The organism is Actinocatenispora rupis (genome assembly GCF_016861975.1).
GTDB classification, from domain to species: Bacteria; Actinomycetota; Actinomycetes; order Mycobacteriales; family Micromonosporaceae; genus Actinocatenispora; species Actinocatenispora rupis.
The window spans coordinates 55,649-112,422 of sequence record NZ_BOMB01000010.1 but is presented as its reverse complement, the minus strand read 5'-3'; the positions used below and the strand labels follow the sequence as shown (position 1 = coordinate 112,422).

Here is a 56,774-nt window from a genome sequence, read left to right as displayed (position 1 = left end):
CTGAGCCTGACCGCCGGCGTGATGCAGGCGTTCGACGCGTTCTTCGCCGAGTTCGACGTCGGGTTCCTGACGCCGGTGCTGGGCATCATGCTGATCGCCGCGGCGCTCGGCGGGATGCTGACCTGGCTGGCCGGGCCGAGCAAGGGCCTGCTGATGATCGCCCGCGAGGAGGGCTACCTGCCGCCGTTCCTCCAGCGGCTCAACAAGCACGGCGTGCAGCGCAACATCCTGGTCTGCCAGGGCGCGGTCACCACCGTCATCGCCCTGCTGTACGCGTTCATCCCGGACGTGTCCAGCGCGTACTGGATCCTGTCGGTGATCACCACCCAGGTCTACCTGATCGTGTACCTGCTGATCTTCGTGTCGGCGATGCGGTTGCGGCGCACCAAACCGGATCACCCGCGGGGGTACCGGGCGCCGCTGCTGCCGGTGCTGTGCGTGGTCGGGTTCGCCGCGTCGGTCGCCGCGCTGGCCATCGGGTTCGTGCCGCCGTCGCAGTTCAAGTCCGGCGCGGTCGGCGGGTACATCGCGATCGTGGCGGGCGGTGCCGGCGTCGTCGGCCTGCTCGTACCGTTCCTGTTCTACCGGCTGCGGCGGCCGTCCTGGCGGACACCGGCGGCCGAACAGGCGGGTGAGCCGGCATGAGTACGGATCTGGTGCGGTCCCACCGCCGCCTGCGGATCGTCACGTACGCGCTGCTCGGGCTGCTGCTGGTGATCGGCGTCGGGTGGGGACTGTTCGCGTTCCACCAGCAGCACGAGTCCCGGGACGCCTCGGCGAAGGCCGACCGGCTCATCGCCGCCGCGCACGACGCGGGCATCCCGACCCCGCTGTCCAAGGCGCAGGTCGTCCGGCTGTTCGGTACCGACGGCGGGGTGGTGTGCCAGGACCCCGGGTCGGCGCTGTCCACGGCGCGGGCGTACCAGGGGCTGTCGAACGGGGCGGCGGGGCCGGGACAGCGCGGCGTGATCGGCGACGCGGACCTGGTCGTCGCCGAACGCCTGGTGATCCGGACGTACTGCCCGGAGGAGGCCGACGCGTTCGAGCGGGCGGTCGACGACCTGCGGCTGGGCGACACGGCCAACCCCTGACCAGCGTGTACTCCGGAAGGGACCGGGCGGATGCAGACGACGCGACAGACCGACGTGGCGGCACTGACCGCGCGGGTGCACGAGCTGATGCCGCGCGCCCGGCACGACCTCACCGAACTCGTGTCGTACCGTTCGGTGGCCGACGCGCGGGTGTACCCGGCGGAGGAGTGCGCGAAGACGGCGCGCTGGGTGGCCGACGCGTTCTCGGCGACGGGGCTGTCCACCCGGCTGCTGACCGTGGCCGACGGCAGCACCGCCGTGTACGGCGAGCGTCCCGGCCCCGCCGGCAGCCCCACCGTCCTGCTGTACTGCCACTACGACGTGCAGCCGCCGCTGTCCGACACCGCCTGGCGTACGCCGCCGTTCGAGCTGACCGAGGTCGACGGCCGCTGGTACGGCCGGGGTACGGCGGACTGCAAGGGCAACATCGTCGCGCACCTGACCGCGCTGCGCGCCCTGGACGGTGCGCCGAACGTGGGCGTCAAGGTCATCGCGGAGGGTTCGGAGGAGCAGGGCACGGGCGGCCTGGAGGAGTACGTGGCCGCGCACCCGGACCTGCTGCGCGCCGACGAGATCCTCGTCGCCGACTGCGGCAACGCGACGCTCGGCCAGCCGACGTTCACCACCAGCCTGCGCGGTACCGTCCTGCTGGTGGTCACGATGTCCACAATGGACAGTGAGCTGCACTCGGGGATGTTCGGCGGCCCCGCACCGGACGCGCTCGCCGCCCTCATCCGGGTACTCGCCACGCTGCGCGACGGTACCGGCGACACCACGGTGCGCGGGCTGCGCAACGACCAGACCTGGCCGGGCGTCGAGTACCCGGAGGAGACGTTCCGGCGCGACGCGCACGTACTCGACGGCGTCTCCCTCACCGGCACCGGTACCGTCGCCGACCGGCTCTGGGCCCGGCCCGCCGTCACCGTGCTCGGCATCGACGCGCCGAAGGTCGTCGGCTCTTCCGCCGCCATCCAGCCCACCGCAGCCGCCCGCATCAACCTCCGCGTCCCCCCGGGTACGGACGCGCACGAGGCGCTCGACGCGCTGCGGTCGCACCTCGTCGCCGCGACCCCGTGGCACGCAAAGGTGGACGTGACGGTCGAGGCCGTCGGCCAGCCGTTCCGCGCGACCACCACGGGGCCGGCGTACCGGACGATGTCGGCGGCGATGCGCACCGCGTTCGGCACCGACCCGGTCGAGTCCGGGCAGGGCGGGTCCATCCCGTTGTGCACCGTCTTCGCCGACACGTACCCGGAGGCGGAGATCATGCTCCTCGGCGTCGAGGAACCCGCCTGCCTCATCCACGCGCCCAACGAGTCCGTGTCGCCCGGCGAGCTGGAGCGGATGGCGCTCACCGAGGCCCTCTACCTCTCCCGCTGACCCCGCCCCGGCGCGTACGGGCCGGCAGGCGACCGCGGGCCGCCGGCCCGGCGCACCCTCGTACCATGTTTGGCGTCCGGGCACGGCGCCTCGGGCGGTGAACGCCCATGGGGAGGGTGCGATGCGGCCGCTGGGCCCGTCCGAGCGGACCGCCGTCGGTCCGTACCGGTTGCTGGCCGAGCTGGGCCGGGGCGGCATGGGTCAGGTGTGCCTCGGCGCGGGGCCCGACGGGCGGCTCGTCGCCGTCAAGCTGATCCACGACCAGCTCGCCGCCGACCCCGGCTTCCGGGAACGGTTCCGCCGCGAGGTCGACGCGTCCCGGCGGGTGTCCGGCGCGCACACCGCCGCGGTCATCGACGCCGACCCGGACGCCGCGACCCCGTGGCTCGCCTCCGTGTTCGTACCCGGTCCGGCGCTGCGCGACGCGGTCGCCGCCGCCGGCCCGATGTCCGAGGACTCGGTACTCCGGCTCGCCGCCGGCCTGGCGTCCGCGCTCATCACCATCCACGGCGCCGGCCTGGTGCACCGTGACCTGAACCCCGGCAACGTGCTGCTCACCGACGACGGCGTCCGCGTCATCGACTTCGGCATCGCGCACGCCGCGGACAGTACGGCCGTCGCCGGGCTCACGCGCGCCGGCTCCGTCGTCGGCGCCCCCGGGTACATGTCGCCCGAGCGCGCCCGGGGCCTGCCCACCGGCCCCGCCTCCGACATGTTCTCCGTCGGCTGCGTACTGGCCCTGGCCTGCACCGGCGTCGACCTGTTCGACGGCGACGCCGCGCCCCGCGTACTCGAACGGATCGTGCACACCGAGCCGGACCTGAGTGCCGTCCCGCCGCGGGTACGCCGGCTCGTCGCGCCGTGCCTGGCGAAGGACCCGGCCCGGCGGCCCACCGCCGCGCAGCTGCGCGAGCTGGCCGGCGCCATCGTCCCGGCCGCGCAGCCCTGGCCGGCCGGCGTACACGGGCTGATCGCCCGGCAGCGCGCCGATCTGGCCCGGCTGCTCGACACCGGCACCGTCGCCGGCACGACCACCGTCGTACCGGCGGTCGGTGAACCGGGCGGGGCTGCCGTGGTCGGTGCGGGCGCGGGTGGCGCTGGTGCGGGAACGAGCGGGGTGGGCTCGGGTGGCACTGGCGCGGGCGGGGGGTTCCCGCGCGGGGTGGCCGCGGTCGGCCCCGCCCCCGGGACCGAGGAGCCCGGCGAACGCCAGCCGGCCGCGCGGCGTTCCCGGCTGCGGCTGGTGTTCTGGCTCTGCGCCGCCGGTACCGCGGTGGTGCTGCTGGCCACGCTCGGCATCGGGATCGGCTGGACGCTCGCCACCACCGACCGCGGCGCGGCGGCGTCCGGCCAGCACCGGCGCACCGCGTCGCCGACGCCGAGCCCGACGAGCCCGAGCCCGAGCACCGCACCGACCACGCCGGCACCGGTCGCCGGCCCCGTCCACGGGCTCGGCGGGCTGTGCCTCGACGTACACGACGCCGCGACGGACAACGGCACCGCGGTGCAGGTGTACCACTGCAACGGAACCGACGCGCAGAACTGGCTGTTCGGCGCCGACGGCACGCTGCGCTCGCTCGGCAAGTGCCTGGACGCGACCGGCGGCGCCACCGACAACGGCACCAAGGTCCAGCTGTACGACTGCAACGGCACGCCGGCGCAGCAGTGGACCGCGCGGGACGGCCAGCTCGTCAACACCAAGTCGGGCCGGTGCCTGGACGCGACCGACTCCAGTACCGAGGATGGGACGCAGGCGCAGATCTGGGACTGCACCGGCGGGGAGAACCAGCAGTGGCAGCTCCCCTCGTGACCACAGGACCGCGGCGTACCGGTCGCGGCCGACGTACCGGACGGGCCCGGGTCAGGCCACGACGGGAAGGAACGACACCGTGGACGACCTGCACGTGATCGTGGGCGGCGGCCCGGTCGGTACCGCGACCGCCCGCGCCCTGCTCGACCGCGGCGCCCGGGTCCGGGTGGTGACCCGGCACGGCACCGGCCCCGACGGCACCGAACCGGTCGCCGCCGACGCCACCGACGCCGACCGGCTCACCGCGCTGACCGAGGGCGCCGCCGCGCTGTACAACTGCGCGTCCCCGCAGTACCACCGGTGGTTGACGGACTGGCCGCCGCTCGCCGCCAGCCTCCTCACCACCGCCGAACGCACCGGCGCCGTGCTCGCCACCGCGAGCAACCTCTACGGGTACGGTCCGGTCGTCGGTCCCATCACCGCCGACACGCCGCTCGCCGCCACGCATCCGAAGCTGCGGCTGCGTGCCGAGATGTGGCGGGCCGCGCTCGCCGCGCACGAGGCCGGCCGGGTCCGCGCCACCGAGGTCCGGGCCAGCGACTACATCGAGGCGAACTCGCTGCTCGCGGTCGCCGTCGCCGGACCCGTCACCGCCGGCCGCCGGGCGTACGTGCCGGCGCGGCTCGACCAGCCGCACACCTGGACCTCGATCCGGGACGTGGCGCGCACGCTGGTCACCGCCGCCACCACCGAACGCGCCTGGGGCCACGGCTGGCTCGTACCCAGCAACGACCCGCTGACCGTCCGCGAACTCGCCACCCGGTACGCGGAGGTCACCGGCGCCGGTGCACCGAAGCTCACCGCCATGCCGTACCCGGTGCTCTGGGTGGGTGGGCTCGTGTCGCCGCTCGTCCGCGAGCTGCGCACCACGTACTACCAGTGGGACCGGCCGTTCACGATGCACGCCGACCTGACGACCCGTACGTTCGGCATCGAGCCGACGCCGCTCGACGAGGCCCTCGCCGCCGTCGACACCACCCCCCGCACGCACTGACGGTCCCCGCGGTCGGACCCGGACCGGCGGATGCGCCTGTCGCAGGCCCGCGACGCACCACGCGGCGCCGTTCCGCCCTGCGGAGGACGCGCACGTCGACCCTGGCCCGGCGGGTGCGCCTGTCGCGGGCCGGGACGCACGAGGGAGGCGGCGCCGTTCCGCCGGGCGGAGGACGCCGGACGCCGGCGTCGTTCCGCCCTGTGCGGGGCCGTCGCGCCGACGGCCGGGCCGGTCGCCGGGTCCGACGGCCGGCCCGGTCACCGCGTCGCGGCGTCACTCGGCCTTGCCGAAGGCGCGGATCTCCTCCGCCTCCGCCGGGGTCAGCTCCCGCGGCACCTGGCCGTGCGCCACCTTCTCCCGCTGTACCTGGTGGCGGATGTCGGCGACGATCTCCGGGTTGGCGAGCGTCGTGATGTCACCGACGTCGGCGAAGTTGGAGATGCCGGCGATGACCCGCCGCATGATCTTGCCGGAACGGGTCTTGGGCATGTCCGGCACGATCCACACCTGCGTCGGCCGGGCGATCTTGCCGATCTCCCGCTCGATCGCCGCCGTCACCCCGTCCTGTACGGCGGGGCTCGCGGTCATGCCGGGCTTGAGCGACACGTACATCTCGACGGCGCGGCCGCGCAGCTCGTCCATCACCGGTACGGCCGCGGCCTCGGCGATCTCGTCCACGGTGAGCGCCGCCGACTCCAGTTCCTTGGTACCGAGCCGGTGTCCGGCGACGTTGATGACGTCGTCGATGCGGCCCAGGATCCGGAAGTACCCGTCGGCGGCCTCGACCGCGCCGTCGCCCGCCAGGTACGGCCAGTCGTGCCAGTCGGTACTCGCCGGGTCGCGGTTGTAGCGCTCGTAGTAGATCTGCTTGAACCGTTCGGGCTGGCCCCAGATCGTCTGGAAGATGCCCGGCCACGGGTTGCGGATGCAGATGTTGCCGGCCTTGCCGCTGCCGGCCTCGACCACCTCGCCGACCTCGTCGTAGATGACGGGGTAGATGCCGAGGGCGCCGGGGCCGCAGCTGCCGGGCTTCATCGGTTGCAACGCGGGCAGTGTGGTGCCCATGAACCCGCCGGTCTCGGTCTGCCACCAGGTGTCGACGACGACCGCCTCGCCCTTGCCGACGACCTGGTGGTACCAGCGCCACACCTCCGGTTCGATGGGCTCGCCGACCGTCGTCATGTGCTTGAACCGGTAGTGGTACTTCGTCGGCTCGTCCGGGCCGAGCTTGCGCAGCATCCGGATCGTGGTCGGCGCGGTGTGGAAGGTGGTGACGCCGAGCCGTTCGGCGATCCGCCACAGCCGCCCCGGATCCGGGTACGTCGGAACGCCCTCGTACAGCACCGTGGTGGTGCCGAGCGAGAGCGGACCGTACACGATGTAGGAGTGGCCGGTGATCCACCCGATGTCGGCGGCGCACCAGTACGTGTCGTCCGGGTGGATGTCCTGGTAGTACTTCGACGTGCCGGTGACGTACGCCAGGTAGCCGCCGGTGGAGTGCTGGCAGCCCTTGGGGCGGCCGGTCGTGCCGCTGGTGTACATGAGGAACAGCGGCGCCTCGGCGGGCATCGACTCCGGCGCCACCCGCTGGCCCCGGTAGTCGGGCAGCAGGTCGTCGACGAAGTGGTCCCGGCCGTCGACCATCGGCCGGTCCGACGCGTACCGACCGGGGTGGCGGCGCCAGATCAGCACCGTCCCGACCTCGTGGCCGTGCTTCGCGGCGGCCTCGCACGCCTCGTCCGCCTTGATCTTGTGGTCGATCAGCTCGCCGTTGCGGTAGTAGCCGTCCATGGTGATGAGCACGTCGCTGCCGGAGTCGGCGATCCGCTCGCCGCACGCCGTCCCGGAGAACCCGCCGAACACCTCGGAGTGGATCGCGCCCAGCCGCGCGCACGCCAGCATCGCCACCGGCAGTTCCGGCACCATCGGCAGGTGGAACGTGACCCGGTCACCGGCCTTCACCCCGGCGAAGTCGCGCAACAGTGCGGCGAACTCGTTCACCCGCACCCACAGCTCCCGGTACGTGATCGCCACCGGGTCCGCGTCCTCCGGCTCCGGTACCCAGATCATCGCCGCCTGGTTGGGGCGGGTCGCCAGGTGCCGGTCGACGCAGTTGTGGCAGGCGTTGAGCCGGCCGCCGACGAACCACTTCCAGAACGGCGCCTCGCTGGTGTCCAGCGTGGTGTGCCAGTAGTGGTCCCAGTCGAGCAGGTCCGCGTACTCCTTGAAGCACTCCGGGAACCTGTCCTCGGCGAACCGGTCCAGGATCGCCGGGTCGGACGCGTTCGCCTGGCCGACGAACGCGGCCGGCGGCTGGTAGTACTCCTCCTCGCGCCAGTGGACCGCGATCTGTGCCTCGGATACGTTGTCGCTCCGCTCGGTCGTCATCTGCAGACCTCCTCGACAGTCCCGCCCGGCGCGACGACCAGCCGTTCGTCGACGAGATCCGCACACAGCGCGAATCCGTACAGCTCGGTCGATGCCGCGCTCTGCCGGACGAACGACGACACGTCACCACGGCGCAGGGACTCGGCGGCGACCCGCTCGGCCACCCGCAGCGCGTCCAGCAGCACCGGCCCGAGCAGCGGCAGCGGCGCGGTCTCGGCCCGACGACGCAACGCGGACAGCTCCCGCGCCGGGCCGTCGTCCGCCGCCGCGGCGAGCTCCGCGAGCCGCCACGACACCTCACCCACCAGGTACTGCAGGGTCATCCGCGATCAGCCGTCCGTCACCCGCATCCGGGCGTCACATCCAAGCTAGCCCCCGCCCCGGCCCGCCGGCACCACCCGAACGATCGGCCCCGCCTGAGGTCAAGTTAACGCTATCCCGGACGGTCGTTGGGCGTGGCGACTCGCCGACGACGGCGGACTCCCCGTGATACACCTGATCCGGGTCACCCGGCGGTCGCAGCATCCGGCGGCCGGGCTAGGATAACGATAACTTCGACCTCCGAGGGGGCACCCGTGCCGGACACCGATCGCAGCTACGAGCCCAACCCGCGGTATGCGCCGGTCGGCGGCCGGGTCCGCGTCGGGTGGCGGCAGGCGGTCGACGAGCTGCCGGCCGGCACCCGCGTGCTGGCCGTCGACGGACCGTGGATCCTCGACTGGGACACCCTGGTCAAGGGCCTCGCCGCGGCGGTGCCGGGGCTGGTCGCCGTCGACGTCCGGGACCACCTGGCCGACTGGGACACGATCGCCGCGCGGACCGACACGTCCGAGCTGACCGGCGACCCGCACTTCGCCCGGCTGTCCGACGCCACCCTCGCCGACTTCTTCGCCGACCTGCCCGAGGTCGCGCCCACCGACACCCTGACCGTCGTGTACGGGCCGGGCGCGGCCCTCGTCGCGCACGACGCGCTGTGGTACGCCGACCTGCCGAAGCGGTACGCGGAGGCCGCGGTCGGCGACGGTACCGGAAGCAACCTCGGGCAGTCCGCCGGCGCCGGCACCAACCGCCGACTGTTCTACATCGACTGGCCGATCCTCGACCGGCACCGCGACGACATCGCCGCGACCCTCGACCGCTACCTGGACACCCAGCGGCCGGACGAGCCGGTCTCGCTGTCCGGCCCGGCGTTGCGCGCCACCGCCGACGACCTGGTGCGGCGGCCGTTCCGGACCCGGCCGACGTTCAACACGACGCCGTGGGGCGGCCAGTGGGCCCGCACCGAGCTGGGCTTCAACCCGGACGCCGAGAACACCGCGCTGGGATACGAGCTGATCGCGCCGGAGTCGGGGGTGCTGATCGGCGACGACGAGCACCGGATCGAGCTGCCGTTCCAGCTGCTGGTGGCGCTGCACCCGGAGCAGGTGCTGGGTCAGGAGGTGCACCGCACGTTCGGCACGTCGTTCCCGATCCGGTTCGACTACCTGGACACCGTGGCGGGCGGCAACCTGTCCGTGCACTGCCATCCGCAGTCGACGTACATGACCGAGGTGTTCGGCTGGCCGTACACGCAGCACGAGACGTACTACATGATGGTCGGCAGCGCGGAGAACACGGTGTTCCTCGGGCTGCGCGAGGGGGTCGACGTCGACGCGTTCCACGCCGACGCGCACGCCGCCGACCACGCCGGCACCGAGTTCGACATCACGAAGTACGTGCAGACGTTCCCGGCCGACGAGCACCAGCTGTTCCTGATCCCCGGCGGTACCCCGCACGGCAGCGGCAAGGGCAACGTGGTGCTGGAGGTCAGCGCCACGCCGTACCTGTACTCGCTGCGGTTCTACGACTGGCTGCGGCGCGACGCGAAGGACCGGCAGCGCGCGGTGCACGTCGAGCACGCGTTCCGCAACCTCAACACCCAGCGCACCGGCGCGGCCGTCGCCGCCGACCTCGTCCAGTCCCCGCGTACGGTGCGGGGCGGCGACGGCTGGCGCGAGGAGCTGCTCGGCGAGCTGCCGGAGATGTTCTTCACGGTGCACCGGCTCGTGGTGGCCGCCGGCACCGAGGCGCCCGACGACACCGCCGGCCGGTTCCACGTCATCAACGTGGTGGAGGGCGACGGCGTCCTGGTGCGCACCCCGGCCGGCCACGAACACCGGCTGAACTACGCGGAGACGCTGGTCGTGCCCGCCGCGGTGGGCCGGTACACGATCTCCGGGCTCGGGACGGTAGCGTCCCGGATCGTGAAGGCCCACGTCCGGTGAACACCCCTGCGGTCCCCGTACTGGAGATCGGCGGCACCCACGTCACCGCCGCGCTGGTGGAGTGGCGTGCCGCCGGGCCGGTCGTGGTCGACAGCGGCCGCACGACGCTCTCGTCGGACGGTTCGGCGGACGAGATCGTCGGCGCGATCGCCCGCGCGGCCGGCGGCCTGACCGCGCCGACCGGTGCGGTGTGGAGCGTGGCGCTGCCCGGCCCGTTCGACTACGCGGCGGGGATCGCGCTGTTCGCCGGCGTCGGCAAGTTCGAGGCGCTGTACGGGGTGGACCTGCGCGCGGCGCTCTGCGCGCGGATCCCCGCCGCGGCCGACTTCCGGTTCGTCAACGACGCGGAGGCGTTCGCGATCGGCGAGTGGGCGTACGGGGCGGGTCGCGGCCACGACCGCGCCGTCGCCATCACCCTCGGCACCGGCGTCGGCTCCACGTTCCTGCGCGCCGGCGTCGCCGTCCGCTCCGGCGACGCGGTGCCGCCGCAAGGCCGCGTCGACCTGCTCACCCACCGCGGCCGACCGCTGGAGGAGACGGTCTCCCGGCGCGCCGTCATCGCCGCGTACGCCCAGCGCACCGGCCGGGCCGAGGACGTACGCGAGATCGCCACCGCGGCACGGGCCGGCGACGCCGTGGCCGCCGGGACGCTGCGCTCCGCGTTCGAGGAGCTCGGGGTGGCGCTGGCACCGTGGCTGACCCGGTTCGGCGCGGAGGTCGTCGTGGTGGGCGGCGCGATGGTCGCCTCCTGGGACCTGATCGAGCCGGCCCTGCGCGCCGGGCTCGGCGCCGACCTCGCCGCCCTGCCGCTCGCCGTGGCGGCCCGACCGGCCGACTCGCCGCTGTTCGGCGCCGCGCTGGTCGCCCGCGACCCGGCCTCCCCCGAGCCGGCCTCCCCCGAGCCGGCCTCCCCGGAGTCCGGTTCCGCTGAGCCGGTCTCCCCCGAATCCGGTTCCCTTGAGCCGGCCTCCCCGGAGCCGGTCGCCGGGGGTGGCGGCGGCTCCCCCGGGCCGGCCTCCCCAGAGTCCGGTTCCGTTGAGCCGGTCTCCCCCGGGCCGGCCCCCTCCGAATCCGGTTTCGTTGAGCCTGACTCCGCCGGACCTGCCGGCCGTCCCGACCCCGCAACCGCACCGGACGCCGCCGATCCGGCCGGACCACACCACGACGGGTGACCGGCATGGCCGACCGCACCCGCCGCCCGGGACCAGCCGCCCCGCCGCCACCCGCCGACGCCGGTCCGGCGGCACGCCGTGACACCTCGGATCCGCCGTACGAAGCCGATCCCGCCGCCACGACACCGCCCGCCGGTACGGGTGACGCCGGGCGTACCAGGGCGGCGGCTGGCGCGAGGACCGGCGCCGCCGGTACGGGACCTGCCCGGGCGACGGGTCGCGCGGGCGCGAAGGCCGGCACCAGAGCCGCTGGCGCCAACGCGGACGGTACGGCCAACGGCGCGGAGCCGGGCACCGGAGCCGCCGAAACCACAGCCGCCGGGACCACGACGAACGCGGAGACCGGCGACGCGACAGCGGACCGCGCGGCCGCGGGGGTGTACCGGGTGCGGGCGGGGGCCGGGCGCGGCGGTGACCCGGCGACGATCCGGGAGGTGGCGACGCTCGCCGGCGTCAGCACCATGACGGTGTCGCGGGTGCTGCGGGGCAGCCCGAGCGTGACCCCGGCGAACCGGGAGCGGGTCGAGGCGGCGGTGAAGGCGCTGGCGTACCGGCCGAACGTGGTGGCGCGCAGCCTGCGGCAGGGGCGCCGGACCGGCACCGTCGGCCTGGTCGTCACCAACCTCGCCAACCCGTTCTACGCGCGGCTCGCGCTCGGCATCGAGGCCGAGCTGTCCACCGGCGACCGCCGGGTGATGATCACCAACACCGGCGGCGACGTGGACCGGGAGCGTGCCGCGGTCCGCGACCTGACCGACCGCCGGGTGGATGGCCTGGTGCTGGTGCCGGCCGGCCACTCCCAGGCGTACCTGGGGGACGAGTTGCCGCCGTCGGTGCCGGTGGTGACGGTGGGCCGGCCGCCGACCGGCATCGACGCGGACTGCGTACTGGTGGACGACGTCGGCGGGGCGCACGCGGCGACCCGCGCGCTGCTCGCGGCGGGGCACCGGCGGATCGGGTTCCTCGGCAACCCGCCGTCGGTCTACACCGGTTCCGAGCGGTACCGCGGGTTCTGCGCGGCGCTCGACGAGGTCGGCGTCACCCCCGACGAGGCGTACGTGCGGCGGGCGCAGCAGGACCTCGCGTCGGCCGAGCGCGCCGCTGGCGAGCTGCTGTCGCTGCCGGTGCCGCCGACGGCGATCCTGTGCACCAACAACCGCAACACGATCGGCGCGTACCGGGCGCTGCGGCGGCGCGGGGTGAGCGTGACGATCGCCGGCTTCGACGACTTCGAGCTGGCCGACGTGCTGAGCGTCCCCGTCACCATCGTGGCGTACGACGCGGACGAGCTGGGGCGCCGTGCCGCGCGGCTGCTCGTGGAACGCATCGACGGCGCGGTGGACGCGGGCACCCCGCCACGGCGCATCGTCGTACCGACCACGATCGTGGAGCACCTCCCGCCCGCGGCACCCGACAGTCCACAGTAGACAGAACTGCCGCATGAAAGGACCGCGGGCGCCGGGCGCCGCGGTCGGTATCGCGGGAACGCCGGCCAGGCTCGCCGGATCGAACCCGGCCGGAACCGCTGACGTTCGGCGACGAGCCGACCGACGCCAGCACGGTCCGCAGTAGACAGAACTGCCGCGCGGGCCGGCCGCGGGCGCCGGGCGCCGCGGTCGATGTCACGGGAACGCGGCCGGGATCGGCGGACCGGAACCCGGCCGGGACCGCTGAGGTTCGGCGACAGGTCGACCGGCGCCATCACCGTCCACAGTGGACAGGAATGGTTGGCACACCGGCCGGTGGAGCCCGGTCGCAGTGGCCGAACGCCGGCCGGGACCGGTGCGGTACCGGGCGAGCGGTGGACCGTCCACGGTGGACGGTGGGTCAGGCGGTGCCGCCGGCGGCGTGGTGTGTCGGCGGGCGGGCCTGGACGACGGTGTGGCCGGCGCCGGCGGTGAGGTGCGAGGCGAGCCAGTCGAAGGCGGGTACCTCGACGGAGCGCCAGGTCGTCATGTTGTGACCGCCGGTGGGCAGCTCGACACGTTCGACCTGGACGGGTCCGCCGGTGGCGGCCGCGGCGAACGCGCGTCCTTCGAGGCAGGGTTCGGGGTCGGGGCTGGCGCACATCGCGTAGAAGGACAGGCCGGGCAGGTGCTTGGCGTGGGTGACCTGGTAGAGCGGGTCGTTGGTGTGCTGCGCGAGGGCGTTGCCGTGGAACAGGTTCCCGGTCGAGCGGTCGCGGTAGGGCTTGAAGTACCCGGAGAGGCTGACGGCGGCGGTGAACGGGTAGCCGGCCTGCATGGCGAGGTTGTTGGCGCAGAAGCCGCCGGTGGAGTACCCGATGTCGCCCCAGCCGGTGCGGGAGGTCTGGACCCGCAGCTGCCGGCCGATGACGGTGCGCACGTCGGTCGTGAGGTACGTGCCGAACTGCGGGCCGTGCACGGCGTTGACGCATTCGGTGTCGTGCCAGGTCTGGGTGGTCTGTTCGGGCAGTACGGCGACGACGGGCTGCATCCGGCCGGCGGCGATCTCGGTGTCGAGTACCTGCTGGAGGTGGAGTGCGCCGAGCCAGCGTGCCGGGTTGCCGGGGAACCCGTCGAGCAGTTCGAGTACGGGGAACTTGTGGTGCGCGTACGCGGGATCGTTGTACTGGGGCGGCAGGTACACGTCGGCGGGGAGGTCGATGTGGGTGGTCGGCCCGTCGATGCGGGTGGCGTACACGGAGCCGTGCAGGGTGTGGGTGGCGGAGGTGCCGCCGGGTGCCGCGGTGCCGCCCTTGGCGGTGCCGACGCCGGGCGCCGCGGTCGGCAGTGCCGGGAGTTTGTTGGTACCGAACAGGTCCGACCAGCTGGTGAAGAACTGCTGCGACCGGTTGACCACCAGGCCGAGAGCGAGGGTGATCATCAGCTGGCCGACGACGACCATCGCCGCGGTACGCAGCACGCGGAGCCTGCGGTACCGCCAGAGGACGACGGCGCCGACGGGGAGCCCGACGGCGAGGAGGCTGACCAGGATCAGCAGCGGAACTCCGGTAAGGCTCATACCTCCACGCTAAGTACCGTGAAGCAAACATGCGGTTAGATGTCGGGCAAGGATCGGGAGGCGTACCGGAGGCCGTCGGCGAACAGGTCGAGCAGCCGGCGGGCCTGGTCACGCTGCTCGGGAGCGCCGGCGGCGAGGGAGATGCCGTTGAGCGCGACGAGGATGTCGGCCGGTTCGATCCCGTCCCGTACGGTTCCGGCGGCGGTGCCCGCGTCGAGCAGCGTCCGTACGGCGGCGGTCAGGTTCTCCCGGCTGTGCTCGAACGGGCGCCCGCCGGCCGCGATGACGGCCCGGAGCGCGTCGGCCATCCCCCGCTTGGTCGTCGTGTACGCGACGAAACGGTCCATCCAGGTGCGCAGCGCCTCGTCCGGGGGCAGCTCGCGCAGCAGGTCGGGAACGGCGTCGCAGAGCCGGGACAGCTCGCTGCGGTACGCGGCCTCGACGAGCGCCTCGCGGGTCGGGAAGTGCCGGTAGAGGGTGCCGATGCCGACGCCGGCCTCCTTCGCGACGGCGTCGAGGGTGACGCCTTCGCCGTCGGCGCTGAACGCGCGGACGGCCGCGGTGAGCAGGCGGTCCCGGTTGCGCCGGGCGTCCGCCCGCAGCGGCCGTGCGTCGGTGCCCGCCATGTGCCCTCCTCGCGCCGGCGACGTGGCGGAGACCACGCCGCCACGGTAGTAACCGGAGGATCCTCCGGTTAGCCTTGGGCAACGTAGCGGAGGAACCTCCGTTTCAGCCTACCGACTCGTGGGACAGGACAACCGCCATGACCACACCCATCACCACGCCGTTCGGTGCCGCGTCCACCGCCGCCGAGGTCGTCGCCGGCATCGACCTGACCGGTCGCCGCGCCGTCGTCACCGGCGGCGCCTCCGGCATCGGGATCGAGACCGCCCGCGCGCTCGCGTCCGCCGGCGCCGACGTCACCATCGCCGTCCGCAACCTCGACGCCGGTGCCGCCACCGCCGCCGAGCTGCGCGCGAGTACCGGGAGGGAGGTCGCGGTCCGCCCGCTCGACCTGGCCGACCGCGCGTCGGTCGCCGCGTTCGTCGCCGACTGGCACGTCCCGCTGGCCATCCTGGTCAACAACGCCGGCGTGATGGCCTCCCCGGAGACCCGCACCGCCGAGGGCTGGGAACTTCAGTTCGCCACCAACCACCTCGGCCACTTCGCGCTCACCACCGGGCTGCACGACGCGCTCGCCGCGGCCGGCGACGCCCGTGTCGTGTCCGTCAGTTCCAGCGCGCACCTGCGCTCCGGCGTCGTCTTCGACGACATCCACTTCGAGCGCCGGGCGTACGATCCGTGGCTCGCGTACGGGCAGTCGAAGACGGCGAACGTGCTGTTCGCGGTGGAGGCGACCCGGCGCTGGGCGGCCGACGGCATCACGGTCAACGCCCTGATGCCCGGCGGCATCCGCACCAACCTCCAGCGGTACGTCTCGGACGCGGAGCTCGACCGGATGCGCGCCGCGTCCGGCGGTGGCGCCGCGCAGTGGAAGACCCCCGAGCAGGGCGCCGCCACCTCCGTACTCGTGGCCACGTCGCCGCTACTCGCCGGCGTCGGCGGCCGGTACTTCGAGGACTGCAACGAGGCGGGGCCGAACGAGCCGGGCACCCGCCGGGGCTACGCGCCGTACGCGCGGGATCCGGAGGGGGCGGCGCGGCTCTGGCAGGTCACCGAGGACATGCTCGGCTGAGCCGGATCCGGTGTGCCGGCGACGATCCCGGCCGGCACACCACCGCCGGGGCCACCGCCGCCACTACGAGGCGCTGGTACGGCGCGCGGATCGACGAGTGGGAGCCGACGTCCGTACGCCCTCGTGGTCGGGCAGGCGCCGACCGGGCTGCCCGCGTTCCGCTGACGTCCCGGGTCAGGGCGGCGCCGTCCGGCGCTCGACGGGCGCCGGTCCCGGGCACCGCTCGGCGAACACCGGTCGCCCAAGCGACCCGCCCACGCCTCCGCCATCCGGTGTCCACTGTGGCGCGTCAGCCCGGGAACGTGGCCCGCGACCGTATCCACCGTGGCGTGTCAGCCGAGCGCGAGGCGTACCGTGTGGTGGCCGGTGAGGTCGGCGCGGACCAGGTCGGCCCGCCGACCGTCCACAGTGGACGACACCAGTCGGCGACCGGCACCGGTGAGCGTCACGTCCAGCGTCATCCCCCGGTACGCCAGGCCGCGCAGCGTGACCGGACCCCAGCCGTCCGGCAGGCTCGGCGCGAAGCGTAGACCCGTTGGGGTGCAACGGATCCCGAAGAGCCCGTCGTGCACCATCCGGAGGTACCCGGTGGCCGACCAGGTCTGGTCCGGCTCGGCGGGCCAGTGCCGGCCGACCTGCCACCCGCCGTCCACCGCACCGGTCCGCGCGTTGTACAACTCCCAGAAGTGGCCGTCGGCGCGCCACAGCCGGGCCACGTCGCCGATCGCCCGCGCCAGCAGGTCGGTACGCCCGGCGGCAGCCGCCGCGTGCCCGACCATGCCGACCACCATCGGCCACACGATCACGTTGTGCCGCCCCGGATGCGCGTCGTCGAACCGGGCGAAGTGCGGCCACACGTTGACCGCGCCGTACGGCTCGTGGTGCAGGGTGGCGAGCACCGAGCGGGCGCGGCCGGGCGACGCCACCCCGAACAGCACCGCGAACGCCAGCCCCGCACCCTCCTGGTACGTCTCCAGCGTGCCGGCCCGCTCCCCCGCCCCGTGCACGAAGTAGCCGTACGTGCCGGCGTCGGGGCGCCACAGGTGCCGGTCGATCGCCGCGCGCAGGTCCGCCGCCGCGGCACGGTACCGCCCGGCGGCGGCGTGCTCGCCGACCGCGTCGGCCATCGCCGCGAGCGCCAGGTACGCCCCGTGGTACACGCAGTTGGTGGACAGGCACATCAGCGTGTCCGTGTGCGGGTGGTCGAGGACGAACGACGAGTCGTTCGCCGGGTCGTACGGCGGGCTCGGGTAGCCGGCGATCCCGTCCTGCATGTACGCCGGCCCCCGGAACAACCCGTACGCGGGGTCGTGGCGGGTGGCGCGCAGCAGCCCCAGGGTCGCCGCGGCGCAGGCGTACGCGTCGGTGAGGAACGCGCGGTCGCCGGTGACGAGATGGTGGTGCCAGGCGGCGATCGCCCACACGATCTGGTCCCACCACTGGTTGTCCCGCTGTACCAGCAACGAACCGTCGGCGCGCCGCTCGCACACCGCCCACAGCGTGTTGCGGGCGACGGCGGGGGCCAGCAGGCTGCCGGCGTTCCAGGAGTTGGTGGCGGCGTCCCGGGTCCACGGCTGCTCGTACCCGCCGCCGGCGCGGAAGAACGTGCCGGGCGGGTCGGTCAGCAGCCCGGTCCGGTCGTAGACGGCCGGATCGTACGCGACGGTGTTGGTGTCGAGCAGGTTCCCCAGCGCCGCCCGGTAGGCGCCGCCGAGCAGGTCGTCGACGTCCGGCGCGAACTCGATCTCCGGGCGCGCGGGCGTCACGTCCGCCCCGGCGGTACGCGGGGCCGCGGCGGCGACCTCCGGGGCACCGGCGACACCGGCCGCGACGAGCCCGGCGGCGCCGAGCAGGTGGCGGCGGGACAGGCCATCCGATCGCATGGAACCTCCCGGACACGACGGGCCACGCCCCGACCGCGCTGTCGGCGCCGATTGTCCGAGATCATTGCGGTAGCGCCGAAATGTGTCAACGGCCGCGGCGGAACGTCCTCCGCCACCACGACCGCCCCGCCGCCGGCTCCGGCGCGGGGTCGGCCGCCCGGTCCGCCGCCGCGGCCTCCCGTCGGGCGGTACGGTCCGCGCGCCAGGTGGCGACCACCGCGTCCGCGTCCACCGGCGCCACCGGCACGTGCGGGCCGGACGGCGCGCGCAGGTGCTCGACGATCCGCTTGTTCAGTGCGGCGACCGCCTCCCGTACGGTCTCCTCCGCGTACAGGTCGCGGACCTCCTCGCGGAGCCGTTCGACCGCCCGGCGCAGCTGGAGCGCGGTCGGCAGCAGCGCGTCCGACGACAGCCCCTCGCGCTGCATGTACCCGCGGAGCCACCACAGCTCGTCGTCGGCCGCGCCGAGGTTGCGCAGCGGTTTGCCGGTACCGGGCAGGTCGTCGAACTCGCCGCGTTCGGCGGCCTCCCGGATCTGCTTGTCGATGACCGACTCGTACTGCGACCAGTCCATGCGGCAGACCCCCTCGTACCTCCACGGTAGCGGCCCGCGCCGGGCGTCCCCACGCGACGGTGCCGCGGCGTCCGGGCGAGGTTCCGCGTCCTGCCGACCGCGTTGCACGGCCGTGGGCGCTGCCGGGGGCGGCGCCGGTGCGGTCAGGAGACGTCGGACACGGACAGCTCCGGGAAGTCCTCGCCCGGCTGGACGAACCAGGCGGCGGGCCCGTCGGCGAGCGCGGTGTCGATCCGGCGCCGCACGTACGGGTGCAGGTCGGGCAGCTCGCCGACCGCGAACCATTGCACCGCAACGGATTCCTCGTCGTTGACCCGGGCGGTGCCGCGCTCCGGCCGGCAGTGGAACCAGACGTTCACGTACTGGCACCGGTCGCCGTTGGGGTAGCGGGTGAAGTGCGACGCGACACCGGCCAGCCGGGTGACGCGCACGTGCAGGCCGGTCTCCTCGTACACCTCGCGGACGAGCGCGGTGGCCGGCTGCTCGCCCGGGTCCAGCGCGCCGGACGGCAGGTTCCACAGCCCGTTGTCGGCGCGGCGCTCCAGCAGTACCCGGCCGTCGCCGTCCTCGACGACACCGCTGACGCTGGGCACCATCAGCAGCTCGTGACCGACGTGCTTGCGCAGACCGGCAAGGTACGGCGAGATCGACATGGCGCCGACCCTACCGTGCCCGCCCCGTTCGGCCGCGCCGACAGGTCCCCGTCGAGCGGGTTGTCGGGCACCACGGAGGCGGCGTGCGCGGCACCGCGTGCCGCCCCGGTACCGCGGCGCCGCCGACGATCCGGCAGCCGGACTGGCTGCCGGAGTCGCTCGCGCGGGTCACTGCACCAGAACGGCCCCGTAGTGGCCCGGCACCGTGACGCTGACCGTCCCGTTCGACACCTGGTAGCTGGCCCCGCCGACCGCGTCCGTCACCGTACTGCCGTCCTTCATGGACAGTTGGTACGCCGGCACCTGGTACGTGTGGCTGGTGGAGTCGTTGTTGAGTACCACGGCGATGCGGTTCTTCGCGTCGGTCCGGCCGTACGCGAACATCTTGGTGGCGTCGTCGGTGCCGAGCGACTGGAACGAGCCGGTCCGGAGCGCGGGGTACTGCTTGCGGATCGCGATCAGCTTGCGCAGCAAGGCAACGGCGTCGTTGCCGGTGGTCGCCTGCGACCAGTCCATGCAGCGCCGGTCGTCGGGATCGTTGGCGCCGACCAGCCCGTACTCGTCGCCGTAGTAGATCGTTGGCATCCCGACGTACGTCATCTGCACGAAGTCCGCGAGGTACGTCTTCCAGATGTCGCCGCCGGCGCGCTGGGCGAACCGCGGGATGTCGTGGTTGGACAGGTGGTTGCTCATCACCTGCTGCACCTGGGTCGGGTAGTTCGCCCGGGTGCCGCGCAGCCACGAGTCGAACTGGGACGCCGACAGCGACGCGGCGTTGCCGTTGTAGTCCTTGCCGGTGATCCACTGCGAGACCGGGTTGGTGAAGCCGTCGTAGTTCGTGGCGCCGTCCCACTGGCCGCCGGTCACCCACGGGTTCGCGTCGCCCCAGTACTCGCCGAAGATCAGCGCGTTCGGGTCGGCGTCCTTCACCGCGGTACGGAACTGGCTCCACACGTCGTGGTTCGTCGCGTCCTCGCCGGCGTTGCCGTCCGCGTCCACGTACTGCGCGGCGTCGAGCCGCCAGCCGTCGATGTGGTGCTGCCGGATCCATTCCTGCGCAACGGATCCCGTCGATCCGTAGATCGCGTTGCGGGTGGCCGAGCCGGACGCGCCGTAGTTCAGCTTCGGCATCGTCGGCACCTGGTTCAGGAAGCTGGAGTACTTCTCCGGCCACTGCTGGAAGGTGTAGTAGCCCGCGTACTGGCTCGACTGCGACTCGTACGCGCCGGTCGAGTTCGGCCACACGTTGCCCTTGTCGAACCACGGCGACCACTCGCCGGTGTGGTTGAACACGCCGTCGAGGATCATGTGCCCGCCCTTGGCGTGCAGGTCCGACACCAGCGTGTCGAACGCCGCGTCACCACCGAGGTGCGGGTCCACGTGGTCGTAGTCCTGCGTGTCGTACTTGTGGTTGGTCGGCGAGGTGAACACCGGGTTCAGGTAGATGGCGTTCACCCCGAGCGTGTCCGTCAGGTACGACAGGTGCGCGTCGACGCCCTGCAGGTCGCCGCCGAAGAACACGGAACTGTTGGTGTAGCCGGCATCCGCAGCCGGGCTCGCCCCCCAGCTCTTGTGCTCCGTCGGATACCCGTCGTACGTGTACTCGCCGGTGGTCACGTCGTTGCCGGTGTCACCGTCGGCGAACCGGTCCGGGAAGATCTGGTACAGCACCGAGTTCTTCGCCCAGTCCGGCGTGCTGAAGCCGGGCAGCACGTAGAAGTCCTGTGTGGACGGTTCCCCGGTGGACGGCCCCGCCGCGTTGTACCACGCGGTCGCCGACCCGTCGTTGACCTGGAACCGGTAGTACTTGGCGGAGCAGCTCGCCGGCACGGTCCCGGTCCACAGGTCGAACTTCCCGGTCGCGTCGTTGCTGCCGAACGACATCGGCACCCAGTGGAACGCCGAGTCCGCGCTGTCGTAGTACTTGATGTTGACGCTCGTGACGTCGGTGTGGAAGGTACGGAACGTCAGCGTCACGGGTGTCGTGCAGCCCGGCGCGACGGCGCTGTCGTACAGGGGGCCCTGGTCGTGGAACAGGCCGTCCCACTCGACGTTGTTGTCGTTGCCGGCGGCCCAGGCCGGCGCCGGCACACCGGCGAGCAGGCCCGCGGCGAGCGCGCCGATCACCGCCACTGTCGTCTTCCGGTACAGCCGCATCCGTGCCGCCTTCCCGATGAGGTCAGAACCGATCACCATACGACATTTCCGGCGTGGGTGGCATCCCCTCGGGTCCGGGTGCGCCGGGACCGCGCGGGCCCCGGCGCACGCGTGGCAGGTCAGTGCGTGTGCGGGCGGTGGCCCGGCTCCTGGTGCGGCACCGTCTGCCTCGTCGGTACGGTCGGCGCCGGCAGCGTCGCCGCCTCCTGCTGCTCCACCGCGAGCAGCGGCGCCGGGTCGGTCAGCCGCGGGAACGTCGGGTCGGCGGGCCCGAGCCGCAGCGCCGAGGTCAGGTCCCCGACGGTACGGCGGCGCCACGGGCTGATGTTCGTCTCCCGTACGCCGAAGCGCCGCTCCAGCAACCGCAGCTGCGAGGTGTGGTCGAAGGTCTCGCTGCACACCCAGCCGCCGCGGCTCCACGGCGAGATGACCAGCGCGGGCACCCGCATCCCGGGTCCGACCGGGCCGGCGATCCCGGCCGCGCCGGCGGGCAGCGGCGACGCGGTGACCCACTCCCCTTCCGTACCCTCGGGCGGGCGCGGCGGCGGCACGTGGTCGAACAGCCCGTCGTTCTCGTCGTACACGACGACGAAGACGGTCTTCGCCCACACGTCGGGCCGCGAACCCAGCGCGTCCAGCACCGTCCACAGGTACTCGGCGCCCGCGGCCGGGAAGTTCCCCGGGCCCTCGGCGGCCTCCGGCAACCCGTACACCGACGGCAGGTACTGCGCGTCCAGCCAGGTCACCGACGGCAGGTCACCCTTGCGGATCATGTCCGCGACCATGGACGGCGAGTACGGGACCATGGCGTTGTCGTACAAGGGATCGCCGGGCTTGGCGTCCTGGAACCGTTGGAACCAGCCGAGATCTGTGTCCGGCGGGTACGCGGTGCAGTAGCGCCAGCTGATCCCGGCCGCCTGCAACCGTTCCGGGTACGTGGTCCAGCGGAAGCCGGTGCTGTGGTTGTCCACGACCGGTCCGCCGAGCGTGCCGGCCGGGTCGACGGTACCGCTGATCGCCATGACCCGGTTGGGATGCGTGGGCCCGAGTACGGAACAGAAGTAGTTGTCGCACACCGTGAACGCGTCGGCCAGCGCGTAGTGGAACGGCAGGTCCTCGCGCGTGTAGTACGCCATGGTGAAGGAGCCGTTGGTCGGGCCGTCCGCGGCGCGGTGCGTCGGCACCCAGTTGTCCATCCGGCCACCGTTGACCGACAGGTGCTGCGACTGCCAGGTGTGGCTCGTGCCGTACGCCTTGATGCCGCTGGTCTTCTTCGTGTCGTACCGGAACGGCAGCAGGTAGCCGTCCGGGTTCTCGGGATCCGGTTGGTGGAACACGGATCGCCCGGTGGACAGGGTGATCGCGGCCGGGTCGTCGAACCCGCGGACACCCTTGAGACTGCCGAAGTAGTGGTCGAACGAGCGGTTCTCCTGCATCAGGAAGATGACGTGCTCGATCTGCTCCAGCGACCGCAGCGGGTCGGCGGGGGCGGCGAGCGCCTTGCGCATCGACCCGGGCAGCAGCGACAGGGCCGCCGCACCGGCCGCGGTCGCCGCGGCCGTACCGAGAAATCTGCGTCGGGAGGTGCCGTGGGAGGGGTCTTGGGGCATGCGCACTCCTCGAACCGTTGGGGGGACAGCCCTTGCGAGGATCTCGACGGGTGATGGCCCGTACGTGACGTGCCATCACCCGCGCCATGAATGACAGTCGATGTTCGGTCCGTCCGCAAGGGCCCGGTGACGGCAGTTTGCACTGCCATTACCTTTCCCGACGGAAATCTCCGGCGGCGGGAGGGGCCGGCACCGCGGGCCGCGCGTACCACGATGGCGTGAGTCGGGGGTCACGGTGTGACGGAGACCCTGCCCGGCACCGCGGTACCAAGGCGGGCAAAGCGATCCGTGCGTACCGCGCAACGGTGCGGATTGCCGCGTACGGAGCACCCGGCCGGTGACTTTGCGTCTACCGTGGCCTGCGGCTGCCGGACCGCGTACGGCCCGACCCGACGACGCGCACGAGGGTGACCACGACCCCGCTGCCGCCGGGTCGCGTACGGACGGTGGCGTTCCCCGGGCCGACCCGCCTGCGCACCCGAGCCCCGACGCCGAGGACACCCCCCATGAATCCCCTGTCGTACCTGTTTCGTGCCGTCGACACCGTCGCCCGGCGGCTGCTGCTCCTGCGCGCCGTACCCGGCACGCTGATGCTCGCGCTGCGCTCACTGCCTGCCGTACTGCGCGGGCTGCCGTCGGCCGCGCGCGGCCTGGTCCCGACCCTGCGCGCGCAGCCGTGGCGGGAGTACGCCCGGACCGCGGCGGACCGCGCCGGTGACCCGTGGTGGTGGCGGCGCGGCGGCCTGCGCGGCGCGGAGTGGGTACGCCGCAGCTGGCGCGTCCCGGCCCGCCGCGGCCTCGGCATGGCCGTACTGGCCGCCGTCGCGGTCGGCGTGGCCGTGACCACCGCGACGCTCACCACCGCACCGGACCACCCCACCCAGGCCGCCGGGTACGACAGCGCCCGGGTGGCGCCGGACCGCGCCGACCGGGGCCAGGCCCGTACCGCCCCGTCGCCCGACGCGAAGGCACCGGACGCCAAGGCCCCTGCCGGCAAGGCCCCTGCAGGGAAGGCGCCGGCTCCGGCCGGGAAGGCGCCCGCGGCGAAGGCACCGGCCGCGAAGCCGAAGCCGCCGGCCGAGTGGCAGCTCCCGGTGGCCGCGAAGCACTACTGGGTCAGCTCCACGTTCGGTACCCGGTGGGGCGTACTGCACGCCGGCGTCGACCTCGCCGTACCGATGAACACGCCGATCCACGCCGCGCACGCCGGTTCGGTCAGCATCGCCGGCGCGTACGACGGGTACGGCAACGCGGTCGGCCTGGAGAACGGCAACGACATCGCCACCGTCTACGGCCACCTCTCCCGCGTCGTGGTGCACACCGGCGACCACGTCCGCGCCGGGCAGCTGATCGGTTTCTCCGGCAACACCGGCGACTCGACCGGGCCGCACCTGCACTTCGAGATGCGCAGGCACGGCGTCGCGTTCGACCCGCTGCCGTACCTGACGGGCCACGGCCTGGACATCGTCCGCAACGGCGGCAAGGGCTGACGGTCCGCCCCGCACCACGGTCGCCCCGCACCACGGTCAGCCCCGCGCCACGGTTGCCCCGTGCCACGGTTCGGGGCGACCGGCGGGTACCGAAGCCGCCGAGCGGCGGCTCCACCCGGGTCACCTGGCCGGCCCGGATCAGCATGTCCCACAACGGTTCCGGCTTCGTCCACCCGCCCGCGTACGCGAGGTGGCGCAGCCGGTCGCGGCGCCGTTCATGCGCCGCGCCGGATCGCCGACCACCGGTGGAACTCCGGGTACACGAGCGCGAGCCGTCGACACGCCGGGTCGGCGTCCACCGGCCGGTACCCGACGTGCCGGGTGCCGTGGGCGTGCCAGTCATCGGTACCGATCCCCGCATCCGTTGGTACAGCGCGGTTCCACGGTACGGCGTGATGACGTGGTCTCGATCCGCCGAGCAGGTGGTCGTCCTCCGGCCGGCCGGTCTCGGCGAGCGCGTCGTCCACCAGCCGCCCCTGTCAGCGCCGGATCATCGTGACCCTCCTGCCCGCTGGACCGCGGATGCGGACGTCCCGGGCCGGCGCCGTGCGTACCGTGTGATGGTCCGCGGATCGGTTGCGGCACAGGCGGTCCACGTCGTAGCGGGGCGGGTCGGTGGTTCGTCGTAGCCGGTCTACGCGATCCGGCGGACTCGCCGGCGCCGCGACCGGCCTACGGTCGGACACCAGGACCATCGACGACGGGAACCTCCCATGCGCACACTGGTCACCGGCGGTGCCGGGTTCGTCGGATCGCACCTGACGGAGGCACTGCTGGACGCCGGGTACGAGGTGCGGGTGCTCGACGACCTGAGTACCGGCCGGTGGGCCAACCTCGCCGCGGTGTCGGACCGGCCGGGGCTGCGGCTGGTGCACGGTTCGGTGCTGGACGCCGACCTCGTCGACCGGCTCGTCGCCGGCTGCGACACGGTGCACCACCTGGCCGCGCCGCCGGGCCGCTACCCGGACCGCGCCCTGGCCGACCTGCGTACGGTCGTGCACGGGACCGAGCACGTGGCCGCCGCCGCCCACCGGTACGACGCGCGCCTGCTGCACGTCTCCACCGGCGCGGTGTACGGCCGGAACGCTCGGATCGGGCTGCGCGAGCCGGACGACCGGATCGTCGGTCCGGAGCCCCGGTGGTGGTCCGCGGACGCCGCCGCCGTCGCCGAGGCCGTCGTCGCCGGGTACGCCCGGGCGGGCCTGCGCGCAGTGGTCGTCCGGCTGTTCGACACCGCGGGGCCGCGCCAGCGCGACGGGGTGGTGCCGCGGTTCGTCGGGCAGGCGCTGTCCGGCACGCCCCTGACCGTGCACGGCAACGGCCGGCAGGTGCGCTGCTTCTGCCACGTCGCCGATGTCGTACCGGCGCTGGCGACGCTGATCGACCGGCCGATCGCGTACGGCGGGGTGTTCCATCTGGGTTCGGGTGAGCAGACCACGATCGGACGGCTCGCCGAGCGGGTACTGGAGCTGACCGGTTCGTTCGCCCCGATCGTGCGCGTACCGGCGGCGGAGGACGGGCTGTCGCGGCGGGTGCCGGACTGCCGGCGGGCGCGCGAGCTGATCGGGTTCGCGCCGACCCGCGGGCTCGACGAGATCCTGCGTGACGTGCTGGCGGACCACGCGCCGCACCCGGTACGACCCTGACCGTACCGTCCACTGTGGACAGCGTGGCGGCGCGGTCAGGCGACGTACCGGTCGGCGGTGGTGAGGACGGAGTCGAGCAGGCCGGGGAAGCACGCGTCGAGGTCGGTGCGGCGCAGGGTGAGCACACGCTGGGCGCCGCGGATCTCGACGTGCAGGATGCCGGCTTCCCGCAACACCTTCTGGTGGTGGGAGAACGTCGACCGGCCGATGTCCAGGTTGGCGGCGTGCAGCAGCTCGGTGCACGGTGACTCGCCGAGCCGCCCGAGCGTACGCACGGCGCTCAGGCGGGCCGGGTCGGCCAGCGCGGCGAGGACCTTCGGCAGTCGCAGGTCGGCGCGCGCCGGGTGCGCGCCGCTCGTCTCGGCATCCACGGACCGGATCCTAGTTCGCCCTTGCGCTTATGTCGACAACCATCGTACTGTTCGATCGCCGTCGACAGTCGATGGTTATCGAACTCCGGAGCGCCGATGCTGCTGCCCGCGATCCTCTCCGCGATGTTCCTCTACGGCTTCGACCTGAATGTCGTGAACGTCGCGCTCCCCACGCTCGCCGGCCAGCTGCACGCCGGCCCCGCCGCGCTGCAACTGGTCGTCGGCGGCTACACCTTCACGTACGCCGCGGGCCTGGTCACCGGCGGCCGCCTCGGCGACCTGTACGGGCACCGGCGGATGTTCCTCGCCGGGATGGCGGCGTTCGCGGTCGCCTCGGCGCTGTGCGGGCTGGCGCAGACACCCGGCCAGCTCGTCGCCACGCGGCTCGTCCAGGGGCTCACCGCCGCCGCGATGGTCCCCCAGGTCCTCGCCATGATCACCACCGCGTTCCCGGCCGCGGAACGCCCGCGCGCGCTCGCCGGGTACGGCGTGGTCGCCGCGGTCAGCGGGATCTGCGGCCAGGTGCTCGGCGGGATGTTGCTGAGCGCCGACGTGTTCGGGCTCGGCTGGCGGGCCGTCTTCCTCGTCAACGTTCCGGCCGCGGCGATCGTCCTCGCCGTCGCGCCCCGCGTACTTCCCCGCCACGAACCCACCACCCGGGTGCGGCTCGACCTCGCCGGCGCGCTCGCCCTGTCCGCGACGCTCGGCCTCGCCCTCGTCCCGCTCGTACTCGGGCGTGACCTCGGCTGGCCGTGGTGGGTCTGGACGCTGCTCGCGGCGTCCGTACCGGTCGCGGTCGGCACCGTGTGGTGGGAACGCCGGGTCACCGCACCACTGCTCGACCTCGCGCTGTTCACCGACCGGCGGTACCGGCTGGGGATCGCCGTCGCCGCCGCGTTCATGGCGACCTTCAGCGGGGTGGTGTTCGTGACGACGCTGCTGCTCCAGCGCGGGCTCGGGCTGAGCGCGGTGCAGTCCGGGCTGGCGTTCGCGCCGATGGCGGTCGTCGGCGTACTCGTCCCGCCCCTCGGCCGCCGCCTCGTCACCCGCCACGGCCCGGTTCCCGTGGTACTGCTGGGTTGTGCGGTGAACGCGGTCGCGTTCGGCGCGCTCGGGCTGGCGTTGCAGCTGCGCGGCGGCGCGGTCGGGGCCGGCTGGTTGGTGGTGCCGCTGGCCGGCCTCGGCCTCGGCAACACGTTGCTGCTGCCCGCACTCCTCGGCGCCACCCTCGCCGGCGTACGCCCGGACCGGGCCGGGGTCGCGGCCGGCGTCCTCGCCACCGCGCAACAGTTCGCCGGTACCGCCGGGCTCGCCGTGCTCGGCACCGCGTTCTTCGCCGTCCTCGCCGCCCACCACGCCACCCCCACCGGCTACGCCCGGGGCGCGGAACTGGTGGTGTGGTCGGCACTCGGGCTCACCGCCGCGATGGCCGGGCTCACCGTACGGCTGCGCGCGGTGGCGGCACCCGCGCCGGGGACCGCGCCCGTCGTGGCCGCCGTCAGTAGCCGACGCTGAAGCGCTCGCCGACGTGCGCGGGACGTTCGATCTCGTCGAGTACGGCGACGGCGTAGTCCTCGGCGGAGATGTGGCTGTCCCCGTCGGCGCCGACCACCAGCTCGTCCAGCCCGGTACGGTACCGGCCGGTGCGCTCGCCCGGCGCGACCTGCGCGGCCGGCGACAGGTTCGTCCACCGCACGTCCGAGACCGTACGCAGGTAGTCGAGGGCGTCGCCGTGCGCGTGCATGATCAGCAGGATCGTCTTCGGCAGGCCCGGCGCGTCCCACACCTGCGTGCCGTTCGGCGTACGCAGCGAGCCGGCGCCGCCGACCATGATCAGCCGCGGCCCGTCCGGCCCCTGCCGGCGGATCCCCTCCACCAGCGACCGGGCGGACGGCGCGATGACCGCCTGGTGGTGGGGGCCGTCGCCGCCGCCGATCGCCGAGACGATCACGTCCTGGCCGGTGATCCGGGCGACGGCGGCCGGGTCGAGCGCGTCGGCGACGGCGACCGTGACGTCCGGATCGGTGACCTTGTGCGCGTCCCGTACGACGGCGGTGACCTGGTGGCCACGGCCGACCGCCTCCCGGACGATCCGCGAACCGATCGTCCCGTTCGCCCCGAACACCGCGATCCTCGCCATGGCAGCCCCCCGACCTCGGACCCTGCGCGGCCCGGTCCGGCGCCCGGACCGGCCACCGGTGGGGTGCGCGGCGCGCTGCCCGCCACCCCACCGTCACGGTAACCGCGATGCGGTCAGCGCACCCGCCAGATGCCGATCACCGTCTGCTCGATCGCGTTGCCCGCGCTGTCGGTCGCCGCGGCCTTCAGCGACACCGCCGTACCGGAGGGCAACGCGGGCACCACCCCGGCGTACCGGCCGGCGGTGCCGGCGAGGTGCACGCGGTGCCACGTCGCGCCGGCGTCGCTGGAGTACGCGAGGGTGACGGTGCGGAAGGTGCCGGCCGGGAGGGTCGCCTGCGAGACGTGCGTGGCGCGCAGCCCGAGCACCGTCGGCCGCCCCGGTACGGCGTGGCCGGTGGAGTCGAGCGCCGGTTGGTAGTCGAGGACCGGGACCGCGGGCTGCGGCGCGGCCTCGTACCCGGGGTTGTTGGTGGGGCGGGACCAGAACGTCCAGCGCGTCCGCGCCGACGCGAATCCGCTCAACCGGGCCGGATCCACGGTCACGGTGCTGTCCGCGGTGAACGTCGCGGGGCCGGCCGCGACCGGGAAGTACCCGTAGGTCCAGGTGTTGGCGCCGACCGGGGTGCCATCGCGGCTCAGCGCCAGGGTGGCCGCGGAGACGCTGCCGGTGCCCCAGCTGCCGGCGTGTTCGCCGTCGCCGAGCCCGGTCACCAGCCACTGGTTCGTCGGGTACCGCGGGGCGTCGACCACCGTGGGCGCCAACGTACGGAACCAGTGCACGGCACGCCGCTCCCCCGGCTCGTACACGGTGACCGGGTCGTACAGTCGCGCGGACGCGGCGCCCGGGGTGCGGACCTCCTGCTGGAACCGGACGCCCGGCGCGGCGGTGACCAGCTCGGTGCGCCGCGACGGCAACGCCACCGGCCGGTACGCGCCGACCGCCATCGGCGCCAGATCCGTGTAGTCGGCGCGCATCTCGTCCGTCGTCGCCGGCGCGCCGAGCGCGTGGTACGTGACGTCCAGCCGGGCCAGGTCGCGCACGTCCCGCTCGCCGAACGGCAGCGCGCCGGTCCTCGGCACGACCGGGCTCTGCTGCACCACGTCGTACACGTCGGCGGGGGCGCGCTTTCCGGTGGGCAGCAACCGGAACCGGGTGGTCAGGCCGTACACGCCGTGGGTGACGGGCGCGGTCGGCTGCACGAGTACCCGGTGCTGCGCCAGGTCGTCGGCGGACGGCAGGATCGAGTCGATGTACCCGCCCTGGCCGGCGTCGTACCGGCTCTCGTACACCTGGGCCTGGTCGACGCGGGTCGGCACGTGCGGCACGCTCGTCGGTACCAGCGGCACGGCGTCGCGGGCGTCCAGCGCGACCGCGGTGTCACCGGCGACCCGCACCTCCGGGTCGCCCGTGAACGCGACCGACTCCACGGTGCCGTCCGCCTCGTCGGTCTCCACCCGGGACTGCACGCTGTACCAGCCGGGCGCGACGCGCGCCGTACCGTGGCCGTGCGCGTCGAGCGGTACGTTGAACGCGGACGCCCCGTTGACGTTGTCGGCGTTCACCACGTCGGCCCGGCCGTACGCGTAGGGTCGGCCCAGGTGGTCGGTCACGGTGACCGACACGTCGTAGCGTTCCGGCTCGACGTAGCCGCCGACGGGCAGCCGCAGGTCACCGGAATCCGTTGCCAGCACGAGGGTTCCGCCGTACTCCGCGGCCGGACCGCTGTTCGGGTCGAGCGTCACCGTGACCGCCGCCGACCCGTGCGCCGGTACGTCCACGGTGGACGGTGCGACGGCGAGCGTACCCGCCGGCGCGGCCGTACCGGACCGCTGGGCGAACGTCGCGGACGGGGTGACGGTGACGGCCGCGGCCGAGTCGTTCGTGAGCGTCACCGTTTTCGTCACGGGCCCGGCGTGCGGCCAGCGCACCGCCCCGAAGTCCACAGTGGACACATCGGCGGTCAGCGCGGTCGTGCTGGCACGGGCCAGGTCCAGCCGCCCGGCACCCTGGTCCCACACCGTCCCCTTCGCGTACGCCGAGGCGGTGGTGGACAGCGCCGCCTTCACCCGCGCGGCTGTCCACTGTGGATGCTCCTGCCGCAGCAGCGCGGCGGCACCGGCCACCTGCGGCGTCGCCTGCGAGGTCCCCGACAGCTGCGTGTACGGGTTGCCCGTACCGCCGCCGGCGCGCGCCCCGGTGATCGACACACCCGGCGCGGTGATCTCCGGCTTGAGGCGGTGGTCGCCGCGGGTCGGCCCGCGCGAGGAGAAGAACGGCACCGCGTCGTTTCCGTCGGTCGCGCCGACCGTCAGCGCCGCCGCGGCGATGCCGGGACTCTCGATCGATCCGTTGCCCGGCCCGCTGTTCCCGGCCGCCACCACGAACAGGGTGTCCGACGACGCGGACAGTTCGTCCACGGCCGCCGCGACCGGGTCGTCCGCGGCGGGCGGCGCGCCGAGGCTCATGCTGACGACGCTCGCGTGCTCCGCCACCGCCCACTGCATTCCGGCGATCACCCAGGACAGCTGACCGGTGCCGTTGGCCGCGAGTACCTTGCCCACCACCAGATCCGCGCGGTACGCCACGCCCCGGCGCGCGCCGTCGGCCGCGGCGCCGCTGCCGGCGAGCAGCGACGCGACGTGCGTACCGTGACCGTTGTCGTCGTCGGCGGTGGCCGAGCCGGTGAAGCTCGCGCTGTCGCCGACCCGGCCCGCCAGGTCCGGATGCCCGGCGTCGACGCCGCTGTCCAGCACCGCCACCCGCACGCCGGCGCCGTCGAGACCGGCGTCCCACGCGGCCGGCGCGCTGATCCGGGTCAGGTTGGCATCCAACGTGTCCGCCCGCACCGTACGGTCCAGCCACACCTTCGCGATGCCGCCCAGCGCGGCGCCGGCCGTACGCGGGCTGACGGTGCGGCGCCCACCGAGGCGCGCCAACCGGTCCGCGAAGCCCGCGGTCGCCGACTTGGCCAGGCTCGCCGACACCGCGTCGATGCTTCCCAACGCCCGCCCGGTACGCAGGCCCGCCGGCGCGGCGAGCGACCGCGTGCCCGGCGCGTACCGGACGATCAGCGGCAGCGAGTCGCGGTGCGCGTCGTCGTATCCCTGGCGTACCAGGGCGGTGACGTCGAAGAGTTCCGCGTCGAGGACGCCGGGGACGAGGCTCGCCACGTCGGACGGCAGCACGTAGACGTCGTCGCCGGAGTACCGGGTCTGGAACGTCACCGGCCGCCCACCCCGGTCCGCCGGTACGACGGTGACGGCGGGGTGACCGGCGACCGGCGCGCCGACGCGTACCTGGTCGCCGGTGATCAGGGTGACCGACACCGGCGGCCGTACCCGCGGGGCGGCGGGTGGCGTCGCGGTGTGCGGTGCGGCGACGGCGGCGACGGGCGCGCCGAGCGCGAGCACCGCCGCGGTCAGCGCCGCGAGGGCGCGCCGCCGTGCCGCACGGGGTCGGGGGACGCGGGAGCCGCGCATCGTTCCTCCGGGGATACCAGACGGGAGGGGCCATCCACGGTCCTACCGCTGTTTGCGGCCGGAACGGACCAGTAGCCTTGTCCAGAAGCGGACATGGCACCAACCGGCCAGGAGGCGCGGATGTTGGAGGCGGTCGGCGTCACCCCGTCGGACGAGGCGGTCTACCGCGCGTTGCTGCGCGCACCCCGGAGTACCGCGGCGGACCTGGCGGGCGGGCTGCGGCGCGACACCGGTTCGGTGCGCCGCGCCGTACAGCGGCTCGAACAGCTCGGGCTCGTCACCCGGCTGCCGGCCCTACGTACCGAGGCGGACCGGGACGGCCGGGCGGTGCGGCTGGTGGCGTCCCGGCCGGACGTCGCCGTCGACGTGCTCGTCGCCCGCCGCCAGGAGGAACTCGCGCGCCCGCGAGTCCGCCCGCGCGCTGCTCGCCGAGCAGGTCACCGAGGACGAGCGGCGCCCGGACCGGCTCGTCGAGGTGGTGCACGGGCGCGAGGCCGTCGCCACCCGGTTCGCCCAGATGCTCACCGCCACCGAACGCACCCTCGACGTCTTCGACCGCCCGCCGTACGCGGTGGCCCACGACAACGCCGAACCCGTGGTACGCGGCAAGCTCCGGCGCGGCGTCACCGTCCGCGGCGTGTACGCGCCGGAGTCGCTGGACCGGCCCGGCGCCCTCGCCGAGGCCCGCGACGCGGCCCGGCTCGGCGAGCAGTCCCGGCTGCACCCGCACGTACCGATGAAGCTCGCCGTCGCCGACGCCCGGCTCGCGCTGCTGCCGCTCGCCTCCGGCGAAGCCGTCGACGGCGCGCTCGTCGTACACCCGTGCGCGCTGCTGGACGCGCTGCGGGCGCTGTTCGACCTGCTGTGGCAGCAGGCGGTGCCGGTGTTCCGGGCCGAGGGCGGCCCATCCGGCGAACACGACGCGCTGCTCACCGCGCTCGCCGCCGGGCTCAAGGACGACGCGGTCGCCCGGCAGCTCGGCACGAGTACCCGGACCGTACGGCGGCGCATCGTCGAGCTGACCGACACGCTGCACGCGCGTACCCGGTTCCAGGCCGGGGTACTCGCCGAACGCCGCGGGCTGCTCGGCCGCTAGCCCGCTGCGTACCGCGGGGGCGGGTGGCAGAGTGGGGCGTATGGAGTACACGAATCTCGGCCGGACCGGGCTGTCGGTCTCCCGGCTGTGCCTGGGCACCATGAACTTCGGGCCCCGGACCAGCGAGGCGGACAGCCACCAGATCATGGACCGGGCACACGAGCACGGCATCAACTTCTTCGACACCGCCGACGTGTACGGGTGGCAGCGCGGCGAGGGTGTCACCGAGCAGATCCTCGGCCGCTGGTTCGCCCAGGGCGACGGCCGGCGCGAGCGCACCGTCCTCGCCACCAAGGTGTACGGCGAGATGGGTGACTGGCCGAACGAGCGCGGCCTGTCCGCCCGGCACATCATCGCCGCCTGCGAGTCGTCCCTGCGCCGCCTCAAGACCGACTGGATCGACCTCTACCAGATGCACCACGTCGACCGGAACACGCCGTTCGACGAGATCTGGCAGGCGATGGAGATCCTTGTCGCGCAAGGAAAGGTGCGCTACGTCGGGTCGTCCAACTTCGCCGGCTGGCACCTCGTCGCCGCGAACGAGGCCGCCCGCCGCCGCAACTTCCTCGGCCTCGTCAGCGAGCAGTGCATCTACAACCTGCTCACCCGCTGGGTCGAGCTGGAGGTCGCACCGGCCGCGCAGGAGTACGGGATCGGGCTCATCCCGTGGTCGCCGCTGCACGGCGGGCTGCTGTCCGGCGCGCTGCGCAAGGAGCGGGACGGCACCGGCGCCCGCTCCGCGGAAGGGCGTTCCCGCGACGGGCTCGCCGAGCACCGCGACACCATCGAGGCGTACGAGAAGCTCGCCGCCGAACTCGGCCAGGATCCGTCGACCGTGGCGCTCGCCTGGCTGCTGTCCCGTCCCGCCGTGACCGCGCCGATCATCGGCCCGCGCACGCTCGACCAGCTCGACTCCGCCGTACCGGCCGCGACGCTCACGCTCGACGAGGCGACGCTGACCCGGCTCGACGAGCTGTTCCCCGCGCCCGGCAACGGCGGTCCCGGCCCCGAAGCCTGGGCCTGGTGACCACTCGCGGCGGGGCCACCCCGGCCCCGCCGTACGGTCGGGTTCCCTTGCCGCACCGGCAGGTCCGTGCTGTGGTCCGCTTGGCGGTGCGCCGGTCGCGAGGAGTGTCGGACCCGGCCGGTACGGTCGCCGGATGGAGTTCCGGAAGTACGACGAGCGGCGGTCGCTGCGGCGCCCCACGATCGACGAGGACCTGACCGAGGGCGGCGAGCTGTCCGGCGAGCTGGACGTCTCCGGCGCGCGGTACGAGGGGGTCTCGTTCACCGGCGCGGAGGGTGACGGCGACCTCGACCGTACCGTGTTGTCCCGCGTCGACCTGGCCGAGACGCGGTACACCCCGCTCACGCTCACCGACGTGTCGTTCACCGGCGTCGACGTCTCCAACGCGCAGTGGTCGAACCTGGTGGCCCGGCGTACCGAGCTGGTGTCGTGCCGGGCGACCGGCTGGGGTGTCTGGATCGCCCTCGCCGCCGACCTCTACGTCGGCGACACCCGGCTCGACTACGCGCACCTGCACATCGAGCGCACCAAGGGTCTCGTCGTGTTCGAGCGGTGCACGGTCGACCAGGCGCGCATCTCCGGCGACCTGTCCCGCGTGCTGTTCCTGGACTGCGATCTCGCCGGGGTCGAGTTCCAGGCGGCCACGGCGCGCGGGTGCGACCTGCGCACGTCCCAGCTCACCGGCGCGCGCGGCCTCGCCACCCTGCGCGGCGCCCGCGTCACCGCCAGCCAGACGGTCACGATCGCACCGCAGCTCGCCGCCGAGCTCGGCCTGACCGTCGAGTGACACTCCCGGATCCGTTGCGACACAACGGATCCGACCCACAACCCGATCCCGGTACGACTCGCCGCGGCGCGCCGGCCGGTGGAGGCCGGCGTGGCGACGCTGGGTGAGGGGCGGATCGGTTCAGGTTACCGGCCGGGAAATGGGGTATCTCATAGCAACCTTTCCCGTACGTTGGGATCTCTCTAGCATTGCGCTGTTTCCAGCCGTTCCGACGAGGAGGTCCGAATGACCGGTGCAGATCTCGTACGTGCGTGGAAAGACGAGGACTACCGGCTGTCGCTGACGGCCGACGAGATGCCGGACCACCCGGCGGGCACGCCGGACGCGGAGATCTACCTGACCGCGGCGGGCGGGCGCACGCTCAACACCTGCGAGTCGTACTCCAGCTGTTACCACCTGTGCAGCGCGTGGTGATGGGCTGAGCGCGGCCCCGGCGTCCGGTGGGCGCCGGGGCCGCGTCGCGTACGGACGTCGAGGAGGTCGGGTGGATCAGCTACGGCGGGCGGCGGCGCGGGCGGTTCCGTTGGCGGAGCGGGGAACGCCGCCGGACCCCGACGCCGGTACGGAGCGGTCCCGGGCGCGGGCGGCGCGGATCCTGGCGCGGTGGCGGGCGCAGCCGCCGTTCGACTCCGGCGACGCGTTCGCGCGCCGGCTGGCCGCCGACGGTACGGACGAGGCGGCGGTGGCGGCGTGGCTCGCCGCGCCACCGGACGAGCCGGTGCGCGGCGGCTGGGTGGACCGGCTGGTCGCGGCGTTCGAGCGGCCCGCGGCGGCCGATCCCGTCACTCCCCCACCCGGGTACGAGTTCGCGGCGCTGGTGTCGCCGCTGCTGACCGACGCGCGGGACCGGCTCCGGGCGGCGGTGCCAGGGCGTGCCGCGGACGTGGCGCTGCTCGTACCGGCGCTGGCGGTGACGGCGCACGAGATGGCGACGCGCACGATGCTGCTGGAGCTGAACGTGGCGCGGGTGACGGAGCGGCTGACCGCCGACACGCCGCGCGGGCGGTACGCGGAATTCGTTGCGGGGCTTGGCGATCCGGCGGTGGCGGTGCCGTTGCTGGCCGAGTACCCGGTGCTGGCGCGGTTGCTGACGACGGCGGCGGACCAGTGGGTACGCGCGGGCGCCGAGCTGCTGACCCGGCTCGCCGCGGACCGGGCGGCGCTGGCGGAGACGTTCGGCGGCGGGGCGGATCCGGGGCCGGTGGCGGCGATCCGGACCGGGCTGGGCGACCGGCACCGGGACGGCCGCGCGGTCGCGCTGGTGGATTTCGCGTCCGGGCTGCGGGTCGTGTACAAGCCGCGGTCGGTGGCGGTGGACGGGCACGTCGCGGCGCTGGTCGATTGGCTCAACGGGCAGCTGGCCCGGCCGCTGCGGATGCCGGTGACGCTGGCCCGCGACGGGTACGGCTGGGTCGAGCACGTGGCGGCGCACCCGAGCGACGACCCGGCCGCGTTCTACCACCGGGCGGGCAGCCTGCTCGCCGTGCTGTACCTGCTGGACGCGGTGGACTGCCACGCGCAGAACCTGGTGGCCGCCGGCAACCAGCCGGTACTCGTGGACCTGGAGACGGCGCTGCAGCCGCAGTTTCCCGACCGGGACAAGGATCTGGGCCCGGCGGAGGTCGCGGCCCGCGACGGCACCCTGCACTCGGTCCTGCGGTCCGGGCTGCTGCCGCAACGGTCGTGGACGTCCGGCGGCGACGGCGGCACCGACGTCTCCGCCCTCGGGTACGCGCCGGGTGCGGACCCGGGTCGCCCGGCACCGGCGGTGGCGGGCGCGGGCACCGACACGGCGCGCGTGGCGTACCGGCGGACGCCGCTGGCGGGCATGGCGGACGCGCGGCCGGGCGCGACCGTACACCCGGTCGATCATCTGTCCGATGTGGACAGTGGCTTCGCCGAGGCGTACCGGATCCTGGCCGGGGACAAGGGATCCGTGCGGAAGCTGCTCGGCGCGTTCGCCGGCGACGAGATCCGGCTGCTGCGCCGCGACACGCTGGAGTACGGGTCGCTGCTGCGCGCCGGGCTGCACCCGGACCTGCTGCGCGACGCGCTCGACCGGGACCGGCACCTGGACCGGCTGTGGGTGCTCGCCGACCGGCAGCCCGGCGTCGCCGACTTCCTGCCGTACGAGCGGGACGACCTGTGGCGCAACGACATCCCGTTGTTCACCGTACGCGCGGACGGTGTCGACGCGGTGTCCACGACCGGCGCGACGATCCCGCGCGCGGTGCCGCGGTCCGCGCTCGACGCGGTGCTCGACCGGCTGGATCGGCTCGACGAAGCCGATCTGGCCCGGCAGCGCGACCTCTGCGCGGCGGCGATCACCGCGGTGGCACCGACGGAGACCGCGCCGACCGGATACCCGTTCACCCCCACCACCCCCGACGCGGTACGCGAGCGCGCGGTGGCGGCGGCGGCGCGCGTCGGCGACGAGCTGGTACGGCTGGCGTACCGGGCGGACGGCGAGCTGGCGTGGGTCGGGCCCAACCTGACCGCGGACGGCTGGGTGCTCGCACCGCTCGGCCCCGAACTGTACGGCGGGACCGCCGGACCGGCGCTGTTCCTGGCGTACCTGGACGACGCGACCGGCGGGTACGGCGCGGCCGCCGACGGCGCGGCCCGTACGCTGCGCCGCCAGGTGGACCGCCGCGCGGAGACGCTGACCGGCGGCTACGGTTCCGCCGGAGGCGTGCTGTACGCGCTGGCCCTGCTGCACGCGCGGCGCCCGTCGCCGGAGTACTCGGGGCTCGCGGCGCGGCTGGTCCGGCGGATCGCGGCCACCGCCGGCGACGATGCGACCCTCGACGTACTCGGCGGCTGCGCCGGCAGCATCGGCGGCCTGATCGCCTGGTACGCAACGGATCCGGCCGGCGCGGTACGGGACGCGGTGCGCCGCTGCGCGGACCGGTTGTGCGCCACGGCGCGGCCGGGGCCGGTCGGGCACGGCTGGCTGCCCGACACCCTGGCGTCGGTCGCGGACCGGCCGCCGGCCGGGTTCGCGCACGGCGCGGCGGGCTGCGCGTGGGCGCTGGACGGCGCGGCCACCCTGCTCGGCGACGAGCGGTACGCGGCGGCCGCCGCCGACGCCCGCGCGTACGAGCGGACGCTGTTCGACGAGGACGCGGGGACCTGGTGGGACGTGCGGGTGCCGCGCGACTCGGCCACGGCGTACCCGGTGGCGTGGTGTCACGGCGCGACCGGCGTCGGCCTGTCCCGCCTCGGCGTGCCGGGCGCGTCCGACGAGCTGACCGCCGCCCGCGCCACCGTACTCCGGGCCGGCTTCGGCCACGACTTCTCGCTCTGCCACGGCGATCTGGGCAACCTGGACCTGCTGCTGTCCACATCGGACAGTGCCGCCGACCGGTACCTGGCCGGCATCCTCGACGGGCTCGACGAGTACGGCTGGCTCGGCGGGATGCCGCGCGGTGGCACCGGTCCCGGGCTGCTGGTCGGCCTGGCCGGCATCGGCTACGGGCTGCTGCGCGCCGCCTCCCCCGCCACCGTTCCCTCCGTCCTCCGGATGTCCCGCTGACGCCGGCCGGACGACGGCTCAGGCCGCCTCGCAGAAGCGGCGGATGCCGTCGGCTTCGAGCGCCAGATACCGCTTGATCCGGCCGCCGACGAGGACGCCGAGCGCGGGCGCGAGCAGGCCGGTGTGGTTCATGCTGAGCGTCGCGGTGGTGGTGCCGTCCGGTCCGGGCGAGAGGCGGTGACCGGCGACCAGGGTGGTGCCGGCGGTGCGGGCGGTCCAGACGAACGACTCGCCCGGCGTGGACTCGGTGACCTCCCAGACCATCGGCCGCATGGACGGCTGCTTGACGGCGGCCCGGCTGCCGACGCCGAACTCGCCGGTGTCCAGCCGGCGGACCCAGGTCACCGACGGCGTCCAGTCCGACCAGTGCTCGACGTCCGTCCACACCCGCCAGATCCGCTCCGCGGGTGCCGCGATCCCGATCTGCGTCTCGACCTGCATCGTTCCTCCTCGGCTCGTGTACCAGATGGTACATGTACCATCTGGTACATGCCCGCCCGAGCCGAGCCCCACCGGACCGACGCCCGCAGCACCGAGGCGCGCAGGGCCGGCGTGCCCCGCGCCAAGGCAGGCCGTACCGGGGAGACACGCCGTGCCGGGGAGAAGGGCGCCGGAGCGCGCCGGGACTCGCCACGCCGAGCGCTCCTCGACGCCACCATCGGGCACCTCGCCGAGCACGGCACCGACGGGCTCACGCTGCGCGGACTCGCCGCGGCGCTGGGTACCAGCCACCGGATGCTCATCTACCACTTCGGCGGCAAGGACCAGCTGCTTGTCGAGGTCGCCCTGGAGATGGAACGCCGGCAGCGCGACGCGTTCGCCGACATCGGCCTCGCACCGGGCACCGATCCCCGGCGCGCCATGCGCAGCATGTACCGGCAGCTGTCCGACCCGACGCTCACGCCGTACATGCGGCTGTTCTTCGACCTGTACGGTCGCGGCCTGCGCGGCGATCCCGCGGCCGGCTCGCTGCTCGACGGCGTGGTCGAGCAGTGGCTGGCGCCGCTCACCGAGTTCATCGCCGCCCAGGGCGTACCGGCGGGGAAGGCCGCGGACGACGCCCGGCTGGCGCTCGCCGTCGCCCGCGGGCTCGCCCTCGACGTGCTCACCACCGGCGACCGGGCCGCGGTGGACCGTGCCGCCGAGCGGTTCTTCACCCTGATCGAGGCGGACTGGCCGCCCGCGTGAGCGTCGTCAGGAACTCGGCCGGGCGAGCTGCCAGAGGCCGACGGTGTTGCCCTCGGTGTCGGTGAAGTACGCGGCGAATCCCATGTCCCCCACCGGTTGCCGGCCCAGCAGGGTCTTGCCGCCCAGCTCCTCGACCTTGCGCAGCGCGGCGTCGATGTCCTCGACGTCGACCGTGACGATCGGGTGGGTCAGCGGCTCCTGCCGGTGCATCATGCCGCCGTTGATGAACCCGGGCTCGGCGGGCATCCCCTGCTCGGTGCCCGGCCCGGTCTGCACCATGGTGTACTCCATCTCCGGCATCGGCATCATCGTCCAGCCGAACGCGTCCGCGTAGAACGACCGGGCCCGCGCCACGTCGTCCGCCGGGATCTCGAAGTGCACGATCCTGCCGCTCATGGTCATCCGCCCCTTTCGGAGGTACCCGACACGACGCCGTACCGGTGGCCGGCGTCCGGGTCTGCCGTGGACCCCGGCGTACCGCGTGGCCGGCCGGGACTCCGGCACCGACCCTAGAACCGCGCCGGCACACCGGTCCCGGATCGGGCGAAGATCCCCCGTTCCGCACCCGTACATCGGCCGATCAGCGGGCTGGATCCCTACCGGCGGACGGTGTCGCCGGCGATGGACGGGCTGGGGGCAATTTGCCAGGATGACCGGATGGACGTTCCGGGTACGGTGGCCGCCGCGGCGGCACGGTTCGGCGTACCGGCCGGCGAACTGCGGGTGCTGCCGGGCGCGACGGGCGACACGTGGTCGGCCGGCCCGCACGTCCTGCGGATGGTCCGGCCCGGGCGCGTCGCGGCCGAACTCGCCGCGCACACCGCCGCCGCGCGGGTCGTACCGGTGCCCGAGGTCCTCGACCGGTACGAGACGGCCGGCTCGGCGGCGCTGCTGCTGCGCCGGCTGCCGGGCGTACCGGCCGGGGACCGGACCGGGCTGGATCCGGCGGCCGCGCGCCGTCGCGGTCTCGCCTGCGGTCGGGTGCACCACCTGCTCTCCGCGGTACCGGCGCCGCCGGAGCTGCCGCCCGCCGTCGCCGCGCCGTACGCCGGGGATCGGTTGCTGCACCTGGATCTGCACCCGTTCAACGTGCTCGTCGACGAGGGCGCCGCGGTCACCGGCGTACTCGACTGGGCGAACGCCGCCGCGGGACATCCGGACCTGGACCGGGCGCGTACCGCGGCGATCCTGGCCGGTGACCCGACGGCGCGGGCGCTGGCGGCGGATCCGGTGGCGGCGGCGCTGTTCGCCGGCTGGGCGGAGGCCGCGGGATTCGCCGCGCTCGGCCCGGAGGCGCGCCGCTGGGCCCGGGACCACCTGCTCGCCGACCTCGCCCACCGGTACTCCCCGGCCGAGCTGGCCGACACCGCTGCGGCCCTGGACGCCCCGCCGTCGTGACCGGCGGGCGGACGGTCAGGGCTCGACGGGGGCGGGCGCGCCGGGGCGCCGTTCGCGGGTGACGCCGGCGAGCAGCGCCATCACCGCGGCGAGCGCGCCGATCAGCCAGAGCGCGTGTTCCAGGCCGGTGTGCCGGGCGATCATGCCGACGAGCGGCGGGCCGACCAGGAAGCCGGTGTACCCGATCGGGGTGACGAGCGCGATCGCCTCGGCGGAGCGGCCCGGGGTGTCGCCGGCCGCGCTGATCACGGCGGGGAACACGATCGCGGTGCCGAGCCCCCACATCGCCGCCCCCACGTACGCCCCGGCGGTGACCGGCGAGAGCAGCAGTACCACGACGCCGGCCATCGCGAGCAGGGCGCTGAACCGTACGGCCCGGCCGCGACCGAGGCGGCCGATCGTCCACGTACCGGCGGCGCGGCTCGCGGCCATCGCGATCGCGAACACCGTGAACGCGGCGGAACTGGCGGCCGGGCTGGCGGATCGTACGTCGTTGAAGTAGATGCCGAGCCAGTCGGACGCGGCGCCCTCGACGAGGGTCGCGCACGCCATCACGACGCCCATCATCACGAACGGCCAGGTGAGGATGCGGCCGGCGTGCCGCGGCCGGGACGCTTCTGCACCGGACCGTACGGACTCCGCCGGCGTGGCGTGGCGGCCGTCCCGCAGGAACAGGGTCAGCAACCCGAACGTGCCCAGCCCGAGTACGGCGGCGGCGATCGCGAAGTGCGCCGGTACGGGCAGGTGCGCGCCGGCGGCGGCGGACCCGATGCCGGCCGCGACGAAGCCGCCGACGCTCCAGACCGCGTGGTACCGGGGCATCCAGGCGCGGCCGGCGGCGGCCTCGACGCCGTGCCCGTGGATGTTCATGGCGACGTCCCACGAGCCGAACCCGAAGCCGAACACGACGAGGGTCAGGCCGAGCGCGACGACCGAGTGCACCAGGCCGAGGCCGACCAGCCCGGCCATGCAGACGACCACCGAGCCGGCGACCGCGATGCGGCTGCCGAAGCGGGCGGCGACCCGGCCGGTCAGGGGCGCGGCGGCGACCGACCCGATGGCGCTGCCGAGCAGCGCCACGCCGAGCGAACCGGGGTCCGCCGACAGCGCGGTCCGTACCTCGGGCAGCCGGGAGATCCAGGTGGCCGAGACGGCACCGGACAGCGCGAAGACGCCGCCGGTGGCCAGCGCCGCCCGGCGCAGGACCGGGTACGGCGCGGACGCCAGGGTCGTAGCACTCACCGGTCCAGCCTTTCAGCCGCCGGGGCCGGCGCCGAAGATCAAGTGGTGGATCTCACCGACGCCGGTCCACCCACCGGGATCCGGTACCGGGCCGGCCGGCGACCAGGCCCGGTCCGGTCAGTTCGGATCGAGCCGGTACAGGGTGGGCCCGTCGGCGAGGTACAGCGCGTCGGGACTGGCGGCGAGCGCGGTCGCCGCGTGGTCGAGTACCAGGTCGGTGGCGAACGGGCGCGGCGTGACGCGGTACAGGTAGCGGCCCTGGACCAGGGCGTACAGGGTGCCGCCGGCGCGGACGAGACGTTGCGCCACCGAACCCGTCGGCGCCCGGAGTTCCTTTCGTACCAGGACGTTCCCGGTGCCGGGATCGGCGACGAACACGGTGCCGTCGGCGACTCCGTACAGCAGGCCGCCGTGGGCGAGGACGGTCACCTGCGGCGCGTCCGGCACCGGGGTGGTCTGCCACAGCACCTTCCCGGCCCGGGTGTCCCACCCGAACAGCCGGCCGGCGTCCTGCGTCGGCGCGGGCTGGGAGTACGAGTTGAAGATCGAGGTGCCGCCGAACAGCCGGGTGCCGATCGCGCTGAGCGACACGACGCTGGAGTCCGTGACCGGCTGGTACGAGGTGGTCTCGCCGGTGGCCGGGTCGTAGCGCAGCAGCAGGCCCTGGAGGGTGGTGAGGTCGGCGGCGGTGCCGAGGTAGACGCGGCCGGCGACGACGGCGACGGCCTTGCCGCGGTTCTGGTGCTGCGCGGTCAGATCCGCGACGCGGACCGGGTTGTCGGGCGTGCCCGCCGGCCCCGGATCGTACTCGGGGCTGCTCCAGGGTTTGGCCGGATCGTAGTGGTAGAGCCGGGATCCCGGGTACGCGCCGAGCCACAGCGTGCCGTCGCCGGCCGGTTCGATCGACTCCAGCTGGGCGAACCGGTGGAACGTGGTGGTCGATCCGTCCACTGTGGACAGGCCGCCGTTGAGGAAGCCGCCCGCGTACACGACGCCGGAGTCGGCGGCGAGCGACAGGACCGGGATCGGCTCCCGGCGCACGTCGGTGTCCCGGACGTCGCTCCTGCCGGTCGTCGGGTTGTACCGGAAGATCTGGCCCCGCCACAGCAGCCCGACGAGCGTCTCCCCCGGCCAGTCCGGGTCGGTCAGCGTCGCCCAGCCGATGCCGCGGTTGTTGAGGATCCGCCCGGTGAAGCTCGGCCCGACCGGCGTCACCGTCCCGCCGTCCGGCTGGTACGCGGAGAGCACGCCGCTGGTGCCGTCCATGACGGTGAAGTACACGGCGCCGTCGGGGCCGGGTGGGGAGACGTTGAGGCCGGCGGCGTGCTCGACCTGGTCGGTGAAGGCGCCCGACGCCAGGTCGTACACGCAGAGCGGGGCGTCGGACGCGCCGCCGATCCGCACGTACAGGCGGTTGTCGTACGCGTTGAGGTCGTACACGCCGTTGTGCGCGGGATCGGTGTCCGCCGGGACCGGGATCTCCTTCGTGGCACCGGATTCCGGGTCCAGCTCGATCAGGTGCGCGACCTGACCGGTGCCCACGTACACCTTGCCGTTCGCGCACGCGATCGCCTGCGCGTACGTGATGCCGGCGGCGAGCTGCCCGTAGTCGCGCACCTTACCGGTCGCCGGGTCGTACGCGAAGGCGCGGCCGGTGCCGATGGTCGCGCCGTACACGGTGCCGTCGGCGTCGATCGCCAGCGCCTGCACGTACGTCTCGTCCGGCAGGACCCGCCCGAGGTCCTCGATGCCGTCCGCGCCGGGCTTCCGCCGGTACAGGTGGCCGTTGGCGTACGTGCCGACGTACACGGTGCCGTCGGGTGCGGCGCGCACCGCGTACGCGCCGCCCGCGCCGGGCAGGTCCAGCGACAGCAACGCCTTGCCGGTCAACGGATCGACGGCGTTCAGGTGCGCCGGCGTACCGGACGACGCCGACCACAACCACGTCGTACCGTCGTCGCCGCGTCCGGTGCAGCCGCCGATCAGCAGCACGTCCGCCAGCGGTACGCCGAGGTCGGTCAGCGCCGGTCCGGCGTGTGCCGGGGTGGCGAGCGCCGCGGCGCCGATCGCCGCCGGTACCGCCGCCAGCAGGGTTCTGCGCCGCATGTGCCCTCCAGGGGGTCAGGCCAGATGGTCGTATCTGTCGCGGGTCACTTCGTGCCGGAGTGGTTGTCCGGTAAGGAAACGCTCGATCTCGTCGACGGCGATCCGGCCCTGCGCTTCACGCGACTGGACGCTCGCGCCGGCCTCGTGCGGGGTGACGATGACGTTCGGCAGGCGCAGCAACGGATGGCCGGCCGGCAGCGGCTCCACGTCGAACACGTCGAGCCCGGCGCGCAGACGGCCGGACACCAGTTCGGCGGTGAGCGCCTTCTCGTCGAGTACGGCGGACCGGGCGGTGTTGACGAGGATCCCGCCGTCGGGGATCAGCGCGAGTTCGGCGGCGCCGAGCATCCCGGTCGTCTCGGCCGTCACCGGCGCGTGCACGACGACCACGTCGCTGTTCGCCAGCAGCGTCGCCAGGTCGACGCGGGTCACGCCGAGCGAGGCCGCGTCCGCCGCCGACAGGTACGGGTCGAAGACGGTGACGGCGGCGCCGAGCGCGCGCACCATCCGGACGAACGACCGCCCGGTACGGCTCGCGCCGACGACCCCGATCCGTTGCGCCGGAAGCTCTCCGCCGAGCCCGCCCCACTCGCGGGACGACCAGTCCGCCGCCGTGTACATCGCCCGGTCGTACGTGTGGACGTTGCGCAGCAGGTTCAGGCAGAGGGTGAGCGCGAACTCGGCGACCGCGTCGGCCATCGCCGCCGCCGACTGCGTCACCTGTACGCCGTGCTCCAGAAGCGCGGCGGGGACGACGTGCCGCACCGATCCGGCGGCGTGCGCGACCAGCCGCAGCGCCGACGACTCCGGCGGTACGCCCGGCAACGCCGGCGACCCCCACCCCGTGACGACCACGTCGTACGCCAGCAGTTCGGTTGCGGTGCAACGCTTCCCCGGGTCGTCCCGGGTGACGGTACCGAGCGCGTCGAGCCGCCCGACCTGCTCGGCCGTGAAGAACTCCGCGTACTGCTCGGGCGGCAGCGAGAGGTGGATCCGGGGCATCGCGGGCGTCCTCACTTCAGTCCGCTGGTGGCCACGCCGCGGACGAAGTGGCGCTGCAGCAACACGTACACGACGAGAATGGGCAGGAAGGTGAGGACCGCCGCGGCCATCGTCACGGTCAACGACGAGTCCTGCGCCTGGAGGCTGTTGAGGCCGACGGTCAGCACGTAGTGGTCCGGCGAGCGGGTCGCGACCAGCGGCCAGAGGAAGTCGTTCCAGTGCCACAGGAAGACGAACACGCCGAGGGTGGCGAGGATCGGCTTCGTCTGCGGCAGCACGATCTGCCAGAACAGCCGCAGCTCGCCGGCGCCGTCGATGCGGGCCGCCTCGATCAGCTCGTCCGGGATGCCCATGATGAACTGCCGCATCAGGAACAGCGCCTGCGTGTTGGCCAGCGTCGGCACGATCAGGCCCCACCAGCTGTCCAGCCCGTCCATCCGCGAGATCAGGATGAACTGTGGGATCAACGTCAGGTGGTACGGCACCATCAGCGTCGCGAGCAGCGTCCAGAACATCACGTTGCGGCCCAGGAACCGCTTCTTCGCGAACGCGTACGCGGCGAACGAGGCGAACAGCAACACCAGCACCACGCTGACCACCGAGTACACGGCGGTGTTGAGCATCCAGCGCAGCACCTGCGCGTGCGCCAGCACGTCGGCGTACGCGCCGAGGTTGACGTGGAACGGCAGCAGCGCGTCCGGCAGCGACAGCGACTGGCCCTTGCGCAGGGACAGCACGACCATCACGTAGAACGGGAAGATGGTGGCCAGCGCGACCAGCGTCAGCGGCAGGTGCGCCCACAGCTTCCGCTTGGTACGCCGGGACATCCGGGCGCCTTTATCCACAGTGGACACGTCTCAGTCCTCCCGGAACAGACGCCGCTGCACGAGCGACACGACGAGCGTGATGGCGAACAGCACCACGCCCGCGGCGCTGGCGTACCCGAAGTCGAAGTAGTGGAAGCCCTGGTCGTACACGAAGAAGACGAGCGAGTAGCTGGAGCGGACCGGGCCGCCGCCGGTCATCACGTAGATGACGTCGAACACCTGGAACGACTGCACCAGCTCCAGGATCACCACGAAGAACAGCGCGGGTTTCAGCTGCGGCACCGTGATCCGCCAGAACCGTTGCCACGCCGAGGCACCGTCGATCATCGCCGCCTCGGTGTACTCCTTCGGGATCGCCAGCAGCCCCGCGAGCAGGATGAGCATGTCGTACCCGAAGCGGGTCCAGACGCTCAGCAACGACAGCGACGGCAGCACCATCGCGCCCGACGACAGCCACGGCACCGGCCCGACACCGATCAGCCCGAACAGCGCGTTCAGCGGGCCGTGCTCGGCGTACAGCCACTGCCAGATGACGCCGGTGGTGACCAGGCTCGTGATGACGGGCAGGAAGTAGAGCCCGCGGTAGATCCGGATGCCGCGGATGGACCGGGCGCACAGCTGCGCCATCACCAGCGCCACCAGCAGCGTCAGCGGCACCGCGATCACCGTGTACACCGCGGTCACCCGCAGCGCGTTCCAGAACAGCGAGTCGGAGAACAGGCGCTGGAAGTTGTCCAGGCCGCGCCACTCCACGATCCCCGTGATCTGGTACTTGGCGAGGCTCAGCAGCATGCCGGCGATCGTCGGCAGGATCCGGAACACCACGAACAGCAGCAGGTACGGCGCGACGAACAGCAGCGCGATCCCGCTGCCCGACCGGCGCAACCGGCTGAAGCGGGGCGGTCGCGCGCGCCCCGGCGTACCGGCCTCGTCGGCCCGCGGCACGGTCTGGGTCGTCATCGGCATGCTCCTCGCGTCGTACCCACGTCGGAGCCGCCGCCCGACTCCACGAGCCGGGCGGCGGCGGGCGTCGTCAGCCCCGGGCCAGCTGCTGGTTGGCGTCCTTCTCGGCGTCGGCGAGCGCCTGCTTGACGCTCACCTTCCCGAGCAGCGCCGCCTGCAGGTGCGGCTTGATGACGTCCATGAGCTGACGCGGCGCCGACGCGTTCGTGACGCCGGTCTTCATGTCGCCCAGGTACTTCTCCGTGTCGCCCATCAGCGGCTGGCCGGACAGCAGGCTACCGGCCGACACCCGCGGCGACGAGTACACGTGGTCCACGTCGAACGCCTTGAGCTGCGCCGGCGCCGAGATCCACTGCACCCACGCCTTCGCAGCCGCGGCGTTCTTCGAACCGGACAGCACGCTCAGCCCGCCGACCGTGCCGTACCCGACGGAGGTGGTCTCCTTGAGCGGCGAGGCGGTCTGCCAGTCGGTGGCCTTGAAGCCCGGGCAGACGGACAGTTCGGCGGTGGAGGTGGCGAAGCCCATCGCGGCCTTGCTCGTGCAGAGCACGCTCTGGTCCGGCTTCGGCGTGACCGTCAGGCTGTCCTTCGGCACGTATCCCTTGTCCACCAACGTCTTCAGGAACGTCAGCGCCTTGACCCCGGCCGGCGAGTTGAACGCGGCCTTCTTGCCGTCCTTGCTCAGGACGTCGCCGCCGGCCTGCCACAGGAACGGGTAGAACGTCTGGTTCAGCGTGGCGTCCGGGGTGGCCACGTAGTCGGTGAGGTACAGGCCCTTCTTCTTGAGCTTGGCGCCGTCGGCGAGCGCCTCGTCCCAGGTGGCCGGCGGGGCCGCGATGCCGGCCTTCTTCAGCAGGTTCTTGTTGGCGATCGTGGTCGTCACCGACATCAGCATCGGCACGCCGTACAGCTTGTCCTGGTACGTCATCGCCGACAGCGCGTTCGGCCGGAAGTCGGCCTTGTCCTTGGCTACCACGTCCGAGACGTCCGCCAGCGCGCCCGTGTTCGCGTACTGCGGGACCTGGTCGGGGATCAGGTACACCACGTCGGGGCCCTTGCCGCCGGCGATGGCGGTGGTGAGCTGCTCGTCGCGGTTCGCCCAGGGCTGGACGACGACGTTGACGTTCACCTTGGCGTACTTCTTCTTGAAGGCCGCGACCTTCGACTTCCACCAGGTGTTCTCGATGTTCTGGTTGATCGGGTAGATCCACATGGTGACCGTGCCCGAGACCTTGCTCGGGTCGCTCGGCACCTTGGCGTCGCCGCCCGAGCCGCAGGCGGCCAGCGCGGACAGCGCCAGCGCACCGGCGGCGACCAGGGCGGTCGTCTTGCCCCACCGCATGTGTGAACTCCTCGCTCGCCGGTACGCCCGGCGCTCACGCGTGCTGATCGCTCCCCAGGGACCGCGCCGCGACCAAATTACGGTCGTGGCTCAAATCTCGTCAGACACTAAACAGGCGTGAACACCCTGGTCAATACCCCACCCCGATGCCGCGCTCAGATTGACGGCACCGGCGATGACCCGATAGTTTCGGCACGACCTAAATGGGGCATGACCCTGCACAGACTGGGTGGTGTGATGACGCAAGGTACCGCGGGCGAGCCGCTTCTCACCGAGATCGCGCGCCGGGTGCACGAGCCGACCGGGGCGGACGTCGAGCGGCTCGCCGCGACCGACGGCGACCTGGTGGTGCTCGGCGCCGCCGGCAAGATGGGCGTCAGCCTCGCCCGGATGGCCGCCACGATCTTCGCCGCCCTCCCCGGCAACCGCCAGGTGTACGCGGTGTCCCGGTTCTCCGACCCCGCCGCGCGCGCCGAACTCGACGAGGCCGGCGTCCGTACGGTGGCGGCCGACCTGTCCGACGACGCCGCGCTCGCCGGCCTGCCCGACGCCGCGAACGTCGTGTACATGGTCGGCCGGAAGTTCGGCACCAGCGGCGGCGGCGAGCCCCTCACCTGGGCCGTCAACACGTACCTGCCGGGCCGGGCCGCCTTGCGGTACAAGGGATCGCGGTTCGTGGCGTTCTCCTCGGGCAACGTGTACCCGCTGGTGCCGGTGGGGTCCGGCGGCGCCGACGAGACGACGGCGCCCGGCCCGGTCGGCGAGTACGCGCAGTCGTGCCTCGGGCGGGAACGGATCCTCGCGCACGTCGCCGAGACCACCGGTACGCCGATGGCCATCATCCGGCTCAACTACGCCATCGACTGCCGGTACGGGGTGCTCACCGACCTGGCCCGTACGGTCGCCGCCGGGGAACCGGTCGAGCTGGGCAACGGCGCGGTCAACGTGATCTGGCAGGGCGACGCCAACCGGTACGTGCTCGGCGCGCTCGCGCACGTCGACACGCCCCCGCTGTACCTGAACGTGACCGGCCCGGAGACCGCGTCGGTCCGCTGGCTCGCCACCGAACTCGGCCGGCGCCTCGGCAGGGAGCCGGTGTTCGCCGGTGCCGAGGCCGACACGGCGCTGCTGTCCAACGCCGGCCGGTCGTTCGGCCTGTTCGGCTACCCGCGGGTGACGCTCGCCGAGATGCTGGACTGGACCGTCGCGTGGCTGTCCGGCGGCGGTGCGCTGCTGGACAAGCCGACCCACTTCACCGAGCGCAAGGGCACCTTCTAGATGCTCACCGACGACAAGCGGGCGCGACTGCGCGAGGGCCTGGTCATTCCGGCGCACCCGCTGGCCCTCACCGCCGACCGCGCCCTCGACGAGCCCCGCCAGCGCGCCCTCACCCGGTACTACACGGACGCGGGCGTCGGCGGGCTGGCCGTGGGCGTGCACACGACGCAGTTCGAGATCCGGGCGCACGGGCTGTACGAGCCGGTGCTGCGGATGGCCGCCGAGGAGGCCGGACCCGACCCGGTGCTCGTCGCCGGCGTACTCGGGCCGACGGAGAACGCGGTGGCCGAGGCGAAGATCGCCGCCGACCTCGGGTACGACCTGGCCCTGGTGGCGACGCCGGGCTGGGGTGACGCGCCCGACGACGAGATCCTCGCCGGGGTCGCGGCGGTCGCCGAGATCATGCCGGTGTTCGGGTTCTACATCCAGCCGACCATCGGCAAGCGCCGCTTCGGGTACGAGTTCTGGCGCGGGTACGCGGAGATCCCCGGGGTGGCCGCGATCAAGGTCGCCCCCTTCGACCGGTACGCCACGCTCGACGTGGTGCGCGCCGTCGTCGAGGCCGGCCGCTCCGACGACATCGCGCTGTACACCGGGAACGACGACAACATCGTCGCCGACCTGGTCACGCCGTACCGGTTCGGCGAGCGGACGGTGCACATCGTCGGCGGCCTGCTCGGCCAGTGGGCGGTGTGGACGCCGGCCGCGGTCGCCCTGCACGCCGAGGTACGCGACGCGGTCCGGTCGGGCGGCCCGGTGCCGCTGGACCTGCTGGCCCGGGGTGCCGAGCTGACCGACGCGAACGCCGCCGTGTTCGACGTGGCGCACCGGTTCACCGGCAGCATCGCCGGCGTCAACGAGGTACTGACCCGGGACGGGCTGCTCGCCGGGAACTGGTGCCTGTCCGACCACGAACGCCTGTCCCCCGGCCAGGCCGACGAGATCAGCCGCGTCATCCGGGACCACCCGGCCGTGACCGCGGTCCCGGCACCCCGCACCGGCAACGCTTGACGTGGCACGATGCAGGGCGTGATCGCACGTACCGAGGGCACCGACATGAAGGTCGACGTCGGCGTGGTGGGCCCACCCGACCTGGTCTCGGTGGTCGAGCAGGTGGCCGCCCGGGAGTACCCGCTGCTGTCGGTGCACTCGTTCGCGTACCAGAACGAGGCGAAGGCGGTCGACCTGGTGCGGTCCGGCCGGGGCAGCGTGGACGCCTGGCTGTTCACCGGGATCATCCCGTACACGCTGGCGCAGGAGGCCGGGGTGCTGGACCGCCCCGCCACCTACATCTCGTACACCGGGGCCTCGCTGTACCGGGTGCTGGTGGGGCTGCTCGCGCGCGGGCTGGACACCGAGCACGTCAGCATCGACACGCTGGAACGCGACCAGGTGGTCGAGGCGTTCAGGGACGCGGCGCTGCCGGTGGACGGCGTCAAGGTGCTGGAGTACCGGCGGGGGCGGGACTCGGCGCGGTTCGCCGACTTCCACCGGGCGGCCGCCCGCGGCAACCCGCGTACGGTGGCGATCACGTGCGTGCGCTCGGTGTACGAGGCGCTGTCCGGTGACGTGGAGACGATCCGGCTGTCGCCCGCGGTCGCCTCGGTACGGGCGGCGCTGCGCACCGTCGTACTGTCGTGCGTCGGCCGGGTCAGCGCCGACGCACAGGTGGTACTCGGGTTCGTGGACCTGTCCGACCCCGACCCGGAGCTGCCCGACGACGTGAGCGCGCTCGCCGGCAGCGTCTTCTCGGTGCACCAGGGCCGGTACGTGCTGGTCACCACGCGCGGCGTACTGGAGGAGTCGAGCAACGGGTTCCAGCACCTGCCGTTGCTGTCGCAGCTGGCGCGGCGGCACCTGTGGGCGCACGTGGGGCTGGGTGTCGGGCGGTCGGCCGCGGAGGCGGAGGCGCTGGCCCGGCACGCGCTGGCCCGGTGCCGTTCGGTCGGGCCGTTCTCGGCGGTGGTGTCGCTCGGCACCGGCAGCGACATCGTACTGGCGGAGCCGGAGAAGGAGCAGAAGCCGGACGGGCCGGTGCCGTTGCTGGTGGCCGCGCGCCGTTCCGGGCTGTCCCGGGCCACTCTCGGCCGGCTCAAGACGATGCTGGAGTCGCACGAGGAGGAGGGCGTGACGGCCGGCGACGTGGCCGCCGCGCTGGAGATCGAGCCACGCTCGGCCCGCCGTACGTTGAAGCGGTTGGAGCGGGCCGGCGTCGCGCAACCGATCGGCCGCGTACTGGCCGGCACGACCGGTCGCCCGCCCACGATCTACCGCATCCGGCTGGAGTGACCCGCACGGATTCCGGTGCGGTTGAGCCAGATCATGCGCCGGGAGGGTTGCCTCGCCGTACCCGCGTGGTTATGGTCAGGACCATAATCTCCACGGAGGGATGCGCTGATGGTGGCGATCGAGGGCGGTACGCCGGTGCGGAGCGCGCCGTTCCCGTCGGTGTCCGACGCGTCCGGGCGCACGTTCGGGCCCGAGGAGGCCGAAGCGCTCGCCCGGGTCGTCGAGTCCGGCACGCTGTGGCGGGTCAACGGCACCGAGGTGCCCGCCCTGGAACGCGAGTTCGCCGAGTACGTCGGAAGCCGGCACGCGGTCGCCAGCACCTCCGGTACGGCCGCGCTGCACCTGGCCGTCGCCGCCGTCGACCCCGAGCCGGGCGACGAGATCATCGTCCCGCCCATCACCGACTTCGGCACCGTCATCGCCGTACTCGCGCAGGGTGCCGTGCCGGTGTTCGCCGACGTCGACCCGGTCACCGGCTGCCTGACCGCGGAATCGGTGGCGGACAAGCTTTCCGAGCGCACCCGGGCGGTCATCGTGGTGCACCTGTTCGGCGGTCCGGCGCCGGTCGCCGACATCGTCGCGGTGTGCCGGCCGCGCGGCGTGCGGGTCATCGAGGACTGCGCGCAGGCGTACCTGACGGTGCCGGCGGGCGGCGGGTTCGCCGGCACGTACGGGGATCTGGGGTGCTTCAGTCTCCAGCAGTCGAAGCACATCAGCGCCGGTGACGGCGGGCTCACGGTGACCGACGATCCGGCGCTGGCGCGGCGGATGGCGCTGTTCGCGGACAAGGGCTGGCCGCGCGACACCGGCGAGCGCACGCACCTGTTCCTGGGCCTCAACTACCGCATGACGGAACTCGTCGCGGCGGTGGCGCGGGTGCAGCTCGGCCGGCTGCGCGGGGTCGTCGACGCCCGGCGTTCGGTGGCCCGGCGGCTGGTCGAAGGGCTGTCCGACCTGCCCGGCCTGCTGCTTCCGTCCACTGTGGACGACCACAGCTTCTGGCTGTTCCCGATGCGGCTGGACCCCGCGCGGGTCCCCGTCACGAACTCCGAGTACGCGAAGGCGCTTGTGGCGGAAGGGATCCCGGTCACCGCGGGCTACCTCGACCGCCCGGTGTACCTGGTGCCCGCGCTCACCGAGCGCCGCACGTACGGCACCTCGGCGTACCCGCTGACGGCGCCACCGGCCCGCCGCGAGTTCACGTACGCCGCGGGTGACTGCCCGGTCGCCGAGACGCTCATCGACGAGACGCTGCTGGTCCTCGCGTGCAACGAGCGCTACATCGACGCCGACGTCGCCGACATCGTCACCGCCGTCCGCGCCGTCCACCACCACTTCCAGAGGTCATGACGGATGGCGTGTCGGCGCGCGCCGGGGCCAGGACGACGCTGGGGGCGTTGTCGGCACCGGCGCATACGACACCGGTATGCACCGGCACCTCCGCCTTGCCAGCGCCGCCCTGGATCTCGCCGCGCATCCGACGACCATCCATCATGACCTCTGGGGGATTCCCTTGCGTACCAAGCCGATCGGGCTCGACTGCGACGTACTGGTCGGGACCTGGCCGCCGCGCGCCGACCTGTCCATGACGCCCGACGCGGTGGCCGCCCGGCTGGCACGGTCCGGCATCGCCGGCGCGCTGGTCGCCTCCGGCCGCGGCGCCTGGTTCGACGACGTCGAGGGCAACGACGAAACCCTTTCCGTGGCAACGGATCCGTGGCTGCCCGCCGGTACGGTCAACCTGCGCAACGCGCTGCGCGCCGAGTCCGAACTGGACCGGCTCGTCGCCGCCGGCGTCCGCGCGGTGCGGCTGTTCGCGCCGACGCAGGGCGCCGACCCGCACTTCCCCGGGTACCGGCACGTGGTGGCGCAGGCGGCCGCGCGCGACCTGACCCTGCTCGTCGAGGGCGACGTACGGCACGCCTGGCTGGCGTACGCGGGGCGCGGGGCGAAGGTGGTGTTCCTGGACGTGCACGCGTACCACGTGGCGGACTTCGTGCTCGCCGCCCGGGACGAGCCCGGCTTCGTGGCGTCCACCCGGCTGCTCAACGCCCCCGACTCGATCGAGACCGTCGTCGGCGAGCTGGGCGCGGCGCACCTCGCGTTCGGTTCGCGGACACCGTTGCACGACACGTCGCCCTCGGTGCTGCGGATGCGCCGGGCCCGACTGTCCGATGTGGACTGGGACGCCGTCACCGGCGGAACGCTGCGCACACTGCTGGGAGTCGCCTGATGCATCCGGTCATCGACGTACACGGGCACTGGGGTCCGTGGTTCTTCGCCATGGACATCGGTTCCGCCGACGAGAACCTGCGCGTCATGGACGAGTGGGGCATCAGCCTCCAGGTCGTCTCCGCCGCCGAGGCCGTCGTGTACGACGCGCCCGGTGGCAACGCCCGCCTCGCCGCCGTACTCGCCGACCGGCCGCGGTTGCGCGGGTACGTGGTGGCCAACCCGAACGACCTCGCCGCCACCCGCGCCGACCTCGACCGGTACCTCGGCACCGAGGCGTTCGTCGGCGTGAAGATCCACACCGGGTACCCGCTGCGCGAGATCTCCTCGCCGCAGATGCGCGACCTGTTCGCGCTGCTGGACGAGTACGCGGCGGTGGTGCTGATCCACACCTGGGGCCGGGACGTGCTCGACCTGCTGCCGCTGCTGTCCGCCAACCCCCGGGTACGCGCGATCGCCGGCCACATGGCCGCCACCCGCTGGGATCTGGCCGCCGAGGCCGCCTCCGCCTGCGACCGGCTGTACCTGGAACCGTCCTGCTCCATCACCGACGCCGGGCAGGTCGCGTACGTGGCGGAGCACGCGCCCGCCGGCCAGCTGCTGTTCGGTACCGACGCGACGCTCATCGACCCGGCGGTGTCCGTCGGCCTGGTCACCGACGCCGACCTCACCCCCGAGATCGCCGAACGCCTCTACTGGCGCAACGCCGTCGACCTGTTCGGCCTCACCCTGCCCGCCGACCCGGTCCTCGGCCCCCGCCTGTAACCGACCGGGTGCCGTGCAGGTGCGGACGCGCCCCGACCGGTGCCGGCGCACGGTCCCGGGTGGCCGCAAAACGGTGCTGTTGAGCGGGTTCCTCGCCCAGACGCGGGACGGTCCGGCGGGCCGCAAGACGATGCTGTGCGATCCGGGTGGCCGCAGAACGGTGCTGTTGAGCCGGTTTCCCGCCGAGGCAACGGTCCGGGTGGCCGCACAACGGTGCTGTCAAGCGGGTTCCTCGCCGAGACGCGGGACGGTCCGGCGGGCCGTGTCGTGGCCGGCGGACCTGCTGCGGTGCCGCTCCGCGGCCGGCTGCACCGGTTCCGCGGCGGCCTTCGCGGGTTCCGGCGCGGGCAGGCGACCGACCGACGGCCTCGGCTCCTCCGCCGCGTGCTGCCCACCAGACTCCGGTACGTCGGCCGCCCGGCGGCGGGCGTCGTCGACGATGCGGTCCGCCTCGGCACGGGCGGTGGCGACGATCTCGGCGGCGGCGCGCTGCTGTGCCCGCCGGTGCTCGTGGAGTACGAGGTCGCAGTCGCGGCGGGCGCGGGCGGCCTGGTGCTTGGCGACGGCCACGATCTGTACGGCGTCGTCGCGGGCCGCGGCGAGGTGGCGGTCGGCGGCGGAGCGGATCTCCAGTGCCTGCTGCTCGGCGGCGGAGAGGATCTCCTCCACCTTGCCGCCGACGTGGTGCACGACCGGTACCCCCGACAGGCGCGCCCGCAGGTCGACGTTCTCCGAACGACACCGCTGCAACTCGGCGGCGAGTTCGATCGCCCGCTGCTGCTCGTCGTACAGCGCGGCGATCTGCTCTTCGAGCTGGGTCATGCACTGGTCGACCTGGTGCTTGTCGTACCCCCAGAGCACGACCTCGAACCCGCTTGTGAGCGACTGGCCCGGTGCCCCCCCGTTTGCCCCCATACGGCGAATGCTTGCACACCGCGCGGGGCGGTCGGGCGATGTTCACCGATCTTCCACGCCGAGAGCGACCTCACCGCACGGACACCCGGATGGTGCCGTCACGCGTACCCGGTTAGGTTTCGGCCATGACGCTGCTCGCCGACACCCTCGCCCGGATCGCCGGACCGGACGACGCCGCCGCGCGGGCCGCCCGCGCACGCCAGGACCGCCTGACGAAGCCGCCCGGCTCGCTCGGCGTCCTGGAGGACCTCTCGGTACGCCTGGCCGCGCTCGCCGGCGCGTGCCCGCCGCCCGCGCCGGCGCCGGTCGCGGTGGCCGTGTTCGCGGCCGACCACGGCGTGCACGCGCAGGGGGTGACGCCGTGGCCGCAGGAGGTCACCACGCAGATGGTGGCGAACATGCGGGCCGGTGGGGCCGTGGTCAACGCGTTCGCCCGGCAGGTCGGCGCGCACGTACGCACGGTCGACGTCGGCGTGGCCGGCACGCTGGCGCCCGGCGACGACCTGACCGCCGTGAAGGTACGGCCGGGCACCGCGGACATGACGGCCGGGCCGGCGATGACCCGGGCGGAGGCGCAGACCGCGGTGGAGGCCGGAATCCGGATCGCCACCGGACTCGTGGCCGACGGGTACCGGCTGCTGGTCACCGGGGACATGGGGATCGCGAACACGACCGCGTCGGCGGCGCTGGTCGCGGTGTTCACCGGCGCCGATCCGGCCGAGGTCACCGGGCGCGGCACCGGCATCGACGACGCCACCCTGGCCCACAAGGTCGACGTCGTACGCCGGGCGCTTGCTCGGCACACGCCCGATCCGGCCGACCCGCTCGGGGTGCTGTCCGCGGTGGGCGGGCTGGAGCACGCGGCGCTCGCCGGGTACGTGCTCGGTGCCGCCGCCGCCCGCGTCCCGGTCGTACTGGACGGGGTGATCGCCGGGTCCGCCGCGCTGGTCGCCGCCGCCCTCGCCCCGGACGCGGTCGCCGCGTGCGTCGCCGGGC

Annotated in this window: 49 protein-coding genes and 1 pseudogene (2 of these 50 running past the window's edge); 27 read left to right on the top strand and 23 right to left on the bottom strand. The window is 73.5% G+C overall.

Annotated elements, in window-relative coordinates; translation table 11 throughout:
- From gadC to Aru02nite_RS08690, 5 genes are all read left to right on the top strand, one after another.
- Positions 1–645, top strand: the end of a protein-coding gene (gadC, locus tag Aru02nite_RS08710) for a glutamate/gamma-aminobutyrate antiporter GadC (protein WP_239076539.1). The gene continues 837 nt to the left of window position 1, outside the view; 645 of the gene's 1,482 nt are visible here — the last part of the coding sequence; its start codon lies beyond the left edge, outside the window; it ends in the stop codon at positions 643–645.
- Positions 642–1,091 carry a hypothetical protein gene (locus Aru02nite_RS08705; protein ID WP_203656460.1) on the top strand — a complete coding sequence of 150 codons (450 nt, stop codon included), beginning with the start codon at positions 642–644 and terminating at the stop codon, positions 1,089–1,091. The genes gadC and Aru02nite_RS08705 overlap by 4 nt, the downstream gene beginning before the upstream one ends.
- A 30-nt stretch (positions 1,092–1,121) precedes the next feature.
- The gene (locus Aru02nite_RS08700; protein WP_203656459.1) at positions 1,122–2,471 is read left to right on the top strand and encodes a dipeptidase; all 1,350 of its coding nucleotides are present in this window, start codon (positions 1,122–1,124) and stop codon (positions 2,469–2,471) included.
- Between the two features lie 121 nt (positions 2,472–2,592).
- Entirely contained in the window at positions 2,593–4,281 is a 1,689-nt protein-coding gene (locus tag Aru02nite_RS36555; protein ID WP_239076538.1) for a serine/threonine-protein kinase, read from the top strand.
- A gap of 79 nt (positions 4,282–4,360) precedes the next feature.
- A complete protein-coding gene (locus Aru02nite_RS08690; protein ID WP_239076536.1) occupies positions 4,361–5,275 on the top strand; it encodes an NAD-dependent epimerase/dehydratase family protein in 915 nt (304 codons plus the stop codon).
- 273 nt (positions 5,276–5,548) lie between these two features.
- Here the strand turns inward: Aru02nite_RS08690 and acs are convergent, their stop codons facing one another.
- Positions 5,549–7,663 (bottom strand): acetate--CoA ligase, encoded by a 2,115-nt coding sequence (gene acs / locus Aru02nite_RS08685; RefSeq protein ID WP_203656458.1) that lies wholly within the window; start codon positions 7,661–7,663, stop codon positions 5,549–5,551.
- A complete protein-coding gene (locus Aru02nite_RS08680) occupies positions 7,660–7,986 on the bottom strand; it encodes a hypothetical protein (RefSeq protein ID WP_203656454.1) in 327 nt (108 codons plus the stop codon). Before Aru02nite_RS08680 ends, acs begins: the two co-directional genes overlap by 4 nt.
- Positions 7,987–8,238: 252 nt before the next feature.
- On the opposite strand from Aru02nite_RS08680, the gene Aru02nite_RS08675 reads away from it, so the two are divergent.
- The 3 genes from Aru02nite_RS08675 (at position 8,239) to Aru02nite_RS08665 (ending at position 12,526) form a co-directional block, all read left to right on the top strand.
- On the top strand, positions 8,239–9,927 hold the full coding sequence (locus Aru02nite_RS08675) for a class I mannose-6-phosphate isomerase (RefSeq protein ID WP_203656453.1): 1,689 nt from the start codon (positions 8,239–8,241) through the stop codon (positions 9,925–9,927).
- A complete protein-coding gene (locus tag Aru02nite_RS08670; protein WP_203656450.1) occupies positions 9,924–11,099 on the top strand; it encodes an ROK family protein in 1,176 nt (391 codons plus the stop codon). Before Aru02nite_RS08675 ends, Aru02nite_RS08670 begins: the two co-directional genes overlap by 4 nt.
- 386 nt (positions 11,100–11,485) lie before the next feature.
- A complete protein-coding gene (locus Aru02nite_RS08665) occupies positions 11,486–12,526 on the top strand; it encodes a LacI family DNA-binding transcriptional regulator (protein WP_203656449.1) in 1,041 nt (346 codons plus the stop codon).
- A gap of 400 nt (positions 12,527–12,926) precedes the next feature.
- Here the strand turns inward: Aru02nite_RS08665 and Aru02nite_RS08660 are convergent, their stop codons facing one another.
- Both Aru02nite_RS08660 and Aru02nite_RS08655 read right to left on the bottom strand, forming a co-directional pair.
- Positions 12,927–14,084, bottom strand: coding sequence for an alpha/beta hydrolase (locus tag Aru02nite_RS08660; RefSeq protein WP_203656448.1), 1,158 nt, complete (start codon positions 14,082–14,084; stop codon positions 12,927–12,929).
- Positions 14,085–14,119: 35 nt separating this feature from the next.
- The gene (locus tag Aru02nite_RS08655) at positions 14,120–14,710 is read right to left on the bottom strand and encodes a TetR/AcrR family transcriptional regulator (RefSeq protein ID WP_203656447.1); all 591 of its coding nucleotides are present in this window, start codon (positions 14,708–14,710) and stop codon (positions 14,120–14,122) included.
- 137 nt (positions 14,711–14,847) lie between these two features.
- Here Aru02nite_RS08655 and Aru02nite_RS08650 point away from each other — a divergent pair, with 137 nt between their 5' ends.
- Positions 14,848–15,780 (top strand): SDR family NAD(P)-dependent oxidoreductase, encoded by a 933-nt coding sequence (locus Aru02nite_RS08650; RefSeq protein ID WP_203656445.1) that lies wholly within the window; start codon positions 14,848–14,850, stop codon positions 15,778–15,780.
- 332 nt (positions 15,781–16,112) lie between these two features.
- Here Aru02nite_RS08650 and Aru02nite_RS08645 read toward each other — a convergent pair whose 3' ends face one another.
- From Aru02nite_RS08645 to Aru02nite_RS08625, 5 genes are all read right to left on the bottom strand, one after another.
- Positions 16,113–17,663, bottom strand: coding sequence for an MGH1-like glycoside hydrolase domain-containing protein (locus tag Aru02nite_RS08645; protein WP_203656443.1), 1,551 nt, complete (start codon positions 17,661–17,663; stop codon positions 16,113–16,115).
- A gap of 85 nt (positions 17,664–17,748) precedes the next feature.
- A complete protein-coding gene (locus tag Aru02nite_RS08640) occupies positions 17,749–18,237 on the bottom strand; it encodes a DnaJ family domain-containing protein (RefSeq protein ID WP_203656442.1) in 489 nt (162 codons plus the stop codon).
- Positions 18,238–18,380: 143 nt separating this feature from the next.
- Entirely contained in the window at positions 18,381–18,890 is a 510-nt protein-coding gene (locus Aru02nite_RS08635; protein ID WP_203656441.1) for an NUDIX hydrolase, read from the bottom strand.
- A gap of 168 nt (positions 18,891–19,058) precedes the next feature.
- Positions 19,059–21,047, bottom strand: coding sequence for a glycoside hydrolase family 13 protein (locus Aru02nite_RS08630; RefSeq protein ID WP_203656440.1), 1,989 nt, complete (start codon positions 21,045–21,047; stop codon positions 19,059–19,061).
- A 119-nt stretch (positions 21,048–21,166) separates the two neighbouring features.
- Positions 21,167–22,657, bottom strand: a complete 1,491-nt coding sequence (locus Aru02nite_RS08625) for an alkaline phosphatase family protein (protein WP_203656439.1) — start codon at positions 22,655–22,657, stop codon at positions 21,167–21,169.
- Between the two features lie 506 nt (positions 22,658–23,163).
- Here Aru02nite_RS08625 and Aru02nite_RS36550 point away from each other — a divergent pair.
- Complete coding sequence (locus Aru02nite_RS36550; protein WP_239076534.1) at positions 23,164–24,147, top strand: M23 family metallopeptidase; 984 nt, start codon at positions 23,164–23,166, stop codon at positions 24,145–24,147.
- 215 nt (positions 24,148–24,362) lie between these two features.
- On the opposite strand, the gene Aru02nite_RS08615 is transcribed toward Aru02nite_RS36550, so the two are convergent.
- Entirely contained in the window at positions 24,363–24,614 is a 252-nt protein-coding gene (locus Aru02nite_RS08615; protein ID WP_203656438.1) for a hypothetical protein, read from the bottom strand.
- Positions 24,615–24,860: 246 nt separating this feature from the next.
- Here Aru02nite_RS08615 and Aru02nite_RS08610 point away from each other — a divergent pair, with 246 nt between their 5' ends.
- The gene (locus Aru02nite_RS08610) at positions 24,861–25,793 is read left to right on the top strand and encodes an NAD-dependent epimerase/dehydratase family protein (protein WP_203656437.1); all 933 of its coding nucleotides are present in this window, start codon (positions 24,861–24,863) and stop codon (positions 25,791–25,793) included.
- 35 nt (positions 25,794–25,828) lie between these two features.
- Here the strand turns inward: Aru02nite_RS08610 and Aru02nite_RS08605 are convergent, their stop codons facing one another.
- Entirely contained in the window at positions 25,829–26,164 is a 336-nt protein-coding gene (locus Aru02nite_RS08605) for an ArsR/SmtB family transcription factor (protein WP_203656436.1), read from the bottom strand.
- Between the two features lie 96 nt (positions 26,165–26,260).
- Between Aru02nite_RS08605 and Aru02nite_RS08600 the strand changes: the two genes are divergently transcribed.
- Complete coding sequence (locus Aru02nite_RS08600) at positions 26,261–27,679, top strand: MFS transporter (RefSeq protein ID WP_203656434.1); 1,419 nt, start codon at positions 26,261–26,263, stop codon at positions 27,677–27,679.
- On the opposite strand, the gene Aru02nite_RS08595 is transcribed toward Aru02nite_RS08600, so the two are convergent.
- Both Aru02nite_RS08595 and Aru02nite_RS08590 read right to left on the bottom strand, forming a co-directional pair.
- Positions 27,663–28,304 carry an NAD(P)-dependent oxidoreductase gene (locus Aru02nite_RS08595; protein WP_203656432.1) on the bottom strand — a complete coding sequence of 214 codons (642 nt, stop codon included), beginning with the start codon at positions 28,302–28,304 and terminating at the stop codon, positions 27,663–27,665. The genes Aru02nite_RS08600 and Aru02nite_RS08595 overlap by 17 nt on opposite strands.
- Positions 28,305–28,417: 113 nt before the next feature.
- Complete coding sequence (locus Aru02nite_RS08590) at positions 28,418–31,786, bottom strand: S8 family serine peptidase (protein ID WP_203656424.1); 3,369 nt, start codon at positions 31,784–31,786, stop codon at positions 28,418–28,420.
- 93 nt (positions 31,787–31,879) lie between these two features.
- Between Aru02nite_RS08590 and Aru02nite_RS37555 the strand changes: the two are divergent.
- Positions 31,880–32,062: pseudogene (locus Aru02nite_RS37555) on the top strand (helix-turn-helix domain-containing protein); the annotation flags it as partial.
- Positions 32,063–32,080: 18 nt separating this feature from the next.
- Here the strand turns inward: Aru02nite_RS37555 and Aru02nite_RS36545 are convergent.
- Entirely contained in the window at positions 32,081–32,317 is a 237-nt protein-coding gene (locus Aru02nite_RS36545) for a hypothetical protein (RefSeq protein ID WP_239076533.1), read from the bottom strand.
- Between Aru02nite_RS36545 and Aru02nite_RS36540 the strand changes: the two genes are divergently transcribed.
- The 5 genes from Aru02nite_RS36540 (at position 32,304) to Aru02nite_RS08565 (ending at position 38,231) form a co-directional block, all read left to right on the top strand.
- Positions 32,304–32,882 carry a hypothetical protein gene (locus Aru02nite_RS36540; protein ID WP_239076531.1) on the top strand — a complete coding sequence of 193 codons (579 nt, stop codon included), beginning with the start codon at positions 32,304–32,306 and terminating at the stop codon, positions 32,880–32,882. The genes Aru02nite_RS36545 and Aru02nite_RS36540 overlap by 14 nt on opposite strands.
- A 40-nt stretch (positions 32,883–32,922) precedes the next feature.
- Positions 32,923–33,909, top strand: a complete 987-nt coding sequence (locus tag Aru02nite_RS08580) for an aldo/keto reductase (RefSeq protein WP_203656422.1) — start codon at positions 32,923–32,925, stop codon at positions 33,907–33,909.
- Between the two features lie 133 nt (positions 33,910–34,042).
- On the top strand, positions 34,043–34,696 hold the full coding sequence (locus Aru02nite_RS08575; protein ID WP_203656421.1) for a pentapeptide repeat-containing protein: 654 nt from the start codon (positions 34,043–34,045) through the stop codon (positions 34,694–34,696).
- A 225-nt stretch (positions 34,697–34,921) separates the two neighbouring features.
- A complete protein-coding gene (locus Aru02nite_RS08570) occupies positions 34,922–35,110 on the top strand; it encodes a mersacidin/lichenicidin family type 2 lantibiotic (protein ID WP_203656419.1) in 189 nt (62 codons plus the stop codon).
- A 70-nt stretch (positions 35,111–35,180) separates the two neighbouring features.
- Positions 35,181–38,231 (top strand): type 2 lanthipeptide synthetase LanM family protein, encoded by a 3,051-nt coding sequence (locus Aru02nite_RS08565; protein ID WP_203656418.1) that lies wholly within the window; start codon positions 35,181–35,183, stop codon positions 38,229–38,231.
- A gap of 18 nt (positions 38,232–38,249) precedes the next feature.
- Here the strand turns inward: Aru02nite_RS08565 and Aru02nite_RS08560 are convergent, their stop codons facing one another.
- Positions 38,250–38,672, bottom strand: coding sequence for an SRPBCC family protein (locus tag Aru02nite_RS08560; RefSeq protein WP_203656417.1), 423 nt, complete (start codon positions 38,670–38,672; stop codon positions 38,250–38,252).
- A 48-nt stretch (positions 38,673–38,720) separates the two neighbouring features.
- Here Aru02nite_RS08560 and Aru02nite_RS08555 point away from each other — a divergent pair, with 48 nt between their 5' ends.
- Positions 38,721–39,419 carry a TetR/AcrR family transcriptional regulator gene (locus tag Aru02nite_RS08555; protein ID WP_203656416.1) on the top strand — a complete coding sequence of 233 codons (699 nt, stop codon included), beginning with the start codon at positions 38,721–38,723 and terminating at the stop codon, positions 39,417–39,419.
- 6 nt (positions 39,420–39,425) lie between these two features.
- Here the strand turns inward: Aru02nite_RS08555 and Aru02nite_RS08550 are convergent, their stop codons facing one another.
- Positions 39,426–39,815 carry a VOC family protein gene (locus Aru02nite_RS08550; RefSeq protein ID WP_203656415.1) on the bottom strand — a complete coding sequence of 130 codons (390 nt, stop codon included), beginning with the start codon at positions 39,813–39,815 and terminating at the stop codon, positions 39,426–39,428.
- 261 nt (positions 39,816–40,076) lie between these two features.
- Between Aru02nite_RS08550 and Aru02nite_RS08545 the strand changes: the two genes are divergently transcribed.
- The gene (locus tag Aru02nite_RS08545; protein WP_203656414.1) at positions 40,077–40,817 is read left to right on the top strand and encodes a phosphotransferase; all 741 of its coding nucleotides are present in this window, start codon (positions 40,077–40,079) and stop codon (positions 40,815–40,817) included.
- Positions 40,818–40,832: 15 nt separating this feature from the next.
- Here Aru02nite_RS08545 and Aru02nite_RS08540 read toward each other — a convergent pair whose 3' ends face one another.
- From Aru02nite_RS08540 to Aru02nite_RS08515, 6 genes are all read right to left on the bottom strand, one after another.
- Positions 40,833–42,059 (bottom strand): MFS transporter, encoded by a 1,227-nt coding sequence (locus Aru02nite_RS08540; protein WP_203656408.1) that lies wholly within the window; start codon positions 42,057–42,059, stop codon positions 40,833–40,835.
- A 117-nt stretch (positions 42,060–42,176) separates the two neighbouring features.
- Positions 42,177–44,165: an outer membrane protein assembly factor BamB family protein gene (locus tag Aru02nite_RS08535; RefSeq protein WP_203656407.1), complete on the bottom strand. Its 1,989-nt coding sequence runs from the start codon at positions 44,163–44,165 to the stop codon at positions 42,177–42,179.
- 15 nt (positions 44,166–44,180) lie between these two features.
- Positions 44,181–45,167, bottom strand: a complete 987-nt coding sequence (locus tag Aru02nite_RS08530; protein ID WP_203656406.1) for a hydroxyacid dehydrogenase — start codon at positions 45,165–45,167, stop codon at positions 44,181–44,183.
- 11 nt (positions 45,168–45,178) lie between these two features.
- A complete protein-coding gene (locus Aru02nite_RS08525) occupies positions 45,179–46,021 on the bottom strand; it encodes a carbohydrate ABC transporter permease (protein WP_203656405.1) in 843 nt (280 codons plus the stop codon).
- Positions 46,022–46,024: 3 nt separating this feature from the next.
- Positions 46,025–46,954, bottom strand: coding sequence for a carbohydrate ABC transporter permease (locus Aru02nite_RS08520; RefSeq protein WP_203656404.1), 930 nt, complete (start codon positions 46,952–46,954; stop codon positions 46,025–46,027).
- Between the two features lie 73 nt (positions 46,955–47,027).
- Positions 47,028–48,299, bottom strand: a complete 1,272-nt coding sequence (locus Aru02nite_RS08515) for an ABC transporter substrate-binding protein (RefSeq protein ID WP_203656403.1) — start codon at positions 48,297–48,299, stop codon at positions 47,028–47,030.
- Between the two features lie 237 nt (positions 48,300–48,536).
- Between Aru02nite_RS08515 and Aru02nite_RS08510 the strand changes: the two genes are divergently transcribed.
- From Aru02nite_RS08510 to Aru02nite_RS08485, 6 genes are all read left to right on the top strand, one after another.
- The gene (locus tag Aru02nite_RS08510) at positions 48,537–49,577 is read left to right on the top strand and encodes an NAD-dependent epimerase/dehydratase family protein (protein ID WP_203656401.1); all 1,041 of its coding nucleotides are present in this window, start codon (positions 48,537–48,539) and stop codon (positions 49,575–49,577) included.
- On the top strand, positions 49,578–50,588 hold the full coding sequence (locus tag Aru02nite_RS08505) for a dihydrodipicolinate synthase family protein (RefSeq protein WP_203656399.1): 1,011 nt from the start codon (positions 49,578–49,580) through the stop codon (positions 50,586–50,588).
- 18 nt (positions 50,589–50,606) lie between these two features.
- The gene (locus tag Aru02nite_RS08500) at positions 50,607–51,866 is read left to right on the top strand and encodes a helix-turn-helix domain-containing protein (protein ID WP_203656397.1); all 1,260 of its coding nucleotides are present in this window, start codon (positions 50,607–50,609) and stop codon (positions 51,864–51,866) included.
- Between the two features lie 108 nt (positions 51,867–51,974).
- The gene (locus Aru02nite_RS08495; protein WP_203656395.1) at positions 51,975–53,216 is read left to right on the top strand and encodes a DegT/DnrJ/EryC1/StrS family aminotransferase; all 1,242 of its coding nucleotides are present in this window, start codon (positions 51,975–51,977) and stop codon (positions 53,214–53,216) included.
- A 76-nt stretch (positions 53,217–53,292) separates the two neighbouring features.
- The gene (locus tag Aru02nite_RS08490; protein ID WP_203656393.1) at positions 53,293–54,099 is read left to right on the top strand and encodes an amidohydrolase family protein; all 807 of its coding nucleotides are present in this window, start codon (positions 53,293–53,295) and stop codon (positions 54,097–54,099) included.
- A complete protein-coding gene (locus tag Aru02nite_RS08485; protein WP_203656391.1) occupies positions 54,099–54,863 on the top strand; it encodes an amidohydrolase family protein in 765 nt (254 codons plus the stop codon). The genes Aru02nite_RS08490 and Aru02nite_RS08485 overlap by 1 nt, the downstream gene beginning before the upstream one ends.
- 219 nt (positions 54,864–55,082) lie before the next feature.
- On the opposite strand, the gene Aru02nite_RS08480 is transcribed toward Aru02nite_RS08485, so the two are convergent.
- Positions 55,083–55,685, bottom strand: a complete 603-nt coding sequence (locus Aru02nite_RS08480; protein WP_203656384.1) for an ATP synthase subunit B family protein — start codon at positions 55,683–55,685, stop codon at positions 55,083–55,085.
- Between the two features lie 224 nt (positions 55,686–55,909).
- On the opposite strand from Aru02nite_RS08480, the gene cobT reads away from it, so the two are divergent.
- Positions 55,910–56,774: the 5' portion of a nicotinate-nucleotide--dimethylbenzimidazole phosphoribosyltransferase gene (gene cobT / locus Aru02nite_RS08475; RefSeq protein ID WP_373324858.1), read on the top strand. Its footprint extends 188 nt past the window's final position; only the first 865 of its 1,053 coding nucleotides appear in the window; it begins with the start codon at positions 55,910–55,912; its stop codon lies beyond the right edge, outside the window.

What these genes read in the sequence shown, in the direction of transcription:
- Aru02nite_RS08635 (WP_203656441.1), bottom strand. Translation starts at nt 18,890, where the DNA reads ATGTCGATCTCGCCGTACCTTGCCGGTCTGCGCAAGCACGTCGGTCAC.
- Aru02nite_RS08485 (WP_203656391.1), top strand. Translation starts at nt 54,099, where the DNA reads ATGCATCCGGTCATCGACGTACACGGGCACTGGGGTCCGTGGTTCTTC.
- Aru02nite_RS08625 (WP_203656439.1), bottom strand. Translation starts at nt 22,657, where the DNA reads ATGCCCCAAGACCCCTCCCACGGCACCTCCCGACGCAGATTTCTCGGT.
- Aru02nite_RS08595 (WP_203656432.1), bottom strand. Translation starts at nt 28,304, where the DNA reads ATGGCGAGGATCGCGGTGTTCGGGGCGAACGGGACGATCGGTTCGCGG.
- Aru02nite_RS08495 (WP_203656395.1), top strand. Translation starts at nt 51,975, where the DNA reads ATGGTGGCGATCGAGGGCGGTACGCCGGTGCGGAGCGCGCCGTTCCCG.
- Aru02nite_RS08560 (WP_203656417.1), bottom strand. Translation starts at nt 38,672, where the DNA reads ATGCAGGTCGAGACGCAGATCGGGATCGCGGCACCCGCGGAGCGGATC.
- Aru02nite_RS08680 (WP_203656454.1), bottom strand. Translation starts at nt 7,986, where the DNA reads ATGACCCTGCAGTACCTGGTGGGTGAGGTGTCGTGGCGGCTCGCGGAG.
- Aru02nite_RS08550 (WP_203656415.1), bottom strand. Translation starts at nt 39,815, where the DNA reads ATGAGCGGCAGGATCGTGCACTTCGAGATCCCGGCGGACGACGTGGCG.
- Aru02nite_RS08505 (WP_203656399.1), top strand. Translation starts at nt 49,578, where the DNA reads ATGCTCACCGACGACAAGCGGGCGCGACTGCGCGAGGGCCTGGTCATT.
- Aru02nite_RS08555 (WP_203656416.1), top strand. Translation starts at nt 38,721, where the DNA reads ATGCCCGCCCGAGCCGAGCCCCACCGGACCGACGCCCGCAGCACCGAG.
- Aru02nite_RS08640 (WP_203656442.1), bottom strand. Translation starts at nt 18,237, where the DNA reads ATGGACTGGTCGCAGTACGAGTCGGTCATCGACAAGCAGATCCGGGAG.
- Aru02nite_RS08480 (WP_203656384.1), bottom strand. Translation starts at nt 55,685, where the DNA reads ATGACCCAGCTCGAAGAGCAGATCGCCGCGCTGTACGACGAGCAGCAG.
- Aru02nite_RS08650 (WP_203656445.1), top strand. Translation starts at nt 14,848, where the DNA reads ATGACCACACCCATCACCACGCCGTTCGGTGCCGCGTCCACCGCCGCC.
- Aru02nite_RS08570 (WP_203656419.1), top strand. Translation starts at nt 34,922, where the DNA reads ATGACCGGTGCAGATCTCGTACGTGCGTGGAAAGACGAGGACTACCGG.
- Aru02nite_RS36550 (WP_239076534.1), top strand. Translation starts at nt 23,164, where the DNA reads ATGAATCCCCTGTCGTACCTGTTTCGTGCCGTCGACACCGTCGCCCGG.
- Aru02nite_RS08590 (WP_203656424.1), bottom strand. Translation starts at nt 31,786, where the DNA reads ATGCGCGGCTCCCGCGTCCCCCGACCCCGTGCGGCACGGCGGCGCGCC.
- Aru02nite_RS08545 (WP_203656414.1), top strand. Translation starts at nt 40,077, where the DNA reads ATGGACGTTCCGGGTACGGTGGCCGCCGCGGCGGCACGGTTCGGCGTA.
- Aru02nite_RS08600 (WP_203656434.1), top strand. Translation starts at nt 26,261, where the DNA reads ATGCTGCTGCCCGCGATCCTCTCCGCGATGTTCCTCTACGGCTTCGAC.
- Aru02nite_RS08490 (WP_203656393.1), top strand. Translation starts at nt 53,293, where the DNA reads ATGCACCGGCACCTCCGCCTTGCCAGCGCCGCCCTGGATCTCGCCGCG.
- Aru02nite_RS08700 (WP_203656459.1), top strand. Translation starts at nt 1,122, where the DNA reads ATGCAGACGACGCGACAGACCGACGTGGCGGCACTGACCGCGCGGGTG.
- Aru02nite_RS08520 (WP_203656404.1), bottom strand. Translation starts at nt 46,954, where the DNA reads ATGACGACCCAGACCGTGCCGCGGGCCGACGAGGCCGGTACGCCGGGG.
- Aru02nite_RS08610 (WP_203656437.1), top strand. Translation starts at nt 24,861, where the DNA reads ATGCGCACACTGGTCACCGGCGGTGCCGGGTTCGTCGGATCGCACCTG.
- acs (WP_203656458.1), bottom strand. Translation starts at nt 7,663, where the DNA reads ATGACGACCGAGCGGAGCGACAACGTATCCGAGGCACAGATCGCGGTC.
- Aru02nite_RS08705 (WP_203656460.1), top strand. Translation starts at nt 642, where the DNA reads ATGAGTACGGATCTGGTGCGGTCCCACCGCCGCCTGCGGATCGTCACG.
- Aru02nite_RS08655 (WP_203656447.1), bottom strand. Translation starts at nt 14,710, where the DNA reads ATGGCGGGCACCGACGCACGGCCGCTGCGGGCGGACGCCCGGCGCAAC.
- Aru02nite_RS08530 (WP_203656406.1), bottom strand. Translation starts at nt 45,167, where the DNA reads ATGCCCCGGATCCACCTCTCGCTGCCGCCCGAGCAGTACGCGGAGTTC.
- Aru02nite_RS08575 (WP_203656421.1), top strand. Translation starts at nt 34,043, where the DNA reads ATGGAGTTCCGGAAGTACGACGAGCGGCGGTCGCTGCGGCGCCCCACG.
- Aru02nite_RS08630 (WP_203656440.1), bottom strand. Translation starts at nt 21,047, where the DNA reads ATGCGGCTGTACCGGAAGACGACAGTGGCGGTGATCGGCGCGCTCGCC.
- Aru02nite_RS08645 (WP_203656443.1), bottom strand. Translation starts at nt 17,663, where the DNA reads ATGCGATCGGATGGCCTGTCCCGCCGCCACCTGCTCGGCGCCGCCGGG.
- Aru02nite_RS08535 (WP_203656407.1), bottom strand. Translation starts at nt 44,165, where the DNA reads ATGCGGCGCAGAACCCTGCTGGCGGCGGTACCGGCGGCGATCGGCGCC.
- Aru02nite_RS36555 (WP_239076538.1), top strand. Translation starts at nt 2,593, where the DNA reads ATGCGGCCGCTGGGCCCGTCCGAGCGGACCGCCGTCGGTCCGTACCGG.
- Aru02nite_RS08515 (WP_203656403.1), bottom strand. Translation starts at nt 48,299, where the DNA reads ATGCGGTGGGGCAAGACGACCGCCCTGGTCGCCGCCGGTGCGCTGGCG.
- Aru02nite_RS08660 (WP_203656448.1), bottom strand. Translation starts at nt 14,084, where the DNA reads ATGAGCCTTACCGGAGTTCCGCTGCTGATCCTGGTCAGCCTCCTCGCC.
- Aru02nite_RS08510 (WP_203656401.1), top strand. Translation starts at nt 48,537, where the DNA reads ATGACGCAAGGTACCGCGGGCGAGCCGCTTCTCACCGAGATCGCGCGC.
- Aru02nite_RS08580 (WP_203656422.1), top strand. Translation starts at nt 32,923, where the DNA reads ATGGAGTACACGAATCTCGGCCGGACCGGGCTGTCGGTCTCCCGGCTG.
- Aru02nite_RS36540 (WP_239076531.1), top strand. Translation starts at nt 32,304, where the DNA reads ATGCTCACCGCCACCGAACGCACCCTCGACGTCTTCGACCGCCCGCCG.